Origin of the sequence: Bacillus paralicheniformis, assembly GCF_001042485.2 — a bacterium.
GTDB lineage: Bacteria > Bacillota > Bacilli > Bacillales > Bacillaceae > Bacillus > Bacillus paralicheniformis.
In genome coordinates this window covers 342,238-398,348 of record NZ_LBMN02000001.1, presented here as the reverse complement: position 1 = coordinate 398,348, position 56,111 = coordinate 342,238, and the positions used below count along the sequence as shown (strand labels likewise).

The 56,111-nt window shown below is 45.2% G+C and carries 62 protein-coding genes and 4 pseudogenes (2 of these 66 only partly in view); 29 read left to right on the top strand and 37 right to left on the bottom strand.

The window, feature by feature from the left end; all coding sequences use genetic code 11:
• Window positions 1–879, bottom strand: the 5' portion of a protein-coding gene (locus tag ACH97_RS02035; protein ID WP_020452742.1) for an AI-2E family transporter. The gene continues 267 nt to the left of window position 1, outside the view; only the first 879 of its 1,146 coding nucleotides appear in the window; its start codon is at window positions 877–879; its stop codon lies beyond the left edge, outside the window.
• A gap of 212 nt (window positions 880–1,091) precedes the next feature.
• Here ACH97_RS02035 and ACH97_RS02030 point away from each other — a divergent pair, with 212 nt between their 5' ends.
• Window positions 1,092–2,078 (top strand): Gfo/Idh/MocA family protein, encoded by a 987-nt coding sequence (locus ACH97_RS02030; RefSeq protein WP_020452743.1) that lies wholly within the window; start codon window positions 1,092–1,094, stop codon window positions 2,076–2,078.
• Window positions 2,079–2,122: 44 nt separating this feature from the next.
• Here ACH97_RS02030 and ACH97_RS02025 read toward each other — a convergent pair whose 3' ends face one another.
• From ACH97_RS02025 to ACH97_RS24365, 8 genes and pseudogenes are all read right to left on the bottom strand, one after another.
• Window positions 2,123–2,647 (bottom strand): type 1 glutamine amidotransferase domain-containing protein, encoded by a 525-nt coding sequence (locus tag ACH97_RS02025; RefSeq protein WP_020452744.1) that lies wholly within the window; start codon window positions 2,645–2,647, stop codon window positions 2,123–2,125.
• A gap of 131 nt (window positions 2,648–2,778) precedes the next feature.
• Complete coding sequence (locus ACH97_RS24395) at window positions 2,779–3,729, bottom strand: methyl-accepting chemotaxis protein (protein WP_404841434.1); 951 nt, start codon at window positions 3,727–3,729, stop codon at window positions 2,779–2,781.
• A pseudogene (locus ACH97_RS24390) lies at window positions 3,724–4,617 on the bottom strand (HAMP domain-containing protein); the annotation flags it as partial. The gene ACH97_RS24395 and the pseudogene ACH97_RS24390, both read right to left, overlap by 6 nt.
• 277 nt (window positions 4,618–4,894) lie before the next feature.
• The gene (locus ACH97_RS24385) at window positions 4,895–5,722 is read right to left on the bottom strand and encodes a methyl-accepting chemotaxis protein (RefSeq protein ID WP_404841433.1); all 828 of its coding nucleotides are present in this window, start codon (window positions 5,720–5,722) and stop codon (window positions 4,895–4,897) included.
• Window positions 5,723–5,839: 117 nt separating this feature from the next.
• Window positions 5,840–6,880: pseudogene (locus ACH97_RS24380) on the bottom strand (HAMP domain-containing protein); the annotation flags it as partial.
• A 144-nt stretch (window positions 6,881–7,024) separates the two neighbouring features.
• Complete coding sequence (locus ACH97_RS24375) at window positions 7,025–7,972, bottom strand: methyl-accepting chemotaxis protein (protein ID WP_371268752.1); 948 nt, start codon at window positions 7,970–7,972, stop codon at window positions 7,025–7,027.
• Window positions 7,967–8,677: pseudogene (locus ACH97_RS24370) on the bottom strand (cache domain-containing protein); the annotation flags it as partial. The pseudogene ACH97_RS24370 and the gene ACH97_RS24375, both read right to left, overlap by 6 nt.
• A 30-nt stretch (window positions 8,678–8,707) precedes the next feature.
• Window positions 8,708–9,007 (bottom strand): MCP four helix bundle domain-containing protein, encoded by a 300-nt coding sequence (locus tag ACH97_RS24365; protein ID WP_411809906.1) that lies wholly within the window; start codon window positions 9,005–9,007, stop codon window positions 8,708–8,710.
• 131 nt (window positions 9,008–9,138) lie between these two features.
• Here ACH97_RS24365 and ACH97_RS02005 point away from each other — a divergent pair, with 131 nt between their 5' ends.
• Window positions 9,139–9,876: a protein-glutamine gamma-glutamyltransferase gene (locus ACH97_RS02005; protein WP_020452748.1), complete on the top strand. Its 738-nt coding sequence runs from the start codon at window positions 9,139–9,141 to the stop codon at window positions 9,874–9,876.
• Here ACH97_RS02005 and ACH97_RS02000 read toward each other — a convergent pair.
• The 3 genes from ACH97_RS02000 to ACH97_RS01990 are packed head-to-tail and all read right to left on the bottom strand — an operon-like array spanning window position 9,856 to window position 13,048.
• Window positions 9,856–10,911 carry a nitronate monooxygenase gene (locus tag ACH97_RS02000; RefSeq protein WP_020452749.1) on the bottom strand — a complete coding sequence of 352 codons (1,056 nt, stop codon included), beginning with the start codon at window positions 10,909–10,911 and terminating at the stop codon, window positions 9,856–9,858. The genes ACH97_RS02005 and ACH97_RS02000 overlap by 21 nt on opposite strands.
• Window positions 10,912–10,925: 14 nt before the next feature.
• Window positions 10,926–11,327, bottom strand: coding sequence for a secondary thiamine-phosphate synthase enzyme YjbQ (locus ACH97_RS01995; protein ID WP_020452750.1), 402 nt, complete (start codon window positions 11,325–11,327; stop codon window positions 10,926–10,928).
• A 38-nt stretch (window positions 11,328–11,365) separates the two neighbouring features.
• Window positions 11,366–13,048 carry a glycoside hydrolase family 13 protein gene (locus ACH97_RS01990; RefSeq protein ID WP_048350481.1) on the bottom strand — a complete coding sequence of 561 codons (1,683 nt, stop codon included), beginning with the start codon at window positions 13,046–13,048 and terminating at the stop codon, window positions 11,366–11,368.
• A 286-nt stretch (window positions 13,049–13,334) separates the two neighbouring features.
• Between ACH97_RS01990 and ACH97_RS01985 the strand changes: the two genes are divergently transcribed.
• Both ACH97_RS01985 and ACH97_RS01980 read left to right on the top strand, forming a co-directional pair.
• Window positions 13,335–13,925, top strand: a complete 591-nt coding sequence (locus ACH97_RS01985) for a TetR/AcrR family transcriptional regulator (RefSeq protein ID WP_016886099.1) — start codon at window positions 13,335–13,337, stop codon at window positions 13,923–13,925.
• Complete coding sequence (locus tag ACH97_RS01980) at window positions 13,922–14,596, top strand: YqeB family protein (RefSeq protein ID WP_020452752.1); 675 nt, start codon at window positions 13,922–13,924, stop codon at window positions 14,594–14,596. The genes ACH97_RS01985 and ACH97_RS01980 overlap by 4 nt, the downstream gene beginning before the upstream one ends.
• A gap of 82 nt (window positions 14,597–14,678) precedes the next feature.
• Here ACH97_RS01980 and ACH97_RS01975 read toward each other — a convergent pair whose 3' ends face one another.
• From ACH97_RS01975 to ACH97_RS01960, 4 genes are all read right to left on the bottom strand, one after another.
• A complete protein-coding gene (locus tag ACH97_RS01975; RefSeq protein WP_020452753.1) occupies window positions 14,679–15,464 on the bottom strand; it encodes a GH12 family glycosyl hydrolase domain-containing protein in 786 nt (261 codons plus the stop codon).
• A 182-nt stretch (window positions 15,465–15,646) separates the two neighbouring features.
• A complete protein-coding gene (locus tag ACH97_RS01970) occupies window positions 15,647–16,936 on the bottom strand; it encodes a hemolysin family protein (protein ID WP_020452754.1) in 1,290 nt (429 codons plus the stop codon).
• A 50-nt stretch (window positions 16,937–16,986) separates the two neighbouring features.
• Complete coding sequence (locus tag ACH97_RS01965; RefSeq protein ID WP_023856125.1) at window positions 16,987–17,661, bottom strand: zinc metallopeptidase; 675 nt, start codon at window positions 17,659–17,661, stop codon at window positions 16,987–16,989.
• Window positions 17,662–17,759: 98 nt separating this feature from the next.
• Entirely contained in the window at window positions 17,760–17,984 is a 225-nt protein-coding gene (locus tag ACH97_RS01960) for a YuzI family membrane protein (protein WP_023856126.1), read from the bottom strand.
• A gap of 182 nt (window positions 17,985–18,166) precedes the next feature.
• On the opposite strand from ACH97_RS01960, the gene ACH97_RS01955 reads away from it, so the two are divergent.
• Both ACH97_RS01955 and ACH97_RS01950 read left to right on the top strand, forming a co-directional pair.
• Complete coding sequence (locus tag ACH97_RS01955) at window positions 18,167–18,421, top strand: membrane-integrating protein MstX (protein ID WP_020452756.1); 255 nt, start codon at window positions 18,167–18,169, stop codon at window positions 18,419–18,421.
• Window positions 18,418–19,401: a potassium channel family protein gene (locus ACH97_RS01950; RefSeq protein ID WP_020452757.1), complete on the top strand. Its 984-nt coding sequence runs from the start codon at window positions 18,418–18,420 to the stop codon at window positions 19,399–19,401. The genes ACH97_RS01955 and ACH97_RS01950 overlap by 4 nt, the downstream gene beginning before the upstream one ends.
• On the opposite strand, the gene ACH97_RS01945 is transcribed toward ACH97_RS01950, so the two are convergent.
• Window positions 19,398–19,802, bottom strand: a complete 405-nt coding sequence (locus ACH97_RS01945; RefSeq protein ID WP_020452758.1) for a YugN-like family protein — start codon at window positions 19,800–19,802, stop codon at window positions 19,398–19,400. The two genes, ACH97_RS01950 and ACH97_RS01945, sit on opposite strands and share 4 nt — an antisense overlap.
• A 37-nt stretch (window positions 19,803–19,839) precedes the next feature.
• A complete protein-coding gene (locus ACH97_RS01940) occupies window positions 19,840–20,406 on the bottom strand; it encodes a DUF421 domain-containing protein (RefSeq protein WP_020452759.1) in 567 nt (188 codons plus the stop codon).
• A gap of 116 nt (window positions 20,407–20,522) precedes the next feature.
• Between ACH97_RS01940 and ACH97_RS01935 the strand changes: the two genes are divergently transcribed.
• Both ACH97_RS01935 and ACH97_RS01930 read left to right on the top strand, forming a co-directional pair.
• Complete coding sequence (locus ACH97_RS01935) at window positions 20,523–20,999, top strand: TspO/MBR family protein (RefSeq protein ID WP_020452760.1); 477 nt, start codon at window positions 20,523–20,525, stop codon at window positions 20,997–20,999.
• A gap of 74 nt (window positions 21,000–21,073) precedes the next feature.
• Entirely contained in the window at window positions 21,074–21,601 is a 528-nt protein-coding gene (locus ACH97_RS01930) for a GNAT family N-acetyltransferase (protein WP_020452761.1), read from the top strand.
• Window positions 21,602–21,622: 21 nt separating this feature from the next.
• On the opposite strand, the gene ACH97_RS01925 is transcribed toward ACH97_RS01930, so the two are convergent.
• Window positions 21,623–22,975: a glucose-6-phosphate isomerase gene (locus tag ACH97_RS01925; protein WP_020452762.1), complete on the bottom strand. Its 1,353-nt coding sequence runs from the start codon at window positions 22,973–22,975 to the stop codon at window positions 21,623–21,625.
• 289 nt (window positions 22,976–23,264) lie between these two features.
• Complete coding sequence (locus tag ACH97_RS01920) at window positions 23,265–24,428, bottom strand: iron-containing alcohol dehydrogenase (RefSeq protein WP_048350482.1); 1,164 nt, start codon at window positions 24,426–24,428, stop codon at window positions 23,265–23,267.
• A gap of 141 nt (window positions 24,429–24,569) precedes the next feature.
• Between ACH97_RS01920 and ACH97_RS01915 the strand changes: the two genes are divergently transcribed.
• Window positions 24,570–24,806 carry a DUF378 domain-containing protein gene (locus ACH97_RS01915; RefSeq protein ID WP_020452764.1) on the top strand — a complete coding sequence of 79 codons (237 nt, stop codon included), beginning with the start codon at window positions 24,570–24,572 and terminating at the stop codon, window positions 24,804–24,806.
• A gap of 32 nt (window positions 24,807–24,838) precedes the next feature.
• Here the strand turns inward: ACH97_RS01915 and yugI are convergent, their stop codons facing one another.
• From yugI to ACH97_RS01900, 3 genes are all read right to left on the bottom strand, one after another.
• Complete coding sequence (gene yugI, locus ACH97_RS01910; RefSeq protein ID WP_020452765.1) at window positions 24,839–25,228, bottom strand: S1 domain-containing post-transcriptional regulator GSP13; 390 nt, start codon at window positions 25,226–25,228, stop codon at window positions 24,839–24,841.
• A gap of 203 nt (window positions 25,229–25,431) precedes the next feature.
• Window positions 25,432–26,604, bottom strand: a complete 1,173-nt coding sequence (locus tag ACH97_RS01905) for an aminotransferase (RefSeq protein ID WP_020452766.1) — start codon at window positions 26,602–26,604, stop codon at window positions 25,432–25,434.
• On the bottom strand, window positions 26,605–27,105 hold the full coding sequence (locus ACH97_RS01900; protein WP_003184796.1) for an Lrp/AsnC family transcriptional regulator: 501 nt from the start codon (window positions 27,103–27,105) through the stop codon (window positions 26,605–26,607). It lies immediately after the preceding gene.
• A gap of 203 nt (window positions 27,106–27,308) precedes the next feature.
• Between ACH97_RS01900 and ACH97_RS01895 the strand changes: the two genes are divergently transcribed.
• Window positions 27,309–28,130, top strand: a complete 822-nt coding sequence (locus ACH97_RS01895; protein WP_020452768.1) for an alpha/beta fold hydrolase — start codon at window positions 27,309–27,311, stop codon at window positions 28,128–28,130.
• A gap of 40 nt (window positions 28,131–28,170) precedes the next feature.
• On the opposite strand, the gene ACH97_RS01890 is transcribed toward ACH97_RS01895, so the two are convergent.
• Together ACH97_RS01890 and ACH97_RS01885 are read right to left on the bottom strand one after the other, a co-directional pair.
• Window positions 28,171–28,425: a DUF1871 family protein gene (locus tag ACH97_RS01890; protein WP_020452769.1), complete on the bottom strand. Its 255-nt coding sequence runs from the start codon at window positions 28,423–28,425 to the stop codon at window positions 28,171–28,173.
• Between the two features lie 79 nt (window positions 28,426–28,504).
• A pseudogene (locus ACH97_RS01885) lies at window positions 28,505–29,003 on the bottom strand (hypothetical protein).
• A gap of 106 nt (window positions 29,004–29,109) precedes the next feature.
• Between ACH97_RS01885 and ACH97_RS01880 the strand changes: the two are divergent.
• Window positions 29,110–30,273: a MalY/PatB family protein gene (locus ACH97_RS01880; protein ID WP_048350239.1), complete on the top strand. Its 1,164-nt coding sequence runs from the start codon at window positions 29,110–29,112 to the stop codon at window positions 30,271–30,273.
• A gap of 16 nt (window positions 30,274–30,289) precedes the next feature.
• Here the strand turns inward: ACH97_RS01880 and ACH97_RS01875 are convergent, their stop codons facing one another.
• Complete coding sequence (locus tag ACH97_RS01875) at window positions 30,290–30,490, bottom strand: hypothetical protein (protein WP_020452772.1); 201 nt, start codon at window positions 30,488–30,490, stop codon at window positions 30,290–30,292.
• Window positions 30,491–30,556: 66 nt separating this feature from the next.
• Here ACH97_RS01875 and kapB point away from each other — a divergent pair, with 66 nt between their 5' ends.
• Window positions 30,557–30,946, top strand: coding sequence for a kinase-associated lipoprotein KapB (gene kapB, locus ACH97_RS01870; protein ID WP_020452773.1), 390 nt, complete (start codon window positions 30,557–30,559; stop codon window positions 30,944–30,946).
• A 27-nt stretch (window positions 30,947–30,973) separates the two neighbouring features.
• Here the strand turns inward: kapB and kapD are convergent, their stop codons facing one another.
• Window positions 30,974–31,591: a 3'-5' exonuclease KapD gene (gene kapD, locus ACH97_RS01865; RefSeq protein ID WP_003184808.1), complete on the bottom strand. Its 618-nt coding sequence runs from the start codon at window positions 31,589–31,591 to the stop codon at window positions 30,974–30,976.
• A gap of 310 nt (window positions 31,592–31,901) precedes the next feature.
• Here kapD and ACH97_RS01860 point away from each other — a divergent pair, with 310 nt between their 5' ends.
• The 3 genes from ACH97_RS01860 (at window position 31,902) to ACH97_RS01850 (ending at window position 35,478) form a co-directional block, all read left to right on the top strand.
• Complete coding sequence (locus tag ACH97_RS01860) at window positions 31,902–33,080, top strand: MFS transporter (RefSeq protein WP_041817464.1); 1,179 nt, start codon at window positions 31,902–31,904, stop codon at window positions 33,078–33,080.
• Window positions 33,081–33,212: 132 nt separating this feature from the next.
• Entirely contained in the window at window positions 33,213–35,048 is a 1,836-nt protein-coding gene (locus tag ACH97_RS01855) for a transglycosylase domain-containing protein (RefSeq protein WP_050820803.1), read from the top strand.
• A 31-nt stretch (window positions 35,049–35,079) separates the two neighbouring features.
• Entirely contained in the window at window positions 35,080–35,478 is a 399-nt protein-coding gene (locus ACH97_RS01850; protein ID WP_041817465.1) for a thiol-disulfide oxidoreductase DCC family protein, read from the top strand.
• Window positions 35,479–35,528: 50 nt separating this feature from the next.
• Here ACH97_RS01850 and ACH97_RS01845 read toward each other — a convergent pair whose 3' ends face one another.
• Window positions 35,529–36,086 (bottom strand): YufK family protein, encoded by a 558-nt coding sequence (locus ACH97_RS01845; protein WP_020452777.1) that lies wholly within the window; start codon window positions 36,084–36,086, stop codon window positions 35,529–35,531.
• Window positions 36,087–36,272: 186 nt separating this feature from the next.
• Between ACH97_RS01845 and malK the strand changes: the two genes are divergently transcribed.
• The 6 genes from malK (at window position 36,273) to ACH97_RS01815 (ending at window position 42,573) form a co-directional block, all read left to right on the top strand.
• The gene (gene malK, locus ACH97_RS01840) at window positions 36,273–37,874 is read left to right on the top strand and encodes a malate sensor histidine kinase MalK (RefSeq protein ID WP_020452778.1); all 1,602 of its coding nucleotides are present in this window, start codon (window positions 36,273–36,275) and stop codon (window positions 37,872–37,874) included.
• Window positions 37,867–38,574 carry a response regulator gene (locus tag ACH97_RS01835; RefSeq protein WP_020452779.1) on the top strand — a complete coding sequence of 236 codons (708 nt, stop codon included), beginning with the start codon at window positions 37,867–37,869 and terminating at the stop codon, window positions 38,572–38,574. Before malK ends, ACH97_RS01835 begins: the two co-directional genes overlap by 8 nt.
• 526 nt (window positions 38,575–39,100) lie before the next feature.
• Window positions 39,101–39,637, top strand: coding sequence for a CDP-diacylglycerol--serine O-phosphatidyltransferase (pssA, locus tag ACH97_RS01830; protein WP_020452780.1), 537 nt, complete (start codon window positions 39,101–39,103; stop codon window positions 39,635–39,637).
• A gap of 6 nt (window positions 39,638–39,643) precedes the next feature.
• Window positions 39,644–40,126, top strand: a complete 483-nt coding sequence (locus ACH97_RS01825) for a DedA family protein (protein ID WP_020452781.1) — start codon at window positions 39,644–39,646, stop codon at window positions 40,124–40,126.
• Window positions 40,127–40,168: 42 nt separating this feature from the next.
• Window positions 40,169–40,960: a phosphatidylserine decarboxylase gene (locus ACH97_RS01820; RefSeq protein WP_020452782.1), complete on the top strand. Its 792-nt coding sequence runs from the start codon at window positions 40,169–40,171 to the stop codon at window positions 40,958–40,960.
• Between the two features lie 272 nt (window positions 40,961–41,232).
• Window positions 41,233–42,573 (top strand): 2-hydroxycarboxylate transporter family protein, encoded by a 1,341-nt coding sequence (locus tag ACH97_RS01815; RefSeq protein ID WP_020452783.1) that lies wholly within the window; start codon window positions 41,233–41,235, stop codon window positions 42,571–42,573.
• Between the two features lie 59 nt (window positions 42,574–42,632).
• Here the strand turns inward: ACH97_RS01815 and ACH97_RS01810 are convergent, their stop codons facing one another.
• Window positions 42,633–42,866, bottom strand: coding sequence for a hypothetical protein (locus tag ACH97_RS01810; protein WP_041817304.1), 234 nt, complete (start codon window positions 42,864–42,866; stop codon window positions 42,633–42,635).
• Window positions 42,867–43,110: 244 nt separating this feature from the next.
• Here ACH97_RS01810 and ACH97_RS01805 point away from each other — a divergent pair, with 244 nt between their 5' ends.
• Genes ACH97_RS01805 through mnhG form a run of 7 tightly spaced genes read left to right on the top strand, consistent with a single transcriptional unit; the run spans window position 43,111 to window position 48,877 of the window.
• Entirely contained in the window at window positions 43,111–45,513 is a 2,403-nt protein-coding gene (locus ACH97_RS01805) for a Na+/H+ antiporter subunit A (RefSeq protein WP_020452784.1), read from the top strand.
• On the top strand, window positions 45,510–45,941 hold the full coding sequence (locus ACH97_RS01800; RefSeq protein WP_003184834.1) for a Na(+)/H(+) antiporter subunit B: 432 nt from the start codon (window positions 45,510–45,512) through the stop codon (window positions 45,939–45,941). The genes ACH97_RS01805 and ACH97_RS01800 overlap by 4 nt, the downstream gene beginning before the upstream one ends.
• Window positions 45,941–46,282 (top strand): Na(+)/H(+) antiporter subunit C, encoded by a 342-nt coding sequence (locus ACH97_RS01795; protein WP_020452785.1) that lies wholly within the window; start codon window positions 45,941–45,943, stop codon window positions 46,280–46,282. Before ACH97_RS01800 ends, ACH97_RS01795 begins: the two co-directional genes overlap by 1 nt.
• Entirely contained in the window at window positions 46,275–47,753 is a 1,479-nt protein-coding gene (locus ACH97_RS01790; protein ID WP_020452786.1) for a Na+/H+ antiporter subunit D, read from the top strand. The genes ACH97_RS01795 and ACH97_RS01790 overlap by 8 nt, the downstream gene beginning before the upstream one ends.
• A 5-nt stretch (window positions 47,754–47,758) precedes the next feature.
• Window positions 47,759–48,235: a Na+/H+ antiporter subunit E gene (locus tag ACH97_RS01785; protein WP_020452787.1), complete on the top strand. Its 477-nt coding sequence runs from the start codon at window positions 47,759–47,761 to the stop codon at window positions 48,233–48,235.
• Window positions 48,235–48,519 (top strand): Na(+)/H(+) antiporter subunit F1, encoded by a 285-nt coding sequence (locus ACH97_RS01780; RefSeq protein ID WP_003184842.1) that lies wholly within the window; start codon window positions 48,235–48,237, stop codon window positions 48,517–48,519. Before ACH97_RS01785 ends, ACH97_RS01780 begins: the two co-directional genes overlap by 1 nt.
• Complete coding sequence (gene mnhG / locus ACH97_RS01775; RefSeq protein ID WP_023856153.1) at window positions 48,503–48,877, top strand: monovalent cation/H(+) antiporter subunit G; 375 nt, start codon at window positions 48,503–48,505, stop codon at window positions 48,875–48,877. The genes ACH97_RS01780 and mnhG overlap by 17 nt, the downstream gene beginning before the upstream one ends.
• 36 nt (window positions 48,878–48,913) lie before the next feature.
• Here the strand turns inward: mnhG and ACH97_RS01770 are convergent, their stop codons facing one another.
• From ACH97_RS01770 to degQ, 6 genes are all read right to left on the bottom strand, one after another.
• On the bottom strand, window positions 48,914–49,303 hold the full coding sequence (locus ACH97_RS01770; RefSeq protein ID WP_009329508.1) for a hotdog fold thioesterase: 390 nt from the start codon (window positions 49,301–49,303) through the stop codon (window positions 48,914–48,916).
• A 16-nt stretch (window positions 49,304–49,319) separates the two neighbouring features.
• The gene (gene comA, locus ACH97_RS01765; RefSeq protein ID WP_003184849.1) at window positions 49,320–49,958 is read right to left on the bottom strand and encodes a two-component system response regulator ComA; all 639 of its coding nucleotides are present in this window, start codon (window positions 49,956–49,958) and stop codon (window positions 49,320–49,322) included.
• An 86-nt stretch (window positions 49,959–50,044) separates the two neighbouring features.
• Entirely contained in the window at window positions 50,045–52,360 is a 2,316-nt protein-coding gene (locus tag ACH97_RS01760; protein WP_020452789.1) for a sensor histidine kinase, read from the bottom strand.
• Window positions 52,361–52,380: 20 nt separating this feature from the next.
• Window positions 52,381–52,551, bottom strand: coding sequence for a competence pheromone ComX (gene comX / locus ACH97_RS01755; RefSeq protein ID WP_020452790.1), 171 nt, complete (start codon window positions 52,549–52,551; stop codon window positions 52,381–52,383).
• Entirely contained in the window at window positions 52,523–53,434 is a 912-nt protein-coding gene (locus tag ACH97_RS01750; protein WP_020452791.1) for a polyprenyl synthetase family protein, read from the bottom strand. The genes comX and ACH97_RS01750 overlap by 29 nt, the downstream gene beginning before the upstream one ends.
• Window positions 53,435–53,620: 186 nt before the next feature.
• Window positions 53,621–53,761: a degradation enzyme regulation protein DegQ gene (gene degQ, locus ACH97_RS01745; RefSeq protein ID WP_003184860.1), complete on the bottom strand. Its 141-nt coding sequence runs from the start codon at window positions 53,759–53,761 to the stop codon at window positions 53,621–53,623.
• A 485-nt stretch (window positions 53,762–54,246) separates the two neighbouring features.
• Here degQ and ACH97_RS01740 point away from each other — a divergent pair, with 485 nt between their 5' ends.
• On the top strand, window positions 54,247–54,594 hold the full coding sequence (locus tag ACH97_RS01740) for a YuzC family spore coat inner layer protein (RefSeq protein WP_223254849.1): 348 nt from the start codon (window positions 54,247–54,249) through the stop codon (window positions 54,592–54,594).
• A 42-nt stretch (window positions 54,595–54,636) separates the two neighbouring features.
• Here ACH97_RS01740 and ACH97_RS01735 read toward each other — a convergent pair whose 3' ends face one another.
• Together ACH97_RS01735 and ACH97_RS01730 are read right to left on the bottom strand one after the other, a co-directional pair.
• Window positions 54,637–55,857, bottom strand: a complete 1,221-nt coding sequence (locus tag ACH97_RS01735; protein WP_020452793.1) for an EAL and HDOD domain-containing protein — start codon at window positions 55,855–55,857, stop codon at window positions 54,637–54,639.
• Window positions 55,858–56,034: 177 nt separating this feature from the next.
• Window positions 56,035–56,111: the final stretch of a nicotinate phosphoribosyltransferase gene (locus ACH97_RS01730; RefSeq protein WP_020452794.1), read on the bottom strand. It continues 1,393 nt past the right edge of the window; the window shows 77 of its 1,470 coding nt (coding positions 1,394–1,470); its start codon lies off the right edge, out of view; its stop codon occupies window positions 56,035–56,037.

The following is a 56,111-nucleotide window of genomic DNA, read 5'->3' as shown; positions in this document are numbered from 1 at the left end:
GGAAGTAACCAGGGCAATAATGATTGCCGGCGTGATCGCAATCGTCGGTCCGAGATACGGAACGATGCTCGTACACGCCGCCACAAGGGCCAATAAGGAAGCGTAATCAAGACCGATGATCATATATCCGATAAACAATAGGCAGCCGATACAGAAGCTGACGATGATCTGCCCCCTGATATACGAACTGAGCCGGTGATTCATCTCGGACATCATCACATACGTCTGTTCCCGCAAGCGGACCGGTACGAGCTTCAAAATAAAGAGCGGCAGTTTTTTACCATCTTTCAATAAGTAAAACAGGATAAACGGCACGGTCACAATTGAAATCACGACTTCTGTAACAGCGCCTATGAACGTTCCCACTCCGGTAAATGTGCTGTTTAAAATTGTGGTGGCCTGATCGGATAATTTGCTTGCCAAATCGGTCAGATTGATGTTCAGCGTCTGCTGGACCTGATTAAAAAACTGGCTTCCGATCAGCTGTTTAATTTGGTCTTCCACAATGTGGACATACCTTGGGAAATTATCGACAAGGCTTGTGATCTGTTCCCTTAACAGCGGGATAACGGAGACGATCAAAATCGTGATCAGACCGATGATCACGATATAGAGAAGAAGAATCGAATAAATCCTTTTCACATTTTTCCGCTCTAGAAAATCAACGATCGGATTTAACAAATAATAAACGACACCTGTCAGTACGACAGGCAGAGCGATGGTTTCCACAAGGACGATGAAAGGCGTGAAAATAAACGATGCTTTTGTAAATACAAGGATGTTCAATCCGATCAAGAGCAGAACGAGCAGAAACAAAACGAATTTATTGTCTAAAAAAAACTTCTTAAATCTGCCGCCCCACATATTCAAAGAGTCCATGGCGATCCTCCATTAACATTGGTTTTATACATTAAATTGTACACTATTACTCCTCATACTAAAAATAAAACCATTGCTATTGGTCTTTTTTTCCGCTTGCAAACGTTTATTGATGATATACATATACGCCGGTGTTTCCGGCTTTTTGCCTTTCGCCGGCAAAAGAAAACACTGTATAATAAACATATCCTACAGCGAAAGGGGAAAATAGCATGATACGGTTCGGGGTAGTCGGAACAAATTGGATCACCGACCGGTTTCTTGAAGCGGCCCGTTTGGTCGGCGATTTTCAATTAACCGCGGTATATTCAAGGAGCGGGGAGCGCGGACGTGAATTCGCGCAAAAATACGGGGCAGAGGCGGTTTTTACCGATATCAGCGAAATGGCTGAGAGCGATGTTATTGATGCGGTATATATCGCAAGTCCCAACTCTTTACATAAAGAACAGGCCGTCACATTCATGAAAAGCGGAAAGCACGTCCTGTGCGAAAAACCGCTTGCGTCCCATGTCAAAGAAGCGGAAGAAATGGTAAAAACAGCGCAGGAACACCGCGTGACATTTATGGAAGCGATGAAAACGACATTTCTTCCGAATTTTAAAAACATCGAACGCAACCTGCACAAAATCGGCAAAGTCCGCCGTTTTACAGCAAGCTACTGTCAATACTCTTCCCGCTATGACGCCTATAGAAACGGAACCGTCTTAAACGCATTTAATCCGGCTTTATCGAACGGTTCCCTGATGGATATCGGCGTCTATTGCGTCCATCCCGCGATCGTCCTGTTCGGCAAGCCCCTCGAAGTAAAAGCAAACGGGCTGATCCTTGAGTCGGGGGCGGACGGTGAAGGAACAGTGCTGTTAAAATACAAGGAACATGAAGCTGTTTTGATGCACTCGAAAATCTCCAATTCCTTCACGCCTGCTGAAATTCAAGGGGAGGAAGGCTGTATTGTCATTGATAAAATCCACCGACCTGAAAAAGTCGACATCCGCTATCGGGACGGACGGGTTGAACATCTTACGCTGCCGGATGACAAACCGGCCATGTTTTATGAAACAGAGGAATTCATTCATTTAATTAAACAAGGGCGGATCGAGTCTTCGCTTAACACATTTGAACGCTCTATCAACACCTTGGCGGTCATGGATGAAGCCCGCAAACAGATCGGTCTCGTTTTCCCCGCTGATCAAAAATAACAAATGAGCCGCCTCGATTCGAATGAACGGGCGGCTCATTTGTTTTAGGATTGCGCCAAAAGATCGGCAAAGGCTTTGACATAGATCGGCAGGTCCGGCGGGCGGCGGCTTGACACGATATGACCGTCGACGACCGCTGCTTCATTTACCCATACTGCTCCGGCATTTTCCATATCGTCTTTGATCCCAGGTGTGCTTGTGACTTTCCTGCCTTCCAATATTCCTGCGGAAATCAGTACCCAGCCGGCATGGCAGATTTGCCCGATAGGCTTCTTCCTTTCGTTGAACCACCGAATCATCTCCAGTACCTCGGGATATCTTCTGAGCTTGTCAGGCGCCCAGCCTCCCGGAACCAGAACTGCGTCGTATTCCTCAATATTCATACTTTTCAGCTCATAATCAGAGACAGCAGGTACGCCGTATTTGCCCTTATATTCATGATCCGCTTTTTCGCCAACGAGGTGTACGATCGCGCCTTCTTCCCTCAGCCTTAAAACTGGATACCACAGTTCTAAATCTTCGAAGTCATCGCTGACAAGCGCGATCACTTTCTTGCCTTCAAGTCGCATGATTTATCCCTCCTGTACAACCAGTGTACGATAGATGGCAGTCTGTTTAAACCTATTTATCCCCTTCCCCGTCACTTTTTAAAAATGCTTTTCCCGCGTAAAAGGCTGCCGGATCGCCGGCAGCCTGATGTTTAGTCAATCTTAAATTTTTTCGTCAAATCGCGCAGTTCTTCAGCCATTTGTTCAAGCGTAGCCGCAGAAGAACTGATTTCTTCCATTGAAGCGAGCTGTTCTTCAGCCGAAGCGGCGATGTCTTGAATGCTTCCTGAGCTTTCACGCGATACGTCTGCAATTTCTTCAACCGCTCCCGCGACATGCTGTGACCCTTCTGACAGCTCTTCAACTGCCGCATTCATCGTCTGCAGCTTGCCCGCGATTTCGTTTGTCATGTCATAAATCTGCTTAAAGCTTGTATCTGTTTCGTCTGTGATGGTAAGTCCCGACTGTACTTCACGGTTGACGTCCTGGAACATGTCCAGCGACTTTCCGATCTCATTGACGATTTCCTGAATGAGCGCTTCGATTTCTTTTGCCGATGAGGCGGATTGCTCAGCCAGTTTGCGCACTTCTTCAGCCACTACTGAAAACCCTCTCCCGGCTTCACCGGCTCTTGCGGCTTCAATTGCAGCGTTCAACGCGAGCAAATTCGTCTGATCTGCGATGCCGTTGATCACCCGCAGGATTGCCGTAATGTCTTTTGACTTGCTTTCAAGTCCTTTCACGACGGATTCTGCCTGTTTAACGGAATGATCGATGGAATTCATTTGTCCGACCGTTTTTTGAACAAGCTCTCCGCCTGTACCGGCAATGTCTGTCGATTGAATGGATGATTCTGTAATCGATGCTGAAACTTTGGACATTTCATGCAATTGGCTGTTCATGTCAGCCAGCTGCTGTGCACTGACTTCCACTTTCTCGTTTTGGCTTTCGTTTCCGTTTGAAAATTGTTCGATCGCAGATGTAATATGTTCTGTCGCCTTGCTTGTCTGATCCGCGCTCGCGGTCAGCTGCTCTGACGAAGAAGCGACGTTTTCAACTGATGTCTGAATGACGCTGATTAAAGAGCTCAGCGATTCGGCCATTTCGTTGAAGCTTGATCCGAGCTGTCCGATTTCATCTTTTGAACGGACAGTGATTTTTTGCGTCAAGTCGCCTCCGCTGATGCTTTTCGCAGAGGAAACGAGTTCGCGGAGCGGACCTGTGATCGATCTGATGATGAAAATCATCAGAAGCACACCGATGATGATGCTGACGCCCAACGTAATCAAAGCTGCATTCAACACAGGCTGTGACGCTTCTTTTAGTTCAGTGATATACATGGTTCCGCCGATTTTCCAGCCGGTCAGTTTATTGGTCGCGAATGCCATCTGCTTTTCGCCGTCAGACGTATATTTGATTGTTCCTTTGTCATTGGCGTATACTTTTTCAACCCAGCTGCCTTCGATGTCTGAGCCCGCATCATGTTTCGGGTGGGCGACAAACTTTTTATCGGCGCTGGTGATAAAGGCAAAGCCTTTTTTCCCGATGGTCACGCGTTCTGTCGCTTTAATGAGCTCTTCGATTTTCATATTGACGGCGACCACGCCGGATCCGTCTTCATGCATCTTGGCGATGGTGATAACCATCGTTCCGGTTGACGCCGTTTTGTAAGGGTCTGTAATAATGACTTCGCCCTTGTGTTCGGCGGCTTTTTTATACCAGTCCCGCTCTACCGGATTATATCCGCTCGGCATTTCCTGATCCGGGTAGCGGATGAACTTTCCGTCCTTTGATCCGGTAAAGATCCCTTCAACATCGGGATGGAGCTTGGCGAACTGTTCGAATTTCACTTTTAAAGCGTCGCTTTCTTTTCCTTTAAAAGAGTTTTCTTTAATGAACCCGCTGAAATAGGACATGGCATTTGTTTTCTGGCTGATATTCTGATTGATGATTTCGTTCAGCTGATTAACGTTTTCGCGCGCATTGTCCATGATTTCTCCGTCAAGCGTACTGCTTGCCGTTTGATACGCGCTATAGGAGAGGACGATGATTGGAACAGTTAAAATAAGCAAGAATGAAAGAATTAATTTCTTTGCAATGGAGGGACGTTTCACCCAATTTATAATATTTTCCATAGAATTGTTGACTCCTCTTTTCTGTTATATTTCTAATATCGGATTCTTTTAAAAGTTTTTATACGCGTTTTATAACTTTTTATAGTCTAAAATAACTAAAAAAACATCCGGAGGAAAACCGGATGTTTTAAAGCTATTCAATCTTAAATTTCCGTGTCAAATCACGCAGTTCTTCAGCCAGCTCCGCCAATGTGGTGGAAGATGCGCTGATCTCTTCCATAGAAGCGAGCTGTTCCTCGGCTGAAGCGGCGATGTCCTGAATGCTTGCCGAACTTTCTTTCGATACATCAGCGATTTCTTCGACCGCGCCCGCGACTTGGCGGGAACCTTGCGTCAATTGTTCGACAGCGGCATTCATCGTCTGCAGCTTGCCTGCGATATCATTGGTCATATCGTAAATCGTTTTGAAGCTTGTCTCTGTTTCATCTGTGATTCGAAGTCCTGACTGTACTTCATGATTGACCGATTTGAACATGTTCAGGGAGTTGTCGATTTCCTTGACGATTTCCTGAATTAAATGTTCAATTTCCTTCGCCGAACCGGCGGATTGTGCGGCGAGCTTCCTGACTTCTTCAGCCACTACCGAGAAGCCGCGGCCCGATTCCCCGGCCCTTGCCGCTTCGATCGCTGCATTGAGCGCGAGCAGATTCGTTTGATCGGCGATTCCGTTAATCACACGCAAAATGCTTGTGATGTCTTTTGATTTGGCTTCGAGCCCTTTGACGACCGCTTCCGCTTGCTTGACAGACCGATCGATCGAGTTCATTTGGCCGACCGTCTTTTGAACAAGCTCTTCCCCTTTGCCTGCAATCTCAGTCGATTTCAGCGACGCATCAGTAATCGCGGCTGAAGTTTTTGACATGTCATATAACCCGTCGTTCATTTCATTCAGCTGATGCGAGCTTGCTTCGACTTTTTCTTTCTGGCTTTCATTACCGTCAGAAAACTGTTCAATGGCCATTGTAATATGCTCAGTCGCTTTGCTTGTCTGCTCTGCGCTGGCATGAAGCTCTTCAGATGAAGAAGCTACATTGTCAACTGATGATTGAATGACGCTGATTAAAGAGCGCAGCGATTCGGCCATTTCATTAAAGCTTGTACCGAGCTGACCGAATTCGTCTTTTGAACGGACTGCGATTTTTTGTGTCAAGTCGCCGCCGCTGATGCTCTTTGCGGATGACACGAGCTCGCTTAACGGCTTGCTGATTCCGCGGATAATGAAGTAGATGAGAATCCCGCCGAGCACGATCGCGGCTGCCAAAATGATGATCGCCATGTGGAAGACAGGCTGAGCAGCCTCTGATATCTCATCCGTGAACATCGTTCCGCCGATTTTCCAGCCGGTCAGCTTGTTCGTCGTAAAGGCCATTCTCTTTTCTTTTCCTTCAAATGTATATTGAAAATCACCTTTTTCACTGCCGTACATTTTTGTAACCCAGTCGCCTTTGCCTTCGGTTCCGGCTTCGATCTTCGGATGAGCGACATATTTTTTATCATTGCTTGAGATAAACGCAAAGCCGCTTTTTCCGATGTTGACGCGTTCTGTCGCTTTGATAAGTTCATCGATTTTCATGTTAACGGCAACAACCCCTGAGCCGTCCTCCGTCTGCTTTGCAATCGTAACGACCATCGTTCTGGTCGACGCTGTTTTATAAGGGTTTGTGATAATCGCTTTTCCTTTATTTTCAACGGCTTGCTTATACCAGTCCCTATCCGCCGGGTTATAATCTTTCGCCATTTTTTCAGCGGGATAGCGGATGAACTTGCCGTCTTTTGAACCTGTGTAGATCGCTTCCACATCCTGGTTCAGCTTGGCGTACTGCTCGAATCTCTCTACAAGTGATGCGTTCCCTTTTTCTTGATAAAGCTTTTCATTCACCCAGCCGCTGAAAAAAGAGACGGCCTGCTCTTTCTTTCCGATATTCTGGTCTATGATCTCATTCAGCTGTTCGACATTATCGCGCGCGCTTCTCATGATTTCCGTTTCAAGAGAGCTTCCCGCCGTTTGGTACGCACTATAGGATAAGGCCAAAATCGGCAAAGTTAAAACCAATATAAAGCTGAAAAACAGCCTTTTTGAGATAGACGGACGTTTAAGCCAGTCCAATACCTTTTTCATTTGATATAACTCCTTTAGCTTCTAGATTATGAAACTAATATCGGAGCTTTCATTTACTTTTGCATATTAAAAAACTTTAAAAAGTATTTCTGAAGATTCTTAAAAAAGAGCTTAAAAAAGAGGCTGACCAGCAGCCTCTTTTCATCAAATTTTAAACTTTTTCGTTAAGTCGCGCAGTTCTTCAGCCATTTGTTCGAGCGTCGCAGCGGATGAGCTGATTTCTTCCATTGAAGCCAGCTGTTCTTCCGCTGAAGCAGCGATGTCTTGAATGCCGGCAGAGCTTTCACGCGATACGTCGGCGATCTCTTCGACCGCGTCGGATATTTCGTGAGAACCTGTTGACAAATGCTCTACTGCGGCGTTCATCGTCTGCAGCTTGCCTGCGATTTCGTTCGTCATGTCGTAAATATGTTTAAAACTCGTTTCCGTTTCTTCCGTAATTTCGAGCCCTGACTGTACTTCTTGGTTGACCGATTTGAACATGTTGAGCGAATGTTCGATTTCCTTGACGATATCCTGAATCAACTCTTCGATTTCTTTTGCCGATCCTGCTGATTGGGCCGCAAGCTTTCTGACTTCTTCAGCGACAACCGAGAATCCTCTGCCTGATTCGCCGGCCCGCGCTGCCTCTATGGCGGCGTTCAGCGCCAGTAAATTCGTTTGATCAGCGATTCCGTTTATGACGCGCAGGATCGCGGTGATATCTTTCGATTTCGCTTCTAGCCCTTTGACAACCTGTTCGGCCTGTCTGACGGACTTGTTGATCGAATTCATCTGCCCGACGGTTTGTTGGACGAGCTCTCCGCCTGTTTCGGCAATTTCCGTCGATTTACCCGAGGATTCTGTAATCGATTCCGATACGCCTGCGATTTCATTCAGCTTGTCATTCATTTGGCTGAGCCGCTGGGAGCTCGCTTCGACTTTTTCATTTTGACTTTCAGCGCCGCTTGAGAACCGCTCGATGGCTAATGTAATGTGCTCCGTCGCTTTACTTGTCTGGTCGGCGCTTGCCGTCAGCTGCTCTGATGAAGATGCCACATTGTCGACCGATTCCTGAATTGTGCTGATCAGCGAACGCAATGAGTCAGCCATTTCGTTGAAGCTTGCGCCCAGCTGTCCGAATTCGTCTCTGGAGCGGACATCGATTTTTTGTGTCAGATCTCCTTCACTGATGCTTTTTGCAGAAGAGACGAGTTGATTTAAAGGCTTGCTGATCGCGCGGACGATAAAGTAAACAAGAATGCCGCCCAGAATAATCGCGCCTGCCAATGTCATGACTGCCATGTGAAGCACAGGCTGTGCAGCGTCTTTAATCTCTGCTGTATTCATCTCTCCGCCGATTTTCCAGCCTGTTAGTTTATTGGTCGTGAAGACCGTTTTCTTTTCTTTGCCTTTTTCATTAAATGTGAACAAGCCGCTCTCTTTGCTGAACATCTGCTCTGTCAAATCGGCTTCTGCTTCTGTGCCGGCTTTCATTTTCGGATGGGCGACATACGTTTTCCCTTCGCCGATGATGAATGCATAGCCGGTTTTTCCGATGCTGATGCTGTTTGCCGATTTGATCAGCTTGTCAATGTTTAAGTCAAGGGCGACTACGCCTGATCCGTCTTTGTTCTGCTTGGCGATCGTGACGACCATATGGCCTGTTGATGCAGACTCATAAGGTTCAGTTACAATCGTTTTCCCTTTTTCCTGGACAGCCTGTTTGTACCAGTCGCGTTCTACCGGGTCATACCCGTCAGGCAATGGAGCATTCGGATATTGTGCGTAAACGCTATCCTCCGAACCGGTGAATACGAGTTCGACGTCGGGATTTTGTTTTGCAAATTACTCAAACCGCTGTTTAATGGCGGTCTGCCCTTTCTCTTTGTACGCTTTTTGATCAATCCATTCGCTGAAATACGCAATAGAAGTCTCCTTGCTGCCGATATCTTGCTGAATGATGTCGTTCAGTTCATCGATATTGTCTTTCGCACTTCTCAAAATCTCATCCTCAAGCGTGCTGCTGGCCGTAAAATATGAAGTAGCCGAAAGAACCAAGATCGGAATTGTTAAAATGAATATAAATGAAAAAATTAATTTTTTAGAAATAGAAGGCCGTTTCATCCAATTTAAAAGCTTTTTCATGTGTGATTCCCCTTTCTCTACTTTTATCGGAGACGGGATCTATTTTTTAAGTAAAAAAAGCGGAAAATTAGACCGTTTTCCTGCCCAAGCATCAGGCATACGCTAATAAAAAAGGGAAAAGGGTGTATCCTATGATAAGTGTTTCGGGCTACTGGCTCCGTCCTGAGGATATCGAAAAACTGAATGTCAGTCAGACGCAAAGAGACATTGCCAACCGGATGCTGGCCATGCCGTCCAGATATAGATACGGTTCAATCTCAGAACTGTTATTTGAGCTGAGATTCAGAGTGCATACCGTCGAATCAGCCAGAGAGCTGATCAACAGCGGAGCAAAGTTTGCCACCTTTTCAAAGACATACGGGAATGAAGAGTTTTGGAGGGTGACGCCTGAGGGGGCTTTGGAGTTGAAGTACAGAGCGCCGGCTTCAAAGGCGATTCGAAATATTTTCGAAAGCGGCTCTCTTTATGCTTTTGAGTGCGCAACTGCGATTGTCATCATTTTTTATATGGCGCTCCTCAAAACGATCGGCGATCAGACATTTGACCGGAATTATCAAAGAATCATTTTATACGATTGGCATTATGAGCGGCTGCCGATCTATACGGATAAGGGGAACGACTACCTTCCGGGAGACTGCCTGTATTTCAAGAACCCTGAATTCGATCCCGAAAGACCGCAGTGGCGCGGAGAAAACGCTATTTTACTTGAAAATAATCTCTATGCGGCACACGGTCTGGGGATCTTAAGCGGCGAAACGATCATTGAAAAACTGAACGGGCTGAGAAAGCCTCATGCACAGACGTCCGCCTATCTGCTTTCTCAAGTGACACGGGTTGATATTCCTGCATTAATACAAATGATCAGATAGCACATCGGCAGGCGCAAGCTGATCCATCAGCTCCTTCACCGTCGTTAGCCGGACGGAGGCCCGCACGCCCTGCCCGGACCACAATGACATGCCGTCCGGATTCCCTTCAAGCTTCGCCTGTTTTCTCATCGGCTGCGTCAGCGTATTTTGCAGAGGATAAGGCAGCGCTTCAACTTCGTCCGGGCGCCTGTCTTCCATCCATTGATTGACGATGCCTCTTGCCGGCTTCCCTGAGAACAAACGGGTCAGCCTTGTGTCTGTTTCAACCGCTTCGAGCAATTTTTGTTTGTATGCAGGGTGTGTTCCGCTTTCTTCGCACGTCAAAAAAGCGGTGCCGATTTGAACGCCCTGTGCGCCGAGGGCAAAAGCTGCCGCAACACCTCTTTTGTCAAAAATGCCGCCCGCTGCAATAATCGGAACCGACACATGATCTGCCGCTTGGGGAATTAAAGCCATCGAGCCGACAGCGGGTTCTCCCTTCGTTTTCAAAAAGGCACCCCTGTGGCCGCCAGCTTCACTTCCTTGAACAACGATGACATCCATCCCCAATTCTTCAAGCATCAAGGCTTCTTCAACCGAAACGGCGGTGCCCATTAAACAGCAGTTTCGGTCTTTCAGTTCTTTGACGGCATCGGCCGGCGGCGGGCCAAACGTAAATGAAACGGCGCTGACCCCTTCCCTTAAAATGATTTCGATTTTCTCGTAAAAATCGTCCCAATCGTGTTTCTCTTCTGGCACGGGTGAAGCCGAATGCGCATAAGGTATCTTCTCTTTCCACCCTTCATATTCTTCCCGTCTGACGTTTTCCCGTTTTTCCGGAATGAAGAGGTTGACTTGAAACCCGGCTGATGTCAGCTTTTTAGTCTCCAGAATCTGTCGTTGAAGAACTTCCGGCGTCAAATAGCCGGATGCAAGGCTGCCTAAGCCGCCGCAATCTGATACGGCGGCGGCGAGCCTTGGTGTTGTCGGTCCACCCGCCATCGGCGCCTGGATCACAGGCTTTGATAAAGAGAGACGTTCCATGAACTGATTCATTTTATTTTCTCCTTTCAATCGGCTGTGATTTTAAAATAGCATGTCCGGTGCCTCGGGCCGTCGAACTCGCAAAAATATATGCCCTGCCAAGTCCCGAGGACAAGCCTGCCCCCTTCAATGATCATATGTTGCGATGCCCCGACCGTGCTCGCTTTCAAATGCGCCGCAGTATTCCCTTCCATATGGCGGTCAAGCTCATGTTCCCACGGATACACTTCATCGAACCGTCTCAGCATATCGCGTTTAACATCGGGGTCGGCATTTTCATTAATCGTTATGCCTGCCGTTGTATGCGGACAATAGACAATAACAGTGCCGCTGGAAACGCCATTTTCTGAAATGAATCTTTGGACGTCATTTGTAATATCAAGCATTTCATCGCGCCGGTTTGTTTGAATCTGTATTTTTTTCAACATACGAATCCGCTCCTTTCCTGGCACCCTTTCTCTATTCGTTATAAATCGCCGATTTCCTGTCTGATCATGTAAACGCGCGCCTCATAAGGCTTCATCACAAAAGATGTAAGGTGCTTGTGCGCGTTGATATCAGCATTTGACAGCAGCAGTCCGTCCGTACATAACGGGTATGCGGGATGGTGGTAATACGCCTGGCGCGCGCTAAGGTTGACGATCACGATGGCCGTTTCTTCCCGAAGCTTCCGCAAGTATGCGAAAATCTGCCGGTCCTCAGGCAAGAGCAGTTCATATGATCCGTCGATGAAGACGTCATACCGCTTTCTGATCGCGATCAACCGTTTATAAAAATGATAGACTGACCGGGGGTCATGCTGCTGATGAACTGTATTGATCAGCTTGTAATTTTCGTTCATGCAGAGCCACGGTTCTCCTTTAGTAAAGCCGGCATTTGGCCGATCCGTCCATTGCATCGGCGTGCGGGCGTGATCCCTGCTCTTTTTCCAAACCGCCTTCATGATGTCTTCGTGTGAGCGGCCCTTTTCTTTTTGAATCCGGTAATCATTTTTAATCGATACGTCATCATAATCATCTATATCGAAGAAAATCGCGTTTGTCATTCCGATTTCCTGCCCTTGATAAATAAACGGGGTGCCTTTCATCAAAAAATACATCGCAGCTAAGGCCTTGGCGCTGTCTACTCTGTATTTCCCGTCATCTCCCCAGACTGAAACGGCCCGGGGTTGATCATGATTTTCGATAAAAAGCGCGTTCCACCCTTTCCCCTCAAGAGCCGATTGCCAGTTTGACAATATCCGCTTGAGTTCGGGGAGATCGAGTTCTCCGCCTTCAATCCCCCAAAGACCGAGGTGTTCAAATTGGAAAATCATGCTGAATATCCCGTTTGATTCTCCAACCCAGTACTCCGCTTCTTCAGCGCTGACACCGTTTGCTTCGCCGACTGTCATGATATGGGGATACCCGGCGAACGTATTTTCTTTTAGTTCCTGCAATAACGCTATAATCCCGTCGACATTCATATGATAAGCAAATGAAGGCACAAAAGAGAGCCCTTCCGGATTCGGCAGATCCGGAAGTCCTTCTTTTTTCTTAATGTGTGAAATCGCGTCAACCCTGAACCCGTCGATTCCTTTTTGAAGCCACCAGTTGACCATGTCATAAAGAGCGCTTCGCATGTCACTGTTTTCCCAATTCAGATCCGGCTGATTTTCGTGAAACAGGTGCAGATAATATTGCTCTGTTTTTTCGTCATAAGTCCAGGCTGAGCCGCCGAATATGCTTTCCCAGTTGTTCGGTTCGCTCCCGTCCTTTCCGTCTTGCCAAATATACCAGTCCCGCTTCCCGGAATTCCGCTCTGCCCTTGATTCGATAAACCATGGATGTTCATCGCTCGTATGATTGATGACGAGATCGATGATCAGTTTCATTCCGAGCTGATGCGCTTCAGTCAGCAGAGCGTCAAAGTCGTCCATCGTGCCAAATTCCGGCATAATGCTTTGATAATCCCTGATGTCATAACCGTTATCGGCATTGGGAGAATCAAAGACCGGACAAATCCAAATGGCATCTGCCCCGAGCTCCCTGATATACGGAAGCTTCTCTCTGATCCCGTTGATATCTCCGATGCCATCCCCGTTCGAATCCATAAAACTGCGCGGATACACTTGATATATGACAGCCTCTTTCCACCATGCCCTTGTCATTCAAACACCCCTTGTTGTATGAATAAAATATTTTTAGACTCCGAACATAAACATCCTATAAACTTTGATATACCAACGATTATACGTTTCTCAATACTAAATATGCTTTGCGGCTTATAAATCCTTTGAAGGCAGCAAGGGTGATGGCAAGAGTAGGTGAAAGAAGCTTTAATCCTTTTGAAACGGAGCATCTGTTAATACAGAATATGTAAAGCATAAATTACAGTTGCTTTTTTACCTATCGGTAAGTAAAATAAATATACAGATTATGCTAAGGATGATTTCAATGAAAAAGAAAATGAACACCCAAGATGCGATTGTTGAAGCAGCATTTACTCTTATTGCCCAACACGGCCTAAAAGGCACGAGCCTTTCAATGATTGCATCGGAAGTCGGCATTTCTAAACCGGCTATTTACTATTATTTCCCTTCTAAAGAAGAGCTGGTGGATTATCTATTTCACATTGTATTTGATGATCACAATTTCTCTGAATTTTTTTCAATCAATGAGTACACGAAGGAGAACTTTAAAAAACGATTAATAACAGACGGCATACGCTATTTTGAAGAGTATAAACATAACTCTCCTGCTTTAAAAGTGGTACACGAGTTTGTTTTAAGTGCAGCACAAAAACCAAGATATGAGAAAAAGCTTAAATCTATCATGGAACAATTCTTAGAAGGTTTTGAAGCTTTGCTTTCTTACGGTGTCGAACTCGGTGTCATCTCTTCTAAAAACACCAAAGTGAATGCACACTCCCTTGCCCTGATCATTGATAATTTGGGTAACTTTATGATTTTAGGAATCGAGATGGATTATAAAAAAATATGGGAAACAGCAGTCAGTCATGTGATGAAAGGCAGTGAAAGATTTTGAATCAGGAAACGATTATTGGATTATCTAAAATAGAGAAAACCTTATATTGGATCATTCCACCGGTTTTAGGAGCTGTTCTTGGATGGTTTTTGCCTGTTATAGCCGATTGGTTATTGACCATTCCAATCGTTCCTTTTAAAGGGCCTTTGGAATTTATCACATCACTAAACAATTTCTGGGTTTCAATTATCGCTGCAGTTATCGGAATCGTTGCCGGCCTATTTTTTTCACAATATATTTTCACTGAAATTCTTCAGGTGTTCATCTCTGATCAAAATGTGAAGCTGTTGTTTAAAGAGAAAGAAGTAGTGATTGAGAAAAAAGACATTTCTGCAGTTTATCTTGAGAATAAGGATCTTGTTGTTCTTGATCATAAGGGTACTGAATTGTACCGTGAACAACTTGAATCAAAGAGAGCCCTTGCAGAAAGTGCTTTTAAACATCACGGCTATAAATGGGCAGACGAAGATCCTTTTAAGAATGAGTATCAACGCTGGGTTGCGGATCACCCCGATTTTCCCTCGCATATCAATACGCTACTTTTAGCCAGAGAACGAGCTTTACTGGATAATAAACATGAAGAAGCAAAAATTCTGCGCAAAGACCTGGCAAAGCTTGGAGTGGTTATACAGGATGAAGATAAACGGCAATACGTAAGGATGGTATCGTAATATTTCAGTTGCGAACGCCTAAAAAAGAACATTTGGAATAAATTAAACACCGCTCTTTTTGTGAAAGAGCGGTGTGAATCCATCAGCGGACTGTTACGTCCCAATTGGAAATATTAATTTGTCCTGTGCCTCCGAAAACTTCCGTCCCGAATTCCACACTGCTGACATACTTTGTTTTGGAAAGCCAATGTTTGGAGTCGGCAAGATAATTCGTGAAATCCCGAACATTCAGGTTCGCACGTTGGGTGTTTGCCGTTCTGACAAATGAAAACACGTTCCATCCTTTGCCGCTTCCAGCATCAATATAGCCTTTATATACTTTCCAATTGTGCCCGCCGATCGAAACAGTTTCGACATAAGAACCGGCAGGTCCGGCATTTGTGTTATTGAGCCAGATCATAATCTCATCGGTTGGAGCCGAACCCCAGCTTGCCTTGTTTGTATTGTGGAGCCAAATGTCATATGCGGCATTGTACGTGCCGTTCGCACTGATCGAATAGCTGACTTTCGTGTTGATGTTTTTTTGATCTGACAATCGGGTCGGGAAGCCGCTGCCCGCAGTATAGCCTTCAGTCCAATGCCAGCCGCTGACGATCGACGGATAAGCTTTTACTGTGCTTGTATTGCTCGGCCAATTCCATACCCAGCCCATGTCTGAATCATTGTTATGATAAATGGTCTGCCACCAGCCGCTGACCTGGTCGGCTCCCCAAACATTGTTGAATATGTAGTATTTTTTGTTTTTAAAATACAATTTATCCGACGGGTTTGATGACGAAGCAGCAAGCGCTGAGAGCGGCCCCGTCAGCAGCATGATACATACAGCTCCCCATAGCAGGATAGCTTTTAGCAAATGGTTGTTTCTCACGTATTGAAAACCTCCTCATATTTATACACCCTATTATAAAAAAGAACGAAACGGAGTACATTCGTAAAAAGTCATGAATTTCCATAGATATATCCTCTTATCTTTGAAAAGATATCCATTTTATTGAAATAAAGAACGGCCATCGAACTAAAAAACAGCCGCGGTCGCCCGCAGCTGTCTTTTTAAAATTCCGTTTTTTTCACTTCAATGAAACGGATATGATGATCTTCAGCATCAAGAATTTTAAATTCGCATCCCTCAGTTTTGAGGATGTCACCGTTTTTCAGCTCCATCTTTTGCGTCAGAAGCCAGCCGGCAATCGTATCGACTTCTTCGTTTTCAATCGCGATATGAAGGAGGTCATTCACTTCGTCGATTAAAGCCTTTCCGTCCATAATATAATGGTGTTCGCCTTTTTTTATAATGTGCGGCATTTCGTCCTGATCAAACTCATCCCGGATTTCCCCGACGATTTCCTCCAATATGTCTTCAACCGTAACCAGTCCTGCCGTTCCACCGTACTCATCAACAAGAATGGCCATATGAATCCGTTCCTTCTGCATGCGAATCAAGAGCTCCTGGATCGGTATGTTCTCAATCACCCTGATGACAGGCCTCATTAAGTCCGTTAAAGGAATCGTCTCGTCGAGAAAATACGATTTAAACAAATCCTTGCTGTTGACAATTCCGATAATATGATCTTTATCATCCTTAATGACCGGATATCTCGTATAGCGTTCATTAATGACGGTTTCAATCGCTTCTTTTATGGATTGATCGGCCAACAAGGTAGCCATCTCCGTTCTCGGCACCATGATTTCCCGGGCCAGTCTGTTGTCAAATTCAAAAATTTTGTTGACGTATTTATACTCAGACTGGTTGATTTCTCCTTTTTTATAGCTTTCAGACAGCATAAGCCGCAGCTCTTCCTCACTGATTGCCACTTCATGCTCTTTAACCGAATGGAACCCGAACAGCTTCGTTAACAGCCGGGCCGAGCCATTCAGCAGTTTGATAAACGGGAACATGATTTTATAAAACAAAATGAGCGGCTTCGCCGTCCATAAGCTGACGGCTTCCGCTTTTTGAATCGCAATCGTTTTTGGCGCAAGCTCGCCGACCACAACGTGCAAAAATGTAATGATGACAAAGGCGGTAACAATCGAAGCCACTCTTAAAACGGATTCAGGCAGGCCAAATAGTTCAAAAAGCGGATGGATGATCCTTTCGAATGTCGATTCTCCGAGCCAGCCGAGCCCTAATGCGGTGATGGTAATGCCGAGCTGGCAGGCAGACAAATATTCATCAAGATTTGTCACCACTCTTTTGGCCGCAATCGCCCGCTTATCCCCGCTTTCAACAAGCTGATCGATTTTTGTGCCGCGGATTTTGACGATCGCAAATTCGGCGACAACGAAAAAAGCCGTAGCTGCAATTAAAAGTATGACGAGTATGAGATTCAGGATATTCAAAAAAAGCCCTTACCAAATATGGTAAGGGGCCACCTCCTTAAGACGAATGGTTAGTCATTACGACCGGACAGGAAAATTGCGACGAAGCGCAGCAGCTCAAACAGCGAAACAAGCGCTGCAGCAACATATGTCAAAGCCGCGGCATCCAGCACCTTGCTGACGCCTCTTTCTTCCGTGTTACGGATCATTCCTTCTGAAACGATGATCCTTTTTGCCCGGGAGCTTGCGTTAAATTCAACTGGCAGTGTCACAAGCTGAAAGAATACGGCCGCCGAAAACAAAATGATGCCGAGTCCGATCAGATTCAGGCTTCCGAGCAGCATTCCGCCGATAAACAAAAACGGCGCCACTCCCGAAGAAAAGTTCACGATCGGAAACATCTTATGCCTCAAAACAAGTGCGCCGTATGATTCCTGATGCTGCAGGGCATGTCCGCATTCATGGGAAGCAACGGAAACCGCTGCAATTGAACGCCCGTAATATACGGGTTCGGACAGGCGCACAACGCGTGCTGTCGGGTCATAATGGTCTGTCAAGGTTCCTCTTACCGGTTCAACCGGGATATCGTAAAGGCCGTTTTGGTCGAGAATCTGTCTGGCCACTTCGGCTCCAGTTCTCCCGCTTGACGCCTCTACTTTTGAATATTTTTCAAAGTTGCTCTTTACTTTAAATTGTGCCCAAATCGATAAACCTAATGCAGCAAATGTTAACAAGTAAAAAATCATGCTCATGCAATCATCTTCCCTCTTGTGATAAGTCGTTTAAAATTTTAATTGTAAATATATTTTATCCCGAGGGATTTCCTTTTGTACAGAAAAGTGCACTACCTTTTTCTTCGCGGTAAACAAACCCCGATAAAGATCAGCACCATTCCTGACACCATGATGTAGAAAGGCGGCCTTGTGGACAGCTCCTTGAAAAACTCCCTCCAGAATACCTCATCAGAGGAATGATAAACGGCATTTAAATCAAAAATGAATTGAATGGATGCCGCCGCCATCAGCTGGACTCCGACCAGTATGAAAAAGAGCCTCATTAAACAGGACATTCCGCTCCCATCCCTCATCCGTTTATAAAAAGTGTATGGAAGGACGGGAACCGATATGACGCCGCAGTAAAAATCTTCAGCTCTACCGGTTATTGTCGGTTAACAAAGGTTTATTTTTACCTGAAAAATTTTTGTAAAAGAGGGATATACTGAATAAAAAGGAGAGCACGGGTGGTGACACGGTGAAAGTAACGGATCAGGAAAAAGAACAGTTAAGCACGGCGATTGATAAAATGAATGAAGGGCTTGATGCGTTCATTCTTCTCTATAACGAATCGGAAAAAGACGAGCAGCTGATCGAATTTGAAGAAGAAACGGCAGAAATGATCAGACAAGCCATTGAACAGCACGGGAAAGTAAGCACCAATCAAAAGTTAAATGCAATCATCAAAGAGATTTTATCATTTTCCCTGCGGAAAGACGGTGAAGAAACATGAAATCAAACCGTGTATTTATCGCATGGCTGAGGTGGCCGATATATGTCCGCATCGCAATCATTATCCTTTTATTGATCATCCTTTTCGGTCAGCTGATCACATTCGTCGAGCCGCAGCAGTTTTCAAACGTTTTTGAAGGCGTATGGTGGGCGCTGATCACCGTGTCCTCAGTCGGATATGGCGATTTTGTCCCTAAAACCGCACTCGGCAAAACCGTCGGCATGCTCCTTATTTTAATAGGGGCAGCGTTTGTCACGGCCTATTTTGCAACGATGGCGACGGCCGCTTTTAGCAAGCAGCAGCGCTACGCCGAAGGCAAGGTCAACTACAGAGGCAAGGGACATATGATCCTGATCGGCTGGAACGAGAAATCCAACAAGCTGATGAGGACGCTCCAGGCCGCCGATTCAAACAAAACGATCGTGCTCATTGATGAAACACTAAAGGAAGGCCCCCTGATGGAAAACATTCATTTCATCAGAGGACCCGCTGCGGATGATGCCACACTGCAAAAAGCCAATATTGAAGAAGCTGAAATCGTCTTTATTACCGCCGATCAGCATAAAAGCGAAATATCTGCAGATATGCAGTCGGTCTTAACATTGCTGGCTGTTAAAGGCTTGAACCCGTCGGTGTATTGCGTTGTAGAAATCTTGACGGAAAAGCAGAAAAAAAATGCCGAGCGCGCCGGAGCGAACCAAATCATCAGTACGGCGGACCTTTTAAAAACAGCAATGCTGCAGCATTTTCTCATTAAAAATCAGCTTCCTGATCCGCTATTTAAGGAAGCCGATATTCATTTCAAAGTCCATCGGGTTCCGCTTCCGAAGACGATGGAAGGTGCGTCTTTTCAAGAAGTGATTCACCATTTCATGAAGGAAGACATTTTCGTCATCGGTATTCACCAAAAAGACGGGCCTGTGCTGTCTCCTTCATTTTCGTACAAGCTTCAGCCGACAGACCAGCTGCTGTCACTTTAGGAAAGAAGCGCCTTTTCGAGTTCTTTTACATACGATTGGCCAAGCTTTTCATAGACGCCGGGAATATCGGCGTCTTTTTCTTTCGGTTCAGCAAACTGGTCAAAAGATGCGCGAAAATTCCCCTGAACGACGTAGTCGTCCAGCGCTTCCTGATAGACGTGGCGAAGCAAAAACGGTGTACCGAGCTTGACCGTCGCATTTTGCGAATCAAGCTGTCCGTCCTCCGCTTCAAACGGAATCCGCAAAAATAAGTATCCTTCCTCATCATCAATTTTATAGTCAAAAAAGCCGCGGTCATATTCCCAGCCGCCGCTGATTACATAACCGAGAGGCTTAAGCGTCTGTTCGAGATGATAAAGAGAAAACGACCGGTTTTCCAGTTCAGAAGGTAAGCTTATCATAAAAAAACTCCTTTTTTCGTTTTTATACTTCTGGGCCCTAGCGCAATTGTTTATCAGGTTCGTGCAGGTGCCCTTCATTGATTTCCTTAAACAGATTGTCCTCCGGCTGCTGCAGGTTGTTTTGCATGCGGAGGAATTTTTTATACTCTCCCATAGTAAAAGGCTTTGCATCATCCGATAACTCGTAGCCAATCTGGCCGTTTGATTCGAGCGTTACGTTTTTCACGTCCGATAATTTTGAAATCCCCTGTGTCCTGAGCCTCATTTCCAGCTGGTCGACAGTCAGGCGGTGCTTTTTTAGGTTCTGCTTCTGAAGCTCGCCGTTTTCGATTAATACAACGGCTTTCCCCGCAATCAGGCTTTCAAAAAAATCAAATTTCATTTTCAAATACTCGATCAACAGAAGGACGATGATAAAGATCGATGCAGCTGCCACCGTTTTAAAAATGCTGTCTTCAATGATCGGCTGAACAATGATCGTTCCGATGGAAATCATGACGACGGTGGTGGCTATTGTCATCTGTGAAATTGATTTTCTTCCCGAAATTCTCAGCAGAATAATACCCGTTAAGATGAGAAACAACGTTTCCAATACAAATAACATGATGTCACTTCACCCGTTTTATTTTTTAGTATGGATCAGAAGCTTGTGCGGTATGAGTATATTTAAACGAATAGGGAAAGACAAAGGTATGAGCTTACTATGAGGAGGGACTTCTATTGAAGAAGGAAAAAATAGTAGCGGCTGTGATCGTGTTTCTCGTTACATATGCACTGTTTTCACTCGCGGGCGTTTTATTTCCCGTAGATCGTGAATGGTATGAGTCATTAAACAAACCGGATTGGACACCGTCAGGCCGTTTGATCGGAACCATCTGGAGCGTGCTGTTCGCCTTCATTTCATTAGCGGCGGCGCTTGTGTATGCCACATATGATCTGAGAAAAGCAGCGGCGCCATTTTGGATCATGCTGATCATTAACTATTTGTTTAACCAGGCATTCAGCTATTTTCAATTCACGGAAAAAAACGTACTTGCTGCCTCGGCCGACTCCTTTTTCGTAGCCTTGACCGCTCTTGCGCTCGCCTTGATTACACTTCGCATTCATAAAAGAGCAGCACTTCTCCTTGTCCCTTATGTGTTGTGGAGTTTTTTCGCGACTTATCTCGCGTTTGCGATTTACGGGATGAATCATTAGGTTAACGGGCCCCGCCGGCTATTGCCGTGTTAAAATAAGGTGAACAGCTGCCTTACAAGGGGGACCGGAATGGAATGAAGCACTGCTTTCTGCAAACAACACGCATCGGCTTTTCTTTATGGGCTAAAGAGAATTTGAATTTGGCAAAGACATTGTGGGGAAATCGAGATGTGGCCAAATATCTGACAGCAGACGGAATTATGACCGATAGCGAAATAAGAAATCGTTTGCTGCTTGAGATCGAACAATACAAAACACACGGTGTGCAATACTTCCCGATATTTAAAACAGGAAACAACGAATTCATCGGATGTTGCGGACTTCGCCCCTATGACCCGGAAAATGATGTGTACGAGCTTGGTTTTCATCTCGTCCGTTCGGCTTGGGGGAAAGGTTATGCATCTGAAGCGGCTGAGGCCATGATTGAATACGCATTTAACAAAATCCGGGCAAAAAAGCTGTTTGCGGGACATCACCCTGAAAATACAGCTTCACAAAAACGACTGGAAAAATTGGGATTCGTCTACACTCATGACGAATTTTATCCGTCTACTGGACTTCAGCATCCGTCATATGAATTAAAACAGCCTCCTGGACAATAAGTCCGGAGGCTGTTTTTTCGTTTATTGATCCAAACGTTTCTCAAGCTCTGCTTTTTTCTCTTCGAAGCCAGGCTTGCCGAGGAGAGCGAACATATTGACTTTGTACGCTTCCACTCCAGGCTGGTCAAACGGGTTGACGCCGAGCAGGTATCCGCTCATTGCGCAGGCTTTTTCAAAGAAGTACACGAGGTAGCCGAACGTGTAAGCGTTCATTTCAGGTACGTTCACGATCAGGTTCGGCACATTACCGTCTGTGTGCGCGAGCATTGTGCCTTGGAACGCTTTTTTATTGACGAAGTCGACCGTTTTGCCGGCAAGGTAGTTTAAGCCGTCAAGATCATTGTCCGCTTCTTCGATTGTCAGCTCATGTCTCGGCTTTTCAACGTTCAGCACCGTTTCGAACATGTCTCTTCTTCCTTCTTGTACGTATTGTCCAAGAGAGTGAAGATCCGTCGAGAAGTTGGCTGAAGATGGATAAATGCCTTTTTCGTCTTTTCCTTCACTTTCGCCAAAGAGCTGCTTCCACCATTCTGCGAAGTACTGAAGGCCCGGCTCGTAGTTGATCAGCATTTCAATCGTTTTGCCTTTGTTATAAAGGACATTTCTGACGACCGCGTATTGGTAAGCCGGATTGTCTTCAAGCTCTGATGTGGAGAAGTCTTTGCTCGCATCGCGGGCGCCCTTCATCATTTCATCGATATCGGCTCCGCTGACTGCGATTGGAAGCAAGCCGACCGCTGTGAGCACAGAAAAGCGGCCACCGACATCGTCAGGAATGATAAATGATTCAAAGCCTTCCTCATTAGCAAGCGTTTTTAATGCGCCCCGCTCTTTATCAGTTGTTGCATAAATGCGGCGTTTCGCTTCTTCTTTTCCATACTTTTCTTCAAGAAGCTTGCGGAAGATCCGGAAAGCAATCGCCGGTTCTGTCGTTGTGCCTGATTTAGAAATCACGTTGATTGAAAAATCAGCGTCTTCAAGAAGATCCATCACGTCTCTCATGTAAGAAGAGCTGATGTTGTTGCCGATGAAAATCACTTGCGGCGTTTTACGCTTTTCTTTCGGCAGCACATTGTAAAATGAATGATTCAACATTTCGATCGCCGCTCTTGCGCCGAGGTATGAACCGCCAATTCCGACAACCAGCAAAACATCGGAATCATTTTGAATTTTTTCAGCGCATTTTTTAATGCGGGCGAATTCTTCTTTGTCGTAGTCAGTCGGAAGATCCACCCATCCTAAAAAGTCGCTGCCCGCACCTGTTTTTTCGTGAATGGTATGGTGGGCGACTTTCACGAAGTCACGCAGATATGTAAGTTCATGTTCTTTAAAGAATGGCAATGCTCTTGAGTAGTCAAAACGGACATGCGTCATATTATTAAACCTCCAGTACTAGCTGTTTTCTTCCATATACCCGCCAGCGCTTTCATTTTCATGAGAGTGCGGGCCAAAGGGTTTTAAAACATGTCGATTTTCGGCGACAGCCTCTTCCCTTTTCACTTTATATGAACTCCTTCGTTAAATCAAGTGACGAAAAAAAGGAGGATGGAGGCAGACACGCAAAAATGCATGTTTTTCAGCCGCCACGCGCAGTTTTGTCAAAAAGATAACAAATGAACAACGGCTCAAGGTATGGCGGTCCTCCTTGAGCCGTCAAGAAATCTTATAAAGAAGCCTTCAAAATAGACAGAACATCGTCTTTATTCAGCGTTTTAAAGCGGCCGAATTCGCCGTTTGCCATCGCTTTGTCGAAAATCAGATCCAGCTTCTCATCTGTGATGTCATAATCAGCAAGACGATTTGGCGCGCCAAGGCTGGTCCAGAATTCAGACAGCTTCTCGATTCCAACAAGCGCCACTTCACGATCGGTTTTTCCTGTTTCATCTACGTCAAAAACGCGTACGGCAAGCTGTTTAAAGCGGCCGACATTTTCGGAAAGCGTGTGCTTCATCCAATTCGGGAACAGGATCGCAAGCCCTCCCGCATGCGGAATATCGTAGACGGCCGAAACAGCGTGCTCGATATTGTGCGTCGCCCAGTCTCCGCGTGCGCCCATTGATAGCATACCGTTCAGCGCAATGGTGCCTGTATAGAGAATCGTTTCGCGCAGCTCATAGTTTTCAAGGTCTTCAATGAGCTTAGGAGCTGTTTCAATCACCGTTTTGAGCAGGGATTCGCACATCCGGTCCTGATAAGGAGTATTTTCGGTATGGTGAAAATATTGCTCAAACACGTGGGACATCATGTCGACAATGCCGTAAATCGTGTGGTCTTTCGGAACGGTAAATGTGTTGACCGGATCAAGAATTGAAAATTTAGGGAATACGAGCGGGCTTCCCCAGCCGTATTTTTCATTGGTTTCCCAATTTGTGATCACAGATCCCGAGTTCATTTCCGATCCTGTTGCTGCCAACGTTAAAACCGTTCCAAACGGCAGCGCATCAGCAGGAATATGTTTTTTTGTCACAATATCCCATGCATCGCCGTCGTATTTCGCTCCGGCGGCGATCGCTTTCGTACAATCGATGACGCTTCCGCCGCCGACTGCCAATAGAAAGTTAATATCGTTCTCTTTGCAGATCGCGACTCCTTTATTCACAGTGGCAACACGCGGATTCGGTTCGACACCGGGCAATTCATGGACGGTCGCGCCTGCCTTTTCAAGAATTGAAATCACTTGATCGTATAAACCATTTCGTTTAATGCTGCCTCCTCCGTATACGAGCAGGACATTGCGGCCGTAGTGTTTCACCTCTTCTGCCAGCTTTTCAACTTCTCCCCGGCCGAATATCAGCTTCGTGGGATTCCAATATGTAAAATTATCCATCTACATCTCCTCCTTTATTTACTATTATGGGAAATCGCCGAATGCCCTGTAAAGCGATCTGCTCCTCAGGCGTATAATGTTTCCAAATCCGTCGCAATCTATAAATGTGAAATATAGGACTTCAAAAAGGAGGAAAAACAAATGAATGCACTTCAACGTATTGCATTGGTATTAACAATCATTGGAGCAATCAATTGGGGACTGATAGGATTTTTTCAATTTGACTTGGTTGCAGCCATTTTTGGCGGTCAAGGATCCGCTTTAGCCCGGACCGTTTACGCGCTTGTCGGAATTGCAGGTCTGATCAACCTCGGACTTTTATTTAGACCGGCTGAAGAGACTGCTGGCGAAGACGCCAAGCAGCCGGAAATGCGATAAAAAAACTCCGGCTTTTGCCGGAGTTTTTTCATTTACTTCTTAATAAGATCTTTTCTGTTGGACTGCTCGATCCACTCTTCAAGTTTGTCTTTTAACGTGTTGAATCCTTGTGGAGCGGCTGTATCTTCGGCTTGAACAGCCTTTTGTCTTCTAGGCTTGCTTTCTTTTCGTTCAGGAGCTGCCTGTGTAGCGCGGATAGAAAGGCTGATTTTGCCTTTTTCCTCATCTACAGAAAGAACCTTCACTTGCACCTCATCACCGATCGCCAAGTGCTCATTAATATCTTTAACGAAACCGTGTGTTACTTCAGAAATATGCACGAGTCCCTGTGTTTCTTCATCTAATGCAACAAACGCTCCGTACGCCTGTAATCCAGTCACTTTTCCAGTGTAAACACTGCCTACTTCAAATTTTGCTGTCATAACTAACAACTCCTAAATCATATGAATTTAACTCTTTTTATACGCAATAAAAAATTATATCATACAAGTCTTTATTAAGCAAAAAAACTTTTTTAAGCATTGTATGTTTAAAACCGAGCTGAAAGGGGAATACTAAAGAACAACTAAGGCTTTCTAGTATTCCCCCCCTTATGTTGATGCGGACCTTTTAGGTGCGCATTTTTTTATTGAACTGCACCGGTCTTCTGGACAAAGCGTTTCATTCTGACGAGCGCTTCCTGAAGCTGTTCAAGCGAGGAAGCGTAAGAACATCTGATATAGCCTTCGCCGCTCGGCCCGAAAACATTGCCCGGGACGACGGCGACTTTTTCTGCGATGAGAAGCTCCTCAGCAAACTGTTCTGAACTCATGCCCGTTTTTTTAACGGACGGAAACGCGTAAAAAGCGCCCCCCGGCTGATGACAGTCAAGCCCGATCTCGTTCAGTGAATCCACAAACACATTCCTTCGGCGGCGATAGCTTTTTTTCATCTTTTCGACGTCTTCGAGCCCGTTTTTAAGGGCTTCCTCCGCCGCAAATTGAGCCATGCTCGGCGCGCACATCATCGAGTACTGGTGAATTTTCAGCATAGGGTCCCTTAAATATGCAGGAGCTGCGACATATCCAAGGCGCCAGCCTGTCATGGCAAACCCTTTCGAAAAACCCGATATCAATATCGTCCGCTTTTTCATTCCGGCGATTTCCGCAAAGCTTGTATACGCTTCATCGTATGTCAGCTCGGCGTATATTTCATCCGCTATTACAATCAGGTCATGCTGTTCAGCAAAAGCCGCGATCTCTTCCAGTTCTTTTTTTGTATACACAGAGCCTGTCGGATTAGACGGCGTGCAAAGGATAATGGCCTTCGTACGTTCAGTCAGAACGGCTTCAAAATCGGCTGCGCTCGCTTTAAATCCGCGTTCTGCGTTCGTGTGAATGTGAACCGCTTTTCCCCCCGCCAAAGAAACAAGCGCTTCATAAGCGACAAAACAAGGCTCGGGAATCAGCACTTCTTCTCCGGGATCAAGGATCGCCCTGACCGCAATATCAAGCGCCTGGCTTGCTCCGACTGTGACAATCAGCTCGTCATCAGGAGCATAATCCAGATGAAAGCGTTTATTCAGATAAGCGCTGATCTCTTTCCGCAAAGAAAGAAGACCCGCGTTTGCCGTATATGACGTGTAGCCCTGTTCAAGGGAAAGGATGCTCGCTTCCCTGACATTCCACGCCGTTACAAAATCGGGCTCTCCGACGCCCAATGAAATCACGCCTTCCATTGTGGACGCAAGATCAAAAAATTTGCGGATGCCCGACGGTTTGATTTGCTGGGCTGCTTTCGAAATATAAGTTGTCCTCATTTAAGGAGACACCACGATTCTTTTGTCATCATCACCGGAGTCAAAAACTTTACCGTCATGCTTGTATTTCTTTAAAATAAAGTGGGTGGTTGTCGACACGACCGATTCGAGCGTCGATAATTTTTCGGACACGAAATGCGAAATATCCGACATCGTTCTGCCGCGGATGACAACAGACAGATCATATACGCCTGACATCAAGTAAACGGATTCAACTTCCTGAAAACGATAAATCCGCTCGGCCACTTCGTCAAATCCGACGCCGCGCTTCGGTGTTACCTTCACATCGATCATCGCTGTAACGCCTTCATGGCCGTCGACTTTTCGCCAGTCGATCATTGCCGAATAATCGATGATGACCTTTTCTTTTTCAAGCTTTTCGATAATCGCTTTTGTTTCTTCCTGTGAAATGTTCGCCATTTTAGCAATGGTTTCAGGTTCGAGGCGGCTGTTTTCCTCTAATATTTCCAATATTTCTGTTTCTTTTTCTGTTAGCTTCATCTCGTTATCACACCTTTTATATGTCAAGAAATCTTCTGAATATTATAGCACGTTTTTGAACGAATGTAAGGCGGTAAAAAAGCGAAATCAAAGCGTGAAAAAAATTTTTTCGGGTACGATAAATAACGTACTCAGGACTTAGGCGACAACATGCAGCCAGATTGTTTGAACATGAAAGAAAAACATTCGGAGTGATTTGGATCATGCTGTTAACAAAACCTTCTATTGAAACCATTCAAGGGGTCAATATATATTATGAGCATTACGAGAATCCGGGCAGGCAATCGCTCGTTTTAATACACGGCTTTCTTTCTTCCTCGTTTTGCTACAGAAAAATCATTCCTCTTCTGAAGGATGAGTTTAATTTAGTCGCCGTTGACCTGCCTCCCTTCGGCCAATCAGAAAAATCCAGCACCTTTGTGTATACCTATCAAAACATGGCCAGGGTGGTCATCGAACTGATCGAAAGGCTGAGGATTAGAGACGCCGTGCTTGTCGGACATTCGATGGGCGGCCAGATTTCACTTTATGCGATAAAGGAAAGGCCTGAACTGTTCAAAAAAGTCGTCCTGCTGTGCAGCTCAGGCTATTTAAAGCGTTCCCCCCGCCCGCTCATTTTCGGGAGCCATATTCCTTATTTTTATTTGTACATCAAGCGCTGGCTATCAAAACAAGGCGTCCTGAAAAATCTCATGAATGTTGTCTACGACAGATCTCTGATCGATCAGGAGATGATCAATGGCTACCTGAAACCGTTTCTCGACGATCAAATTTTCAGGGCGCTCGCGCGTCTCATCAGACACCGGGAAGGCGATTTATTACCGGACGATTTGAAGAAAATCGAGACGCCTTCCCTCTTAATCTGGGGCGAAGAGGACCGCATCGTCCCTGTACAGATCGGAAAAAGGCTTCATCAGGATCTGCCCAATTCCATTTTCTATTCCCTGCGGGATACCGGACACCTCGTCCCTGAAGAAAATCCGGATTATGTATCAGACAAAATTGCCGATTTCATTTTGACATGAATATAAATAAAACCGCCGATTGGCGGTTTTTAGATTTTGATCAGCACGAACTGCTGTCTTTGATCACAAGGAGCCGTTCAGCCAGCTGTTTGCATTTTGCCAGCGGCAGCGTCTGATCAAATGATACTTCAAAAACGGACTGGATCGCTTCGCCCAGCCGCTCTGCATCGTTTTCCGTGTATACGGCCTGAACGATCTCGGCCGCTTCCGTTTCATAAAAATCGAATCCGGCTTGAAACGGATCCCATTCCTTTATGATGTGGATGATTTGTGCTGCTGCCTGACTTTCTTTCATCATGATCACCGCTTCATTGTAATATTTCAAAAGCTATTGTATCATAACGCGCCGGCTTGTCGATAAGGAAAGCACCAGGCTATCGGCCGGCTTTTCTCCGCTTCCTCCGCCAGGCGATCAGCAGCAGCCCGATGCCGTTGACGAGAATCAATCCGAAGACGGTATTTCCGAGGGGCGCCCAGCCGTTTTCCCCCGTCAGCATCACTGACAGCACGACCTTGCCGATCAGCGTCACATTCAATACCGCAAGTCCCCACCCTAAGGAGCGTTTCCAAAATGCCGCGCCAATCAACACGAGAAACCCCATCATAAAAGCGAGCGTGACCACGGCAGAAAGCGGGTTGGACAAAAGCTTCAGCTCGTAATCCAAAACAGCCTGCATCTCCGGATTGATCCGCTCGGGGACGGGAAACCAAACCATGCTGCTCGTCATCAGCAAAAAAGTAACGATGACGCCTTTCCAAGTCCGCCTATAGCAAAAATACGCAAGCGCCAAGAGAAAAACCGAGCGAATATACCAGCTCATAGGGTTGAGATGACGCTGAAAAGCCCACTCAGGGCACACCGCTCCATTCCATCGGATGCCACTCCCTTTATTTTATAAAAGCTTTCATGGTTAAAACATTGCAATCTATCCTTATCACAGTTAATGTATAACATATGAAAAAGACATGAGGTGAGATCATGGATTTTAATACAGAACATAACAGACGCGGGACCCAGTCTGTGAAGTGGGACTTAACACAGGAATTATTCGGTGTAGATGACGCGCTTCCAATGTGGGTGGCTGATATGGATTTCCGCGCCCCTCAGCCCGTTATTGACGCTCTTCAGCAGCGTTTGGAGCACGGGGTTTTCGGCTATACATCTGCAAGCGCGGGCACGAAGGAAGCTGTCACCGATTGGCTCAGCCGCCGGCACGGATGGAATTCTGAACCGGCGTTTATCACTTTCAGCCCGGGCATTGTAACAGCGCTAGCCCAAGCGGTGCAGGCGTACACAGAGCCCGGCGAGCGGGTGGTCGTACAGCCGCCTGTATATACGCCGTTCTTTGATATAGTTGAAAAAAACGGACGGGTTGTGTTACACAATCCATTAATTGAAAAAGATGGCCGCTATGAAATGGATTTTTCCGACCTTGAAAAAAAGCTTGGGGAACCGGATGTGAAGATGTTCATTCTTTGCAATCCGCACAACCCTTCCGGACGTTCATGGTCGAAAGAAGAGTTGACAACGCTGGGCGAACTCTGCCTTAAACACGGTGTCACAGTTGTTTCCGACGAAATCCATTCAGACCTGATGCTGAACGGACTGAACCATACGCCGTTCGCCTCTTTATCTCCGGAATTTGCGGACATTTCGATCACATGCATTGCACCGAGCAAAACGTTTAACTTGGCCGGGTTGCAGGCCTCAGCCATCATCATACCCGACAAGGTGAAGAGAACCGCCTTTGCAAAGGTCATGCAGCGTCAGGGACTGCATTCTTTAAATACATTTGCAGTTGCAGCAATCGAAGCGGCCTATTCAAAAGGCGAACCGTGGCTCGATCAGCTTATCCCTTACATCGAACGAAATATGGAAGAAGTCCGCCGCTTTTTGGCAGAGGAGCTGCCTGAGGTCCGCATGATGAAGCCTGACGCCTCTTACTTGGCATGGCTTGACTGCCGCAAGCTCGGATTGACGGATCAGGACATCAAACGTCTTCTCCTTCATAAAGGAAAGCTGATTCTAGAGCCGGGACCGAAGTACGGACCGGGCGGAGAAGGATTCGTCAGAATGAATGTCGGATGTTCGCTCTCTGTTGTAAAAGACGGGCTCAGACGTCTGAAGACCGCTTTTTCATAATCGTTCCCGAGCGCTTCTAAGAGCGCTTGTGGATGGTTTCATTCAATTCTCTCTCCAGCTTTTCCGCTTTTTCAGCTTCTTTTTTGGAATGCTTGATGATCAGCCGGAATACAACAATCGCGATGATAAAGAAAACGGCCAGCGTAATAAAAGAAGGGATATATTCTCTTTTGTCTTCAGGAAAATAGAGCATAAACTGAATCAGAAACGGCGCCATTTTTCTTCCTCCCTGAAATGATTTTTTACCATTTATTTATTATGATACCATTAGGAGGCAGATGCAGTGAACAACCAATTTCAAGTCGGAGATCACGTAAAAGGGTTTTATAAGACAGGCGTCTACATCGGCGAAATTACGGATGTTAAACCGATGCACTACCTGGTCAAAATCCTCGCCGTGCTGACCCACCCGAAGCAAGGCGATCTTCATCATCCCAATAAGGCAGACGTCCCTTTTTTTCATGAACGAAAAGCGCTCGCTTTCGGTGAACAGACAAATATCCCGCACCGCATGGTGAAGCCGTTCGATGAAGCTGTACCGGATTATGCGGATTCGCTCCGCTCAGCTTTGAGCCGCTTAAAAACGGATCTGCAAAACGATTCGTCCGAATACGCGGCAAAATCGCTTGAGCTTATTCATGGGCTTGAAAAAGAATATTTCCCGCACAAATAACCCAATCTGTTTGTCAGATTGGGTTGTTTATGTGGCGTGCGGAAAGACTTTTGAGAGGTCAACCCGTTCGCCGATCGTCGTCGGTTTCGGATTTTCCAAATACTTCTTATCCCGTTCTACGAGCCGAAACAACTTATACGTTGTCATCGCGTCGTCAAGCGCTTTATGCTGTTTTCCCGTACCTGAATCGCCGTACTCTTCCGCTGCCTTCCACAAATTCGTCAATGTTTTGTCGCCGAAAAATTCCTTGTACTCCATGGAAAGATCCCTCATCTCCCCTTTAAACGGAAACGGAACATGGTTGAACATGCAATTTTGCTTCAGCACTTTCATATCCATGTTTCCCCATGTAATGATGACGCTGTTTCGGTCAGGATCAAGCTCCCGCAGCTTTTCAATCAGCGCGTTAAACGTGATGCCTTGGTCAACCTGTTCCTGCGTGATGCTGAGAAAATTTTTGCAGCGCCTCGTTAATTTAGGGAACTTCTTCGGCTTAATATAGCTTGAAAATGTCTCAACCACCTCATCATGAACCGCCTTTACAATCCCTGCTTCTATGATTTCCGGGAAAAAATTTTGCGGGTGATACTTTCCCTCAGGCATTGTAAATTCAAAATCAATAATCAGTAAGGTGCTCGCTTCCAACTTTCACACCTGCCTTTCTATCTCAATATAAAAAACTTATGGTGGTAACGCAGCGGATTGAAATCGTCCAAGCCTAAAGTCTTCTGAATGTTTTCCAAAGTACGCTCATATTTCTCTTATTATATCATTATATTTCTATATTTAAGGTTTTAATTTCTGAAAATGTTGAAAATTCCTTCAAATACCTAATTTCCGTTATTCCAATGAGCAGCGATTCCATACAGCTTCCACATTTCATTTATAATGAAGGAAATTCAAATTTTTTAAGAAGGTGATTCGCATCTCTGTTTATAAGAAAAACCTTGTGATCATGTGGTTCGCGAATTTTTTCGTGGCCGCAAGCTCTACAATGGTTCTGCCATTTCTTTCCCTTTATATTGAAACGCTCGGCAGCTATTCGGACGGATTTACGGCAAAATGGAGCGGATACGTTTTCGGCGTCACATTTTTGATGGCCTTTTTGGTTTCTCCTTTTTGGGGAAGGTTCGGAGATAAACACGGCTATAAAAAAATCCTCTTGATCACGGGCACCGGCATCGGCACTTGCATTCTTCTCATGTCCCTTGTTTCTTCCGTATACGAACTGTTTTTTTTGAGAATGGCGATGGGGCTCGTCACCGGGTTCATTCCCACTTCCCTTGCCATGATATCGGCTCAGACGCCGAAAAAAACGGCTGGCAAAGTGCTCGGCACGCTGCAGATGGGCACGGTCTCAGGAGGATTATTCGGCCCCTTGCTCGGCGGTCTGCTCGCCGATCGCGTCGGTTTTACATATACGTTTTTCATTACGGCATTTGCCATTTACAGCGCCGTTTTCCTCGTGTTTGCCGGAGTGCGTGAACGGCCCCTGAAGCCGAAGCGCGATGCCTCCGCCGGGTACACGAGAAAGCAGGTGCTGCAGACGATTCTGCACCAGCGCCCGCTGATTACGGCGATGATCCTCACCGCTGTGATTCAAGTGGGAAACTTCAGTGTTCAGCCACTGCTCGCCTTATATGTCAGCGAGCTGCACGGAACTGACAATCTCGCATTTTTCTCAGGGCTGGCTTTTTCTGCAACCGGCCTTGGAAGCCTTCTCGCCGCGAGAAAATGGGGCGCCTTAGGCGACCGGTTCGGCCACGGAAAAATATTGATGATTCTCGCGCTGGCTGCCGCGGTTTGCGTTATTCCGCAAGGACTTACATCTCAGTATGAAATGCTTGTGTTCTTCCGCTTTCTGTTCGGAATCGCGCTTGGCGGGATGATTCCCTGCATCACCGCCTTAATCCGAGTTGAATCTCCGGGGCCTATTCAAGGGGAAGTGCTTGGCTATAATGTAAGTTTCAGATTTTTGGGCAATGTCATCGGTCCGGTGCTCGGCGGCGTTCTTTCCAGCTTTTTCGGTATTTCTTCCGCTTTTTACGCAACTGCCGTTCTCTTTTTCGGCGGAGCATGCCTTCTGATGTTCCAAAGGTCCCAGCAAAAGAAATCAGAAGCAAAAGCAAGCTGAAATCGGATAAAAAACTGCCAATCTATCAAATTATCCTTCTCGATATCGAAAAAGAATGGTACGATATGGCTAGAATTTAGCGAAAAGAGAGTGACAAAGTTGCGTTCATTTTTTGGATGGATTTTTCTGTTGATGTTAATTCCTATATTTGTCTTTACCTTAATGGCCTCCGGCCGTGAAGCTCAGGATATGAAGCCACTCGATCAGGTGCTCGATGAGAAGATCAATATAAAAGATATCGGCCTTGTACAAAACAGCTACATGTATGACAGGGACGGCGCCCTGATTTCCGAAATCGTTTCAGATCACCAAAACCGGGTATTTGTCCCCTATAAAAATATCCCTGATCATGTGAAGCAGCTGTTTCTGACTTCAGAGGATCGTCATTTCTTTCAGCATAAAGGCTTTGATTTTATCGGGATGGCCCGGGCCGCCGCAGCCAATGTCAAAAAAGGCGGCATTGATCAGGGGGCCAGCACGATTACACAGCAGCTTTCGAGAAACTTGTATTTGAACCATGAACGAACCTTCGACCGCAAGTTCACAGAGCTGCTGTATTCCTATCAGCTGGAAAAAAAGCTTTCAAAAGAAGAAATTTTTGAGAAATATTTAAACACGATCTATTTTAATCATGGGGTCTACGGAATTGGATCCGCGTCTTCTTTCTATTTCAGCAAGCCTTTGAAATCTCTCAACCTTGCCGAAACGGCATTTATTTGCGCGATCCCTAATAACCCTACATTATATGATCCTTTGAAACATTTTGACTACACAAAAACCCGCCAAAAGCGGCTGCTTGAAGGGCTGAAAAAAGCGGGCGTGATCACTGAAAAAGAATACAGCAAAGCCGTAAAGCAGAAAATTACGCTTAATGTAAAAGAAAAGAAAGACGCTTATCCCGACTATACGACTTATGTCAATGAGGAATTCACCAAATTGGTGTCTGCTTCGGAAGGGTTTAACGAACGGCTGAAAAAGGCAAAAACAAAAGAAGAAAAGAAAAAAATCGAAAAAGAGCTGTCTAACCGCATCAGCTCCCTCACGACCAGCGGAATCAAAATTTATACGGCACTCGATACCGGGATGCAAAACCGGGTCGTCCAGCAAGTGAATAATCGCCTCCCTTATGAAGGCGTACAAGGCGGAGCGGTGGTGATCAACCACCAAACCCATCAAATCGTCGCCATGTCCGGCGGGAAAAATTATAAAAAGTATGATTATAACCTGGCATTCCAAGCATACAGGCAGCCGGGATCATCGATTAAACCGCTCCTTGACTACGGCCCGTACATTGAAGAAACGGGTGCGACGGCAGGCAGCATGATTGACGCAAGCAAATTTTGCAGCAAAGAATACTGTCCGAACAACTTCAACGAAAGAACATACGGAACCGTGTCGATCAAGACAGCCTTTAAATATTCGTATAATACACCGGCCGTACGAATGTTGAACCGAGTCGGCGTGCAAAAAGGATTCAGCTATTTAAAACCGTTCGGATTTGATAAAATCGTTCAAAACGACTACCGTCTTCCTGCTGCACTGGGCGGATTTACATGGGGCTTCTCACCGCTGGAGATGGCCGATGCCTATACGACTTTCGGCAATAACGGCAGCTATACATCCAGCCATGCCATCACAAAGGTGACGGACTTAAAAGGCAAAACGCTTTACAAATGGAAAGACAAACCGCAGCAAGTATTCAGCATGCGTACAAACAACCAAATGCGTCAGCTCTTATCAGCGGTTGTCAAAGAAGGAACCGGGAAAAAAGCGAATTTCAGCGGCGGATATGTAGGAGGCAAAACCGGAACATCCAACGGGTACAGAGACCTTTGGTTTGTCGGATTGACGGATACGTACACAATGAGTGTATGGGTCGGAAAAGAGGCAAAAGGCAATGTCGAGTATCTGCATCACGCGGGACCTCAACTTTTAATCTGGAGAGGAACGCTTGCATACGCATCTTAAATCAAAAAAGGGGTGGCTGAAAGTGGCTGATATGCCTGAGCGAATCGTTCTGTTTGACGGCGTGTGCAACTTTTGCGACGGAGCCGTTCAAGTCATCATCAAGCATGATCCAGAAGGCTTATTTTCATTCGCTTCCCTGCAATCTGATGCCGGGGGGAAGCTGCTCAAGCAATATCAGCTCCCCTCCGATCATTTTGACAGCTTTATTTTGATCGAAAACGGACGGGTATATCAGAAATCAACCGCGGCCTTGCATGTGGTGAAAAGCCTTCCTGGTCTTTGGCGGGCCGCTTCCGCCCTCTTGATCATTCCCAGACCGCTACGGGACGCCATCTACAGCGTGATTGCGAAAAACCGTTACAAATGGTTTGGGCAAAAAAGCGAGTGCACCATTCCCGGTCCTGAGATCAGAAAACGATTTTTGTCATAAAAAAACCGGAGCCGCCGGACAAACGTCCGCGCTCCGGTTTTTTGCATGGCTCAAACGGGCAGGCTCGCCATGACGCTGTTATATAGCTTGATGACGATATACACCGTGCCGATTAAAAACGTAAACCAAAACAGCAGCTCAAACATAATAAAGCCGATTAATGACATAAATGAAAGCGTGCTGTGGATCGCATAAACGATAAAAATTAAATATACGAGTGTTGCGAGTAAAAAAAGCGCTGCAATTCCAGCGGCATATTGGACAAAAATAAAGGATAAAAGGCTTGCTCCCAGATACACGGCAGAACCGACCCTGATTTTCCTCAGGTTCGCTCCTTCAGGATCTTTGGCGAAAAATAAGAGGGCAAGCTCTGTCACTGTATTGGCAATCAGCTTCAAAGCGGAAAATACCATGAAAAAAATCAGCGTAAACACAGCAAACAAAGCCATCCGGATGCCGCTCTCAGAGAAAAATTCGAGCATTCCTTTGTAAATGCCGAGAGAAGACAGTATCCCCATGGCATAGATAACGGAAGAAATCGCAAGAGATGAACTGAAAAGAAGAATTGCGATAAAAGGAAAAAAGCCTGTTACATACGTATTTTTCATAAAAAAAGTCCCTTTCTGATATGTTCCTCATTCATTATGTACGACTTAGGACCTGTTGACAAGAATATTTTCCATATTTTTAATTTCTGCTGTTCGCGGCAGAAAGGGGCAGGATTCTTCACAAATTCGCCATTTACTTGTAAAGTATTATGTGTTGACTAATCAATAGATCGCGAGGAATCGCCGTTGAAAAAAACATTAAAACTGCAGACACGATTAACGATATTTGTCTGCGTCGTCGTTTTGATTTCTTTATTGATCGCGTTTTTTATGGTCGGTTCCGAGACCGCAAGGAACATTCGGGAGCAGGAGCAGCAGATTGCCCTGCAGACGGCGGAGATGGTCGCCGAAGCTCCGATTACGGCGCAATCGCTGGAAAGCGGCGAATACGATGAGCTCCGAAAATACACCGCCCGCGTTCAAAAAATCACCGAGACTGAATTCGTCGTTGTCATGGATATGAACAGCATCCGTAAAACCCACCCGGATCCGAATAAAATCGGAAAGAAATTTGCCGGCGGGGACGAAAAAGAAGTGCTGAAGGGCCGCCGCCACATTAGTACGGCAAAAGGCACGCTCGGTGAATCACTGAGGGCTTTTGTTCCCATCTATAATAAAACGGGCAGCCAGGTCGGAGCGGTAGCGGTCGGAATCACCCTTAACGAGATTGAGCAGATCACCCAGCAAAATCTCCGCCCTTTATATACGGTCATCGTCCTCAGCATCTTCGCCGGAATCATCGGAGCTGTCATCGTGGCGAGGAAAGTAAAAACGATTATGTTCGGTATGGAACCGTATGAAATTGCAACGCTTTTGAATGAACGAAGCGCGATGCTTGAGTCGACAAAAGAAGGGATACTCGCCGTTGACCGAACAGGAAAAATCAAGCTCGCCAACGCGGAAGCGAAGCGCCTGTTTCATAAAATGGGGATCGAAGAGAATCCGATCGACCGGGATGTCACCGACATCTTGCCAAACAACCGCCTGAAACAAGTGATCGATACTCAGAAGCCCGTTCTGGACCGCGACGTTAGAATCAACGGGCTAGAACTTGTCTTTAATGAAGTTCCGATCCACTTAAAAAAGGGAAACATCGTCGGAGCGATTGCCACATTCCGGGACAAAACCGAAGTGAAGCACTTAGCTGAGCAGCTGTCCGGTGTTAAAATGTACGCAAACGCGCTCAGGGCGCAGTCGCACGAGTTTATGAACAAGCTCCACGTGATTCTCGGTCTCGTTCAATTAAAGAACTACGACGAGCTTGGAAACTATATAAAAGACATTGCGATCTATCAGCAGTCTGAAGCGAGCGAAATTATCAACCATATTAAAAACTCGGTGCTCGCCGGCTTTTTGCTCGGCAAGCAGAGCTATATCCGGGAACAGGGGGCCTCGCTGGAGGTTCATTGCAGCACGAGGATTCCGGATACAGCCAACACAGCGGTGATACACGATTTAATCACCGTTATCGGGAACCTTCTCAACAATGCCCTGGATGCCGTTTCCGCAACTGATAAGAAAAATATCTCGATTTCATTCCGCCACCATGACGGACAGCTTGATATTGAAGTCACGGATACGGGAGTCGGCATATCCAAGGAGGAACAGCAGAAAATGTTTGATCAAGGCTTTTCAACAAAGGGCTCCAACCGGGGGTTCGGGCTTTATTTCGTCGAACAAAGCCTTGAAAATTTAAATGGACATATCATCGTGACAAGCGAAAAGAATGAAGGAACGACATTCAGTCTCCGCATTCCGTATGAACCAAAGGAGGATGACCATGATTGATGTATTAATTGTTGAAGATGACCCGATGGTAAGAGAGCTGAATAAACGTTACCTCAGCCAGGTAGAGGGATTTCAGCTGAAGGGAATTGCCGCTTCTTTTCAAGAGGCTCTCACCTTCCTCCGGGAAGAGCACATCGATCTGATCCTGCTCGATATTTATATGCCGGGCAGGAACGGCGTCGAGCTGCTCACTGAGATCAGACGCCAGAATCAAGCTGTCGACGTGATCGTCATCTCAGCGGCCAGTGAAATGGATGTTGTTCAAAAAACGCTGCGGTACGGGGCTGTCGATTACTTAATCAAGCCGTTCGAATTTGAGCGGTTTCAAAGCGCCCTAACCGATTACAAACGGAAGCAGCAGCTTTATGCAAGCAACCGGAATATCAGCCAAAAAGAGCTGGATTTCGAACTTTTTCAAAAAAAACGCGCGCCCGAAAAGATGCATTTGCCAAAAGGGCTGACCAAAAGCACGCTGAATCTCATTTGGTCAAGCATCAGATCGTTTGACAGCTTGACGTTCACAACAGAAGATTTGGCCAATCACACGGAAATCTCTCAAGTTTCAATTCGCAAATACTTGAAGTTTCTGGAGGAAATCGAAGTTCTCAACGTAGAAATGGCCTACGGCACGATCGGCAGACCGGTTTTCCAATATAAATTAAATACAAATGACTTGAACGTGATTAACCAATATCTATAACATGTCCCCTCCCCGCCCGCTGCTTCCTAAAGACAGCGGGCGTTTTTTTGTGACGGTCACGCTTGACTTCTCGCATGCCGCCGTTACCGGACAAGGATTTATCGCGCTCGCTGCGCTTAGGGTTCGACCCGAACGAATCCGCTCTGTTCTTCGGCTTCGCTCAAAGCTATCAACAGCATCGGGTCCACGCTTCCCTTCTTTAAAGAAATACCAAGCGTCTGATGCTGATTTCGCCTTGCGTTTGACGATTCCCGCGCTGGCCTGATATATCGGCTTATATTAAAGGAAAACGCGAACCGAACGATAGAATAAGAGAGCGTCTGCTCTCTTATTCATTTTTTTGTTACCTTAACAAAATATAAATTTTTTTGACGCCGCCAGTGTCTTTACCACTTTTATGGTATGATGAAAAAGTCTGGTTATCAATCATTTCAGGAATTTTATTGCAGACAGGAAGCAAATCGTATACAATTTAATATTGTTTAATTTCTATATAAAACGTTTTTATTTAAAGGATGCGAAAACATTGAATAAATCAGTCATACCTTCTTTAATTACGATTGGAAACTTTGTTTCGGGCATCTCTTCAATATTGCTTGCATTCAGAGGGTATTTATTCTTAGCCATTATATTTGTTCTGATCGGCGCTATCTTGGACAGCCTTGACGGCATGGCCGCGCGCAGATTAAATGCCGTCAGCCCGTTTGGAAAAGAATTGGATTCTTTGTCTGATATTATCACTTTCGGAGTCGCCCCGGCCATCATCACCTATTCAATCGTTTTTTATGATGCACCGATCTTAGGCCTTCCTTCGACATTGTTATTCCCTGTTTGCGGAGCGCTTCGGCTGGCGCGATTTAATATTCAATCAGAGAACCAGGATTATTTTACAGGCCTTCCGATCACCGCAGCCGGAACAATTCTGGTTTGCTTAAACCTTTTATCAGAGATCCTTGGCAAAAAGCCGTACATTTTGATTATGCTGTTCCTGTCCTTTCTCATGGTCAGCAAAATCAAAGTCATCAGCCTGAAGGGGAAAAAACTATTGAAGAAAGTGAGCTAGTTTTTCATGGAGTTGGCAAAAGAATTGATTTCCCAATACGGGTATTTTGCGATATTCGGGATGCTTGTTCTCGGAATTGTAGGCCTGCCGATACCCGATGAAGTCATGATGACATTTGTCGGTTATCTGTCTTCTATTCATCTATTAAACTATGAGCTGTCTCTTTTGATCAGCTTTTCAGGTGCGGTATCAGGGATGCTCATCAGTTACTTTCTAGGGAAGAAAATCGGTAAACCGCTGCTCGATAAGTTCGGGAAATGGATCGGTCTGACGCCGAAAAGACTGGACACCGTGCACCGCTGGTTTGAAAAATACGGCCCGTGGACGATTCTTTTCGGCTACTTTGTTCCCGGAATCCGCCATGTGACATGCTATCTGTCCGGCATGAACGAGATGGACATGAAAAGGTTCCTGATTTATGCCGGATCAGGGGCTTTTATTTGGTGTCTCGTTTTTATTACGATCGGATACACCATCGGCGTGATTTAAATACCGCTTCCATCCCGCGTGATCAGTAAAGGAGTGAACAGCTTGAAAAAGCGGCTTTACCGGTTTTTGATCGAGTTGACAAATAAAAAGGGCATGTCACGGATGCTGAAAAAGTTTGCTCAGTCAAAGCTCAGCAAACCTCTCATCCCCTCCTATATCAAAACCTTTCATATCAATACAGAAGAGATGCTTGAAGATGTCCGCTCTTTTAACAGCCTGCATGAGCTGTTCATCAGAAAATTAAAGAGCGGTGCACGCCCCCTTCCCGCTGATCCAAACAGCCTGGTCAGCCCAGTGGACGGAGTCATCGAAGAAATGGGCGCCATCACCCGTGACAAGCAATTTACCGTCAAACAAAAGCTCTATTCCGTAGAAGAAATGATCGGACGATCCGAGATCGTGAACCGCTATATCGGCGGAGCCTATATCATTATCTATTTAAGCCCGAGGGACTACCACAGAATTCACAGCCCGGCTGACGGTACACTTGAAACGCAATATTCGCTGGGAAGCACGTCTTACCCCGTGAATCAAATCGGTTTGACATACGGGAAATCGCCGCTGACAAAAAACTACCGGATGATTTCCGAATTTAAGCACCAATATGGGTCCGCACTGCTTGTGAAGGTGGGGGCGATGTATATTAACTCGATCGTGATGCTCGAGGAGTCAAAAGAATGGCGTCAAGGCGACGAAATCGCATATTTCTCTTTCGGCTCGACCGTAATTCTGCTGTTTGAAAAGGATACCTTTATTCCTGATGAGCGCCTTCACCCCTCTCTTCAAGTGAAAATGGGAGAGGTGTTAGGATCTCTTGCCAAAAGAAAATCATAATGCAAAAACCCCCGAAAACAGCTTCGGGGTTTTTTAATTGCTGCTTTAAAAAAGCTTTCTCCCCGGACAGAGAATTCCCTTTTTTCACCTGGATACAGCTTCCTAATAAACCAAAAGACCTATAAATTGATCGAAACCAAGCAGATTCCTCCTCTTTTTCCGCTCTCTTTCGCTTTAATTTAATTATCAATCGATTATTTTAATTTAAAAAACGCACAGAATTGACACTTTTCTTCTACAATTGAACACATACAAACATGGGGGTGTTTTTGATGGAAGCAGCAAAAGATTTGAAACCGATTACAAATCACGGTCATAAAGAAAATAAAAATTTTTTCCAGAAGTTGATCAATTGGAAAATCGGCGTGATTCCGTTTCCGCTATACATTGCACTTGCGCTGATTGTTTTTCTGGCAGCTTACTTTAACGAATTGCCGAATGACATGCTTGGCGGTTTCGCGGTCATTATGATTCTCGGAATTATTCTCGGGGATGTCGGACAGCGCATTCCGATTTTAAAAGATATCGGCGGACCTGCCATTCTCTCGCTGTTTGTTCCGTCGTTTTTAGTCTTTTTCAAAGTGCTTAACCCCGCATCTATGGAAGCGGTTACGACTTTGATGAAAACGTCGAATTTTCTGTATTTCTACATCGCATGTTTAGTCGCGGGAAGTATTTTAGGGATGCATCGCACGGTTCTGATTCAAGGTTTTATGAGAATGTTCGTTCCGTTGTTGGCCGGGACGGTCGCAGCGGTTGCCGCCGGTATTCTCGTCGGTCTGTTGTTTGGCTACAGCCCTTATGAAGCTTTCTTCTTTATTATTGTACCGATTATTGCCGGAGGCATCGGCGAAGGAATCCTGCCGCTGTCACTCGCTTACTCGCAAATTTTGGGACAATCCACCGATGTATTTGTTTCACAGCTCATTCCGGCCGCTATTATCGGAAACGTCGTTGCCATCATCTCAGCCGGACTGATGAAAAAGCTTGGCGAAAAGCGCCCTGAACTGAACGGTAACGGCAGGCTCGTCAAATCGAAAAAAGACGATGGAATTTTCAACCAAAAAGAAGAGGAGCCGAAAATCGATTTAAAATTAATGGGTGCCGGCGTTTTAATCGCATGTTCCTTCTTCATTTTCGGCGGTTTGGTCTCCAAGTTTATCGCAATTCCGGGAGCGATCCTGATGATCATCGCGGCGGCTGCCGTAAAATATGCAAAGCTTCTGCCTGCAAGCATGGAAAAAGGCGCACACCAGCTTTACAAATTCATGTCATCAAGCTTCACTTGGCCGCTGATGGTCGGGCTCGGCATTCTTTACATCCCGCTTGATGATGTGGCGTCCGTTATTTCCCTGCGCTTCATCGCCGTCTGCGCTTCAGTCGTCATTGCCATGGTGACATCAGGCTACTTTGTCGGCAAATTAATGAACATGTACCCTGTTGAATCAGCGATTGTCACTGGCTGTCACAGCGGTCTCGGCGGTACGGGGGACGTGGCCATTCTTTCGGCTTCAGGCCGGATGGGGCTGATGCCGTTTGCGCAAATCTCAACGCGTCTCGGCGGGGCAGCAACCGTCATTATGGCGACCGTTTTACTAAGGTTCTTCACGTAAGAGCCGCATAAAAAAACAAAAAGGAGTCTGATCTATACGATCGGATTCCTTTTTTGTTTTCAGCGTTTCTCAACTCTGATATATTCTCTCGGTTTAAAGGGAGCTCTTTCTTTTCCCGTTAAGGACTGATCTTCCGCTCCCGTCTGGAGCGGCGTGTAATCCCCGCGGAATTGAGGGCCTTCGTCCGTTCCTATCCCCGGAGTCTGTTCACGCGTCATTTCCCTGTTGATCATAAACGCTCCCGCAAAAAGCGAACAAAATAAACTTAAGCTGACAAAAGCTTTCCTTCTCATCTTTCATCACCTCAAATTCATCTTGTTCAAAAAAACTTTCCATTATACAAATGCCGCATTTTTTGTTAAAATTGTTTTCAGGTTCATAAGACCGCATAAACCGCGGTTACCATGAGATCATGCAGCCGATTAAAATTTAAGTTATAATTTGTCTAGGTCACCAGTTCTAAAAAAGTACATAACGTTTGAAAATTTTAGTATGGAACAGAATGTATTTATACATGCTACTTTAAGGGAGGTTAATATGACGGCTTTACATATTGCAATTTTATCGCCTTTTGCACTCGCCTTTTTGATTCCGCTATTGGCGAAAAACGTCAGAAAGATTCATACAGGCTGGTTTGTCCTGGTTCTTCCTATTCTATTATTTATTTATTTTTTCCGCATGATCAACATGACGGCGGATGGCGGAACATTAAAGGCTGTACTGGAATGGATTCCGTCTTTTGGCATTAACTTTACCGCATACGTTGACGGACTCGGATTGCTATTCGCCCTTCTGATTACAGGGATAGGGTCTTTGGTTGTCCTTTACAGCATCTATTATCTATCTAAAGAAAGAGAGCAGCTCGGACCGTTTTACGTTTATCTGCTCATGTTCATGGGGGCAATGCTCGGCGTTGTTCTCGTTGATAACGTCATTGTACTTTATTTATTTTGGGAATTGACCAGCATATCGTCTTTTTTGCTCATCGGCTATTGGTACAAGCGGGAAAAATCAAGATACGGCGCGACGAAATCGATGCTTATCACCATTTTCGGCGGTCTTTCCATGCTTGGAGGCTTCATTCTTCTTTACACGATTACGGGTTCATTCTCGATCAGAGAAATGATCAACCAAGTTGATTTAATTTCGGGTCACGGCTTTTTCATTCCGGCTCTCGTGCTGGTGTTAATCGGAGCCTTCACTAAATCTGCGCAGTTCCCTTTTTACATCTGGCTTCCGGACGCGATGGAAGCACCAACGCCTGTAAGTGCTTACCTGCACTCCGCCACGATGGTAAAAGCGGGAATTTATATCGTTGCAAGATTCACCCCTGTGTTCGCTTTTTCCGGGGAGTGGTTTTGGATCGTGTCCCTCACGGGGATTGTCACACTTTTCTGGGGTTCATTCAACGCCGTCAAGCAGACTGATCTGAAATCGATACTTGCCTTTTCTACGGTCAGCCAGCTCGGAATGATCATGTCGATGCTCGGCGTCGGATCCGCAGCTCTGCACTATCAAAATTTTGAATACTATATGGTTGCAGTAATCGCCGCCGTTTTTCACCTGATCAACCATGCGACATTCAAAGGCAGCCTGTTCATGGCGGTCGGAATCATCGATCATGAAACGGGAACGAGGGATATCCGCAAGCTCGGCGGACTGATGACGATCATGCCGATTACGTTTACGATTACGCTGATCGGCGCATTTTCAATGGCTGGTCTGCCGCCGTTCAACGGCTTTTTGAGCAAGGAAATGTTTTTCACCAGCATGCTCAGGATTACGAACTTTAACTTGTATAACGCCGACACATGGAGTTTTCTGCTTCCTGTTCTGGCTTGGATCGGAAGCGTGTTTACGTTCATTTACTGCATGGTTCTGCTGTTTAAAACGTTCGGGGGGAAATATCAGCCCGAAAAACTTGAAAAACAAGCGCATGAGGCTCCACTCGGTATGCTGATTTCGCCGATTGTCCTCGTCTCTCTCGTGTTGATTTTTTTCTTTTTCCCGAACATTCTGTCATACAGCATCATTGAACCTGCTGCATCGTCGATTATGCCGACCCTTTTGGACGGGGACGAAAAATTCAAGGTTCATATTTACATGTGGCACGGCTTTTCACCTGAACTCTACATGACAATCGGCGTCGTTGCTCTCGGAGTTCTCGCCTATTTGACCTTGTCAAAATGGCGGAAGGTCTACGGCCTCTTCCCGGAAAAACTGACGCTCAACAAACTGTACGACAGCTCGCTGTCTGGACTTGAAAAAGGCTCCAACAAGATTACAAGAACATATATGACCGGGTTTCTTCGCGATTATCTCGTCTATGTTTTTGTCTTCTTTATCGTGATCATCGGCGGATCGCTCGCTGTTACCGGAGGCTTTTCCTACGATGTGAAAGGCAATGCTTCAATCGGCATCTATGAGCTTGTGCTGTCAGCCGTCATGATTGCCGCAACATTTACCACCGTTTTCGCAAGATCAAGACTGACGGCGATTATCGGGCTCGGCGTCATCGGCTACACACTCGCGCTGTTCTTCGTCATTTTCAGAGCGCCGGATCTCGCGCTGACGCAGCTGATCATTGAAACGATTTCAGTCGCATTGTTCCTGCTTTGCTTCTATCATTTGCCGAAGCTCAGATTCAAGCCGAAGTCGGCTAAGTTCAGGGTCACAAATGCGCTTGTCTCGGTCGGGGTCGGAACTGTTGTGACGCTGCTCGCACTTTCTGCAAACAGCCAGCGCTCCCTTGAAAGCATCGCATCGTATTTTATTGAAAACAGCTATAAACTCGCAGGCGGCCACAATATCGTCAACGTGATATTGGTCGACTTCAGGGGATTTGATACATTGTTTGAAATTACCGTACTTGTCATAGCCGCTTTAGGAATATACGGCATGATCAGGCTCAGAATGGGGAAAGGAGGGGAAGAGCATTGAAAAAGGTTCAGACGAATGATGTGATCCTGCAAACCGTTACAAAGATTGCATCCTTTATCATTCTGCTCTTTTCTTTCCATCTGTTTTTTGCCGGCCATAATAACCCGGGCGGCGGTTTTATCGGCGGATTGATGACGGCGTCTTCGCTCGTCCTTCTGCTGCTTGCCTATGATTTAAAAACGGTGCAGAACATTTTGCCCGTCAACTTTATCTATGTGGCAGCCGTCGGCTTATTCATTTCCGTTTCAACCGGAATCGGCTCATTTTTATTCGGCGCTCAGTTTCTTTCCCACGCGTTTGATTACTTTAATCTTCCGCTCTTGGGGAAAACGGAGCTTGCCACCGCGGTATTGTTTGATATCGGGGTTTATCTCGTAGTGGTCGGCGTGACCATGACCATTATTCAGACGATTGGGGAGAGAGAATAATGGAGATTTTAATGTCTTTTATTGTAGGAATTTTGTTTATGGCGGCGACATATCTCTTGCTTTCAAAAAGCCTTCTGAGGGTGATTATCGGAACTGCCGTTCTCAGCCATGGCGTCCACCTGCTTTTGCTGACAATGGGAGGATTAAAAAAAGGAGCGCCTCCCATTTTAAATGAAGAGTCGTCAACCTATGTCGACCCTCTCCCTCAGGCGTTGATTTTAACGGCGATCGTCATTGCTTTCGGGGTCACCTCGTTTCTCCTGGTCATGGCTTTCCGCGCCTACCAAGAGCTGAAAATGGATGATATGGATCAAATGAGGGGAAATGATCAACATGAATAATCTTGTAATTCTGCCAATACTGATTCCTTTAATGGCCGCAGTTCTGCTCATCTTTATGAACAAGTCGATCGTGCTGATGCGTGCATTCAGCGCCATATCTTCCATTGCGGCGATCGCGGCGGCCGCTGTTCTTGTGCAGACCGTCTATACGGACGGAATCCAGACCTTATATCTCGGCGGGTGGAAGCCGCCGTTCGGGATCAGCCTTGTCGCTGATCAATTCGCCAGCCTTCTGGCGTTAACGACAGCCATTATCGGATTTCTGACGGTTCTTTATTCGTTTCGCTCCATCGGCGAAAAACGCGAGCGTTTCTTTTATTATCCCGCGGTCCAGTTCCTGCTTGCCGGAGTTAGCGGCGCTTTCTTAACCGGGGATTTGTTTAACCTGTTCGTATTTTTTGAGGTTCTCCTGATGGCTTCGTATGTGCTGATCGTCATTGGCGGCACGAAGATCCAGCTGCGGGAATCTCTGAAGTACATCGTCTTTAACATTATCTCTTCCGCCCTCTTTGTCATCGGAGTCGCTTATTTATATGCGGTGACGGGCACATTAAACATGGCGGATTTGAGCGTTCGGATCAGTGAATCGGGCCAAACCGGGCTGATCACGGTCATCGCTGTTTTATTTTTGATCGTCTTCGGTTTAAAAGGCGGCATTTTCCCGCTGTATTTCTGGATGCCTGGTTCTTATTATGCGCCGCCTGCCGCTGTGTCCGCACTGTTTGGCGCACTTCTGACCAAAGTCGGCCTGTACGCGATCACAAGGGTGTTTACATTAATTTTCACCCAAGACGCGGCTTTTACTCATCAATTAATGGTCTGGCTTGCGGCCCTTACGATCATCTTCGGTGTCATCGGCTCGATCGCCTACTGGGATGTTCAAAAAATCATTATCTACAATATTGTGACTGCGGTCGGTGTGATCTTATTCGGTATCGCCGCCAATACGCCGGCTTCGATCGAAGGATCTGTCTACTATCTGATTCATGACATGATCATTAAAGGAGCGCTGTTTATGCTTGGCGGAGCGCTGTTTGCTCTGACAGGGACAAACAACCTGAAAAAAATGAGCGGCCTGATCAAAAACCATCCGGTGCTCGGCTGGATGGTTATGATTTCAGCTGTTTCATTGGCAGGGGTCCCTCCTTTCAGCGGATTCATCGGCAAGCTGAAAATTGCAGAGGGCGGCTTTCTAAGCGGTGAATTCGTGATTACGCTGCTGATGCTTTTATCCAGTCTGCTCGTCTTGTATTCCATCATGAAAATATTTATCAACGGCTTCTGGGGGGATGAACAGGAAGATGCTCCGGCCAAAAGACCGCTAAAAGGCTATATGTATCCGGCAGCGGTACTGCTCTTTCTGTCGCTTGCCATCGGACTCGGAACCGAGCTTATCGCGCCGTATTTCCATCAGGCGGCTGATACGCTCGTCAACCCCGAAAAATATATTGAAGCCGTTTTGAAGGAGTAGATCGCATGGCATTACAAATATTGTTGAACTTTATTCTTGCGTTGTGCTGGATGTTTCTGAACAATGACTATACCGCTGCCGGGCTTGTCGTCGGTTATGTGATCGGATTATTCTCGCTCTTTCTGATGAGGCGTTTTTTCCGCCGCCGCTTTTACTTGATTAACATTTGGGCGATCATTAAACTGCTTTTTATTTTTATTAAAGAGCTCGTTCTCGCAAACGTCAGCGTATTAAAGACGATCTTATCCCCAAGGTTAAAAAATAAGCCCGGCATCTTCGCCTTCAAGACAGACCTTAAAGCGGACTGGGAAATCACGACATTGGCGAACCTGATTACGCTGACACCGGGCACATTGGTTGTTGATATCTCTGATGACCGTTCGATTCTTTATATTCATGCGGTCGATATCGATGATGCTGAGAAAGCTATCAGTGATATCCGCATTTCGTTTGAAGAGGCCATTAAGGAGGTAAGCCGCTGATGTTTGAATTTATTTTGCAATTGTCACTCGGCATTTTGGCGGTCTCCACTTTTCTGTATGTCCTGAGGGTCATTAAAGGGCCGAGCATCCCGGACAGAGTGGTGGCGCTTGATGCGATCGGCATCAACCTGATCGGAATTACGGCTCTCGTGTCCATCTTGTTAAATACGACAGCATATTTGGAGGTCATCCTTTTGATCGGTATTCTGGCCTTTATCGGCACCGTCGCATTTTCTAAATTCCTTGAGAAAGGAGAGATTATCGAAAATGATCGAAGCCGCTAAATTGCTTATCGCCGTCTTGGTCCTTCTTGGCGCACTGATATCGTTAGCCGCTTCCTTTGGAACGCTGCGGCTGCCTGACGTATACTCAAGAATCCACGCCGCTTCTAAAGGAGCGACATTGGGGATCATCAGCGTGCTGCTCGGCGTATTCTTTTACTTCTGGTTTCTGCACGGCTTCATTACGGCCAAAGTGCTGCTCGGTATCGTCTTTGTATTTCTGACGTCTCCTGTAGGCGCCCACCTGATCGCAAGGGCCGCCTATAACACCGGCGTAAAAATGGAAAAGAAAAGCGTACAGGACGATTATGAAGGCAACAGAAATTTTCTGATTAAAAAGAAGGAAGATTCCTATTTATAAAAAGAAAACTCGCCCTAAAAGGCGAGTTTTTTTGGTTTACGATGAAGGGCGGCTGATGACCGCCATCGTGCACCTGGACGTGCAAATCAGGCTGTCTTGCTCATCGCGTATTTCAATTTGAAACACCATTGTTGATTTGCCTACATGCAGAGGCGTTGCGACCGCTTTAACCGTTCCGTCTTTCACCGATTTAATATGGTTGGCGTTGATCTCAAGCCCGAAGCATGCCTGCTCTTTTGGATCGATATGCTGATATGCCCCGATGCTTGCCACCGTTTCAGCAAGCGCAACGGACGCACCTCCATGCAGATAACCGAATGGCTGACGCGTTCTTTCGTCGACAGGCATGACCGCAACACACCGCTCTTTGCTGCATTCCTTCAACTCGATTCCCAACGCTTCAAGAAGTGTATGTTTCGTTTCCATTACAATCGTCCCTTCATCAAAGTACGCCTTCAGATTTCGCGATTAAAACAGCCTCTGTCCGTGATCCTACATTCAGTTTGCTGAATACGGAAGTCAGACTGTATTCGATCGACCGCTTGCTTAAATGAAGCGCATCAGCGATTTCCTGATTTGTATAGCCTTTTTCGACTTCTTTTAAGATCAGGCATTCCCTTTCAGTCAAAAGATCGTGCTGGGTCTGCTGGCTGTTTGACTTCGATTTTTGCTGTGTAATCAGCTGCTTGAAATAATCATAATCGACGACAATTTTATTATCCAGTACCTGATATATGTACTCTATAATCTTTTCCTTCGATTCCGTTTTGCTGATGGCGCCGTGCATGCCGGAACGAATCGCCTCTTCAAAATAATCTTCGACTTCATAGCCTGTGTAAACGATAATTTTGCATGATGAACACGTCTCAAGGATTTTCTTAGATAGGTCCATGCCGTTGATTTCACCCAAATTTAAATCCATTAAGATCAGGTCATACGCAGAAAAATCATGCTTCTTGAGAAATTGTTCGCTGGCTTCAGGGCTGAGGCAATCGACAACAAAGTCCTGGTTCGTTTCAAGAATTGCCTTCGTCCCCTCCATGACAGCCGGATGATCATCGATCACAAGTAATCTTCTCATAATTTCCTCCCTTTTGCGTAACCTTGCCCTATCACCATTTTATAGAAAAAACTTGGCGGATGCCAAGCAAAAATGTTAACTAAACATTACAATTCCATTTCAATGGCGACCCTGAAGCCTTTCCCTTCTGCTGTCTGTATATCCAGACTGCCGTTCAGCGCGCGGACTCGCTCGCGAATACCCGACAGCCCCATGCTTGCGCTGTTTTGATAAAGCTTGTCCGGATCAAAACCGATGCCGTCATCTTCATAATGAAGAACAACTTTTTCTTTTATGCAGACAAGCATAATCAAAACCTCATTAGCTTTCGAGTGTTTAACCGCATTGCTTAAAAGCTCCTGCACAATTCTGTACAAATTCAGCTGCGTGTCCAGGTCGAGCACCTTTGAGAACCTTTCCGTATTGAGGCGGATCTTATCGATCGATGAGGACTCCTGATGCTGTGCCGCCAGTTTCGAAAGGGCTTTGACCAGTCCGAGATCGTACAACAGCTGCGGCCTCAGCTCCTGACACGTTTCCCTTGTCGTCTGGATGACGGTGGACATTTGCTCATTCATATTGATGAGCCTTTGCCTGATTTGATTCGTACAGACTTTATCTTTTTCAAAATCAGCCAGAAACATCTCGCTTTGATGCTTCAAGGAAATCATGTCCTGCAGCACAGAATCATGAAGATCACGGGCCAAATCAGATCTCTGCTTCTCTTCAATCGCAAACATCAATTTATTCAGCCACGCCGGATTCGGCCCTTCTTTTTTCACATGTTCCAGATGCTCCATCAGCTCGCCGATTTTCAAGACGTTTTCCAGGGAAACACTCGTATAAAACGCCAGCGTCTCAAGCCACGAAATCTCATCGCGCGTCAGCCTAGGCGTATTTAAAACCGACAAACACAGCATGACATAAGAAGTCCCGCCCCGTTCACCGATCTTAATCAAAAATCCGCGGTCGACTTCGACGATTTTGCCGATGTCGGTGATGACCTTGGTTACTTCTTGTTCGTACGGGATCCACGGTTTTTCTTCTGCATCATTCTCTAGCATCGATACCGATCCATCGTTTTTTACTTTGAGCATATAAATATTATTAACAAGAAGCACGTCCAAAACGATTTGTTTTAACTCCATTAAAACTTGATTTAAAGACGTAAATGTTCGAATGGTTTGAGTAAATTTAAAAATACTATCCTGGTAGTTAAATTTTTCTGAAAAGCGCTTTAGCCGAAAGCGAAAATCAATAATTTCTTTTAAATAGAAAACGCCTACCATGATAAGATATGTAAAGATTGTAACCTGTACTGTGAAAAATTCTCCTTCTTGATGCTTAACAATGGCTAAAATAGTAATAATTAAAGAAGTTGGAATTATCGCTAAAAAACTATAATATTTCAATCGACCAATTAAAAATTCAATATCATATATTTTATTAGACATAAATTGATATACCAAAGATAAAGGAATCAGCAACAGAAACGGGGACACAACAATGGCCGAGAAAATATAATCGCCAAAGACCAGCATAGGAAGTACATAGAAAAACAAAAAAGGTACCAATGCAATGAAGTTCATCAACATTAATATTTTCAATAAGTAGGACTGTTGAGAATACTTGAATTTAATTAAGGCATATGTAATCAGAATAAAAACAATAACCGTCGAAATAAAGAACGACAATAAGTTAATACTTTTTAGAATACTTCCCTCAAATTCAAATAAGTATAAACCAGCTTCAAGTATGAGGTTTATAAATGGTATTAAATAAAGTAAAAAAACTTTATTACTGAAAAATGTTTTCCCTATCTCTTTAAAGTATCGATAAATAAAATGTAAGTAGCTAGTTGGAACAGCTAAAAAAGTAAGTATATTTACAAATCTACTGAAAGTGTCACCTCTTGCAACTGCGCCTGCACTAACATAAGCTATAGAAGTAATAAGCAGAAATAGGACTAATAAAAATGCTGAGAAAAGATTTTTAGATTTGTTTACTTTAAAAATAAAATACACACAAATTAAACATAAAAAGTAAAAGATCAACGGAATGATAAATATAAAAAAACTGTCATAACTGACTAAATCCAAATATATCAGAGAATCATTCTCAAATACTTTCCCATTTCTTTCAATTGTTAACGTTAAAACGTTTGACAATGTATATTCCTTATCTTTTTTAAATGGAACCTGCTGCCCATTTATTCTATGAATGATATCTCCTTCTTTTAATTCTGCATAATCAGCGGCTAAAGTGTGTTTTTTCACTTCCACAACTTCAAGACTGTATTCATCAAGATTTTTCACCTTTAACCCAACTAGATTATTATTAAAACTAAGATAGCAAACATAGAGAACATAAATAAAACTTAACAATATGAGAACTAGTGAAACCTTGTTATAATATGACTTCATTTAGAAATCCCTACTATTCATTATTTGAACCATAAATTAGGGTAAGGACCCCAACCTGCTTCAATTCTTTTAAAACCTTCAATTAAACTGAAAACTTGGTCTTTATCAACACCTATAAGACTGGCTTTGCCAGCAATAACCTGTTCCAACACTTCCGGGTGTTCAACCAAAAAACTCACGATCTCCTGCATAATACTCTCCTCGTAAAGACTCGTTTAAAAGCGCAGACATCAAACGTTCTTTTTCCATATCCCCCAACTCCAACTCCTCAATCCCCTTCTTAAATTTCTGAATAGCGAGCTGATTCATAACATACATATACTGAGTGACGCCTGCTGCTTTCAATTTCTCTTTATAGCATTTTATTTCTTTATCGGCAATTTTATCCTCAGTTTCAAATGTTTTTAATAAATCAATCGACGGCTGGTTAAATTTTCTTGACAAATATAAGTACGCAAGCGTCCGCTTTTTCTTGGCGATATCGCTTTTTGAATCATAAAAAAGTGCTTTATAATCATTTTCGATTTGTGAAGCAATGCCCAGCTGATATGCGTACTTCTCCACCGCCGGGTCAAATTTGCCCGTGGCAAGCATCGCCCCAAGCACGCATGGCAGAGCCGTCAGCGCCCCGGACTTACGCTTGATCATGTCAAGGCATTCATCTTCAGTGGCAGGCCGGTTACTGAGATCGTCATGCTGTCCCTGCATCGATTGAAGTATATATTCCATCAGTTTTTCAAAAAACACCGGTTCTTTCGACACCGAACTGATCACTTTAATGCTTATTGTATAAAGCGCAGTCGCCGCATTCATTGCGACTGAACGGTTTATTTTCATCCAAGGTTCATCGGGGCTGTCTTCATCCTCTAAATCATCGAATATATCAAACGCAAGAATCAAAAGTTCTATGCCCGCTCCAAGCGTTTCCGCCGCATCAGTGTCCGTGCCGCCGAAACTTTGGTAATGATAAAAAGCAAGCTCGCTGAAATGCAACTGGTCCTTTGCATCTAGAAAAGCGTGCAGCGTCCGATTTAAGTCCGCGTTGGGAATCTCAACGTCTATAAAATGATTCATTCTTTGCTTGATTTTACTGTGATCTAGACAAAAAAGCTTAGAGATGGTGCTCCCTCCTTTCTTAATATTTTACTAAATCAAATTCCCGATTGACAGAGCAATTTTTTTATTTAACAATTATATAATAATATATCCTTTTTTTGGATTTGTTTGCAAAAAAAAAAGACTTGTCTGAAACAAGTCTTTTTACGAGGTTTTTAGATATGTGTACTTATCGTATTGATCAATGCTTTTGTTAATCTTGCGCAAGGAGTCCTTTGTTTCTCTGATTTCATTCTCTAGCCGCCAAAGCAGTTGTTTTAATTCTTCAATTTGTTGCTTTTCCACCGATTCCACACTCCTTTTGGAAGATCAATCAATTTGTGTATAGTGAACGAGTCATAGGTATTTGATCTGTTAATACAAGTTTAAAGGGAATTGGTCTCTTTTTCACCGAAAAGTTGCATATAAATTCATGCGTTACACCGCAAACTTTAAATAGACCATAACACCCATTCTACACGACTTGCGATTAGTTCTCAATTCCTAATGAAACATAAAATTTTAGTTTGTTTTTAAAGGGATCAAATAAAGATCACTAATAAACCCCTTTAGCACCGCAAGTTCAGTTATTTTTTGTTCGTTTTGCGACATTGAGTCTAAAGTAATAACTAGCGGGGAATAGAAAAACTTGATTGTTCAAGGAACGCAGATCGGGTATGCACCACCGAAAAACACGCAATAGACCGACACGCATTTCGGCCCTTAAAAAAAACCGACCCTTCGCCTTACACCGCAAAAACCGCAATTTGACCCGTAAAAATTGAAACGAGGTGTTCATATTGCTTCCTTCTCATTGCTTTTGGATGCATCCATACCAACATATCCGCTGCCGGCAGGTCTATCCGGAAGTTGAAGCCAGCGCCTTTTCGCGTTCGGCAAAAGAAGCGGAGGGCTTGATGGCTGACGGACAAAGAATTTTAAGCAGGCTTTCAGCATCGCGTGCTTTGGCTCACCAAATCATGACGGCTGCCCAAAGCAACCAAAAAAATACCGTCCTTGCCCTGCTCAGACAAACTGGCGTCCGCAGCCAGCTTGATGCCTCTTTCGATCCCGACGGCATCCGCATCATGCTTATCAGCCCCCGCAGCAGAATATTCCTCCTCCTGCGTTGGTCTTAGCGCAAAAAAAATTCCGGTCCCTAAAAAGGAGCCGGAATTTTTTTATAAAAGTTTTTGACACCAATCAACGGCTTCAAGATAGCATTGATACGCTTCATCTTTTGTTAAGCCTTCTGTTTCTGGCGTGCTGTCTTCCCATTCGTTTCGCTCGATCGATTTTGCAAGCCGTAAGATTTTTCGATAATCGTTTTCTTTGCCGAGCAGTGCTTGTCCTACTTCGTCCGTCAGCGGCAGTTCGCTGATGACTTCCGCCAGTTCTTTGTGAAGCAGTGTATCGATAAATGAAAACATGCCTGTCAGCATATAAGAAGCCGGCTGAGGGCGATTCGTTTTTTTCGCCAGCAATTCGCAAAGCTTCGCGCGGATCAGCGAAATCTTGACGACTTCGTTCTTGCTGGAGTTTTGTTTTTTCGTTAAATCCTTAAATGAGAGGATGAAGATCCACCTTTTGATTTCTTTAAATCCGAGAAGCACGATAGCCTGGCGGATGCTTTTAATCTTTTGAATCGGCCGGTTGGCCGGAGAGTTCAACAGCTTCAGCAGCTGGTAGGAAAGCGACAAATCGCGTTCTATAATATTTGTGACGTTTTCAATATCAGGCTGATCTTCGCTTAATTCATGCAGCAGCTCATAGTAAGCATGGAAATGATATGTAATGTCCTGACCGTCAATCACAGCGGGCTCGCTGAAGAAATAGCCTTGAAACAGTTGAAATCCGTCTTTTACAGCCTGCTCATAATCCTTTCGCGTCTCCACTTTTTCAGCGAGGAACGTCAGACGGTGGTTCCGGCATGATCGAAGGATGCTCTGTCTTTCCTGCCGCGTCGTTTTGAAAAAATCGATCTTCAAAATATCAATGGATGCCAAAAGCTGATGGAGCAAGTCCCTCTCCACGCGATGCTTTAAACAAAAATCATCAAGGGCAATCGTGTAGCCGAGGCTTTTCAAATGCCTGCACCTTTCGATAAGCTCAGGGGTGATCGGCACATCTTCAAGGATTTCTACAACGAGCTGGTCCGGATCAAAATAAGTCGGCAGCCCTGATGCCAAAAGACCTTCGGTAAAATTCACGTAATACCTTTTGCCTTCTGTCAATTTATCGATTCCAATGTTTAAAAAGCTGTTAATCATCAATTCTGTTGTCGCTTGATCACCGTCAATACCGGAAAAAAAGTTTTTCTCGCTTTCTCTGTATAAAAGCTCGTATGCGACAACTTGTTCTTTTCTGTTGAATATTGGCTGTCTGGCAACGAATACCCTCATTCTTCTTCCCCCTAGCGACTGAGGTGCCTTCGCTTTTAAGTATATCAATTAAATGAGCAAATCCCGTCCGCTTAAAAAATCCGCCCAAATATTGAACTTAATATTGAAAAACAGATAATCCCCGAAGAAATTATCTGTTTCAATCCCCAGTTATATTAAAAACTATCGTTTACAGAGTCAACCTTGATCCAGACCTTTTTTCGCCTTGATTTTTGCTTCGTGAATTTGCTGCATCTTGTTGTTCCAGCAAGCTT

Coding starts and splice junctions, on each gene's coding strand:
- ACH97_RS02030 (WP_020452743.1), top strand. CDS start 1,092: ATGATACGGTTCGGGGTAGTCGGAACAAATTGGATCACCGACCGGTTT.
- ACH97_RS02025 (WP_020452744.1), bottom strand. CDS start 2,647: ATGCGACTTGAAGGCAAGAAAGTGATCGCGCTTGTCAGCGATGACTTC.
- ACH97_RS24395 (WP_404841434.1), bottom strand. CDS start 3,729: ATGGCCGAATCGCTGAGCTCTTTAATCAGCGTCATTCAGACATCAGTT.
- ACH97_RS24385 (WP_404841433.1), bottom strand. CDS start 5,722: ATGGCCATTGAACAGTTTTCTGACGGTAATGAAAGCCAGAAAGAAAAA.
- ACH97_RS24375 (WP_371268752.1), bottom strand. CDS start 7,972: ATGGCTGACTCATTGCGTTCGCTGATCAGCACAATTCAGGAATCGGTC.
- ACH97_RS24365 (WP_411809906.1), bottom strand. CDS start 9,007: ATGAAAAAGCTTTTAAATTGGATGAAACGGCCTTCTATTTCTAAAAAA.
- ACH97_RS02005 (WP_020452748.1), top strand. CDS start 9,139: ATGATAAGTGTTTCGGGCTACTGGCTCCGTCCTGAGGATATCGAAAAA.
- ACH97_RS02000 (WP_020452749.1), bottom strand. CDS start 10,911: ATGAATCAGTTCATGGAACGTCTCTCTTTATCAAAGCCTGTGATCCAG.
- ACH97_RS01995 (WP_020452750.1), bottom strand. CDS start 11,327: ATGTTGAAAAAAATACAGATTCAAACAAACCGGCGCGATGAAATGCTT.
- ACH97_RS01990 (WP_048350481.1), bottom strand. CDS start 13,048: ATGACAAGGGCATGGTGGAAAGAGGCTGTCATATATCAAGTGTATCCG.
- ACH97_RS01985 (WP_016886099.1), top strand. CDS start 13,335: ATGAAAAAGAAAATGAACACCCAAGATGCGATTGTTGAAGCAGCATTT.
- ACH97_RS01965 (WP_023856125.1), bottom strand. CDS start 17,661: ATGATTTTTTACTTGTTAACATTTGCTGCATTAGGTTTATCGATTTGG.
- ACH97_RS01960 (WP_023856126.1), bottom strand. CDS start 17,984: ATGTCCTGTTTAATGAGGCTCTTTTTCATACTGGTCGGAGTCCAGCTG.
- ACH97_RS01950 (WP_020452757.1), top strand. CDS start 18,418: ATGAAATCAAACCGTGTATTTATCGCATGGCTGAGGTGGCCGATATAT.
- ACH97_RS01945 (WP_020452758.1), bottom strand. CDS start 19,802: ATGATAAGCTTACCTTCTGAACTGGAAAACCGGTCGTTTTCTCTTTAT.
- ACH97_RS01940 (WP_020452759.1), bottom strand. CDS start 20,406: ATGTTATTTGTATTGGAAACGTTGTTTCTCATCTTAACGGGTATTATT.
- ACH97_RS01930 (WP_020452761.1), top strand. CDS start 21,074: ATGAAGCACTGCTTTCTGCAAACAACACGCATCGGCTTTTCTTTATGG.
- ACH97_RS01925 (WP_020452762.1), bottom strand. CDS start 22,975: ATGACGCATGTCCGTTTTGACTACTCAAGAGCATTGCCATTCTTTAAA.
- ACH97_RS01920 (WP_048350482.1), bottom strand. CDS start 24,428: ATGGATAATTTTACATATTGGAATCCCACGAAGCTGATATTCGGCCGG.
- ACH97_RS01915 (WP_020452764.1), top strand. CDS start 24,570: ATGAATGCACTTCAACGTATTGCATTGGTATTAACAATCATTGGAGCA.
- yugI (WP_020452765.1), bottom strand. CDS start 25,228: ATGACAGCAAAATTTGAAGTAGGCAGTGTTTACACTGGAAAAGTGACT.
- ACH97_RS01905 (WP_020452766.1), bottom strand. CDS start 26,604: ATGAGGACAACTTATATTTCGAAAGCAGCCCAGCAAATCAAACCGTCG.
- ACH97_RS01900 (WP_003184796.1), bottom strand. CDS start 27,105: ATGAAGCTAACAGAAAAAGAAACAGAAATATTGGAAATATTAGAGGAA.
- ACH97_RS01895 (WP_020452768.1), top strand. CDS start 27,309: ATGCTGTTAACAAAACCTTCTATTGAAACCATTCAAGGGGTCAATATA.
- ACH97_RS01890 (WP_020452769.1), bottom strand. CDS start 28,425: ATGAAAGAAAGTCAGGCAGCAGCACAAATCATCCACATCATAAAGGAA.
- ACH97_RS01880 (WP_048350239.1), top strand. CDS start 29,110: ATGGATTTTAATACAGAACATAACAGACGCGGGACCCAGTCTGTGAAG.
- ACH97_RS01875 (WP_020452772.1), bottom strand. CDS start 30,490: ATGGCGCCGTTTCTGATTCAGTTTATGCTCTATTTTCCTGAAGACAAA.
- ACH97_RS01860 (WP_041817464.1), top strand. CDS start 31,902: ATGTGGTTCGCGAATTTTTTCGTGGCCGCAAGCTCTACAATGGTTCTG.
- ACH97_RS01855 (WP_050820803.1), top strand. CDS start 33,213: ATGTTAATTCCTATATTTGTCTTTACCTTAATGGCCTCCGGCCGTGAA.
- ACH97_RS01850 (WP_041817465.1), top strand. CDS start 35,080: ATGCCTGAGCGAATCGTTCTGTTTGACGGCGTGTGCAACTTTTGCGAC.
- ACH97_RS01845 (WP_020452777.1), bottom strand. CDS start 36,086: ATGAAAAATACGTATGTAACAGGCTTTTTTCCTTTTATCGCAATTCTT.
- ACH97_RS01835 (WP_020452779.1), top strand. CDS start 37,867: ATGATTGATGTATTAATTGTTGAAGATGACCCGATGGTAAGAGAGCTG.
- ACH97_RS01825 (WP_020452781.1), top strand. CDS start 39,644: ATGGAGTTGGCAAAAGAATTGATTTCCCAATACGGGTATTTTGCGATA.
- ACH97_RS01815 (WP_020452783.1), top strand. CDS start 41,233: ATGGAAGCAGCAAAAGATTTGAAACCGATTACAAATCACGGTCATAAA.
- ACH97_RS01810 (WP_041817304.1), bottom strand. CDS start 42,866: ATGAGAAGGAAAGCTTTTGTCAGCTTAAGTTTATTTTGTTCGCTTTTT.
- ACH97_RS01805 (WP_020452784.1), top strand. CDS start 43,111: ATGACGGCTTTACATATTGCAATTTTATCGCCTTTTGCACTCGCCTTT.
- ACH97_RS01795 (WP_020452785.1), top strand. CDS start 45,941: ATGGAGATTTTAATGTCTTTTATTGTAGGAATTTTGTTTATGGCGGCG.
- ACH97_RS01790 (WP_020452786.1), top strand. CDS start 46,275: ATGAATAATCTTGTAATTCTGCCAATACTGATTCCTTTAATGGCCGCA.
- ACH97_RS01785 (WP_020452787.1), top strand. CDS start 47,759: ATGGCATTACAAATATTGTTGAACTTTATTCTTGCGTTGTGCTGGATG.
- ACH97_RS01780 (WP_003184842.1), top strand. CDS start 48,235: ATGTTTGAATTTATTTTGCAATTGTCACTCGGCATTTTGGCGGTCTCC.
- mnhG (WP_023856153.1), top strand. CDS start 48,503: ATGATCGAAGCCGCTAAATTGCTTATCGCCGTCTTGGTCCTTCTTGGC.
- ACH97_RS01770 (WP_009329508.1), bottom strand. CDS start 49,303: ATGGAAACGAAACATACACTTCTTGAAGCGTTGGGAATCGAGTTGAAG.
- comA (WP_003184849.1), bottom strand. CDS start 49,958: ATGAGAAGATTACTTGTGATCGATGATCATCCGGCTGTCATGGAGGGG.
- ACH97_RS01760 (WP_020452789.1), bottom strand. CDS start 52,360: ATGAAGTCATATTATAACAAGGTTTCACTAGTTCTCATATTGTTAAGT.
- comX (WP_020452790.1), bottom strand. CDS start 52,551: ATGCAGGAGATCGTGAGTTTTTTGGTTGAACACCCGGAAGTGTTGGAA.
- ACH97_RS01750 (WP_020452791.1), bottom strand. CDS start 53,434: ATGAATCATTTTATAGACGTTGAGATTCCCAACGCGGACTTAAATCGG.
- ACH97_RS01735 (WP_020452793.1), bottom strand. CDS start 55,857: ATGAGGGTATTCGTTGCCAGACAGCCAATATTCAACAGAAAAGAACAA.